The sequence below is a fragment of the Eubacterium sp. AB3007 genome, from assembly GCF_000688015.1.
Lineage (GTDB): Bacteria > Bacillota > Clostridia > Peptostreptococcales > Anaerovoracaceae > Aminicella.
The window spans coordinates 2,245,102-2,301,752 of the sequence record NZ_JIAD01000001.1 but is presented as its reverse complement, the minus strand read 5'-3'; the positions used below and the strand labels follow the sequence as shown (position 1 = coordinate 2,301,752).

Genomic DNA, 56,651 nt, shown 5'->3' with positions numbered 1-56,651 from the left:
GAGCTTCTTGTTGTATTTGAATCTTCCCACGTGTGCCAGATCGTATCTCTTGCTCTCGTAGAACAATCCATTCAAATGGGACCTGGCGGAATCGACGCTTTCCGGCTCACCAGGCCTGAGTTTCTTGTAGATTTCCTTCAGACCTTCCTCATAAGATTTGGTCTGGTCCTTCTCGATGGTCTTCAAAAGGCGGGGGTCTCCACCGAAGGTGGACAGGATCTCCTCGTCTGTACCCATGCCAAGGGCTCTCAACAGTGTGGTCATCGGCTGTTTACGATTCCTGTCAACACGGACGTAGATCACCTCTTCCGAATCCGTCTCATATTCTATCCATGCTCCTCTATTTCGGAATGATCTGAGAGGAGTAGAGTTTCTTGCCAGCGTCATCGGTGATGACATCGTAGTAAGGTCCGGGAGAACGAACCAACTGGCGTGACGATCACTCGCTCGGCCGCCATTATATATAAAGGTGCCCTTTTTCCGTCATCAGCGGGAAGTCGCCCATGAAGACTTCCTCCTCTTTGATGTCACCGGTCTCCTTGTGGTAAGGCAAACTTGACCTTCAGTCTTTCTGCATAAGTCACGTTCCGTTCCTTACACTCCTCCTGGCTGTACTTGGAGGTTCAACCAGAGTATGGGAGATAAATGAGAGACTCAGATTCCCGGCGTAAATCCTGATCGGTGAAATGTCGTCAAAAACTTCCTTCGCCCTTCCTTGATGAACCAGTTATAAGAACTGGTCTGGACATCGATCAAATTAGGCATGGTGCCGACTTCATTGATCTTCCCAAAGGACATACGTTCTTTTCTACCAACTTGGATCGGTTTTGGCATTCTCTTATCACTCCTTAAAATCCTCTAAAATTACATTGCATGGCAGTCTTAATATTATACTGCATTCGTGTCAAATCGTCAAAGAAGTAATTAGGAAAAGACAGATAATTTTCTTTTGGGTTTTCCTCAGAAGAGTCCTTCCAACCGCCCGGCTCTCCTTCGATAATATGGTTACGGCGGAGGAACTGAACTGTTGTTCCGCCAAACAGGAGAAATTGACTTATTTGCGGAAATTTGTTCCGCAATCAAGAAAAAATCCGCAGGTTGCGGAACGTTTGTCCCGCAACCTGATGAGAAAGCATATTTCGTGAACAGGGATCACTTTTGGACAGCCTACAGACCATCCCCCTGCGTGCGGTGCCTTGATATGGAAAAAGCTGCGCACACAATGCAGACAGCCTCTGTCACAAAACTGGTTAGGTCAAGCTCCCGGGCGTCCCTGACGGCTGACCTACCAACAAACCCCGCGTCGCCTTTCGGCTCGCGGGGTTTGGGTTAGGTCTCCCTATTTCAGCTTCGACAGTTGCGCCAACCTCTTCCAGCTTAGCCTTCAGCTTCTTCAGCCTCAGCCTTCTCAACGTCTTCCTTGACGTTAGCCGGAGCTCCGTCTACCAGAGCCTTGGCTTCCTTCCAGTCCCAGGCCGGGTGATCTCTCTGACAGCCTTGATGACCTTTGATCTTCGTCGTTTCCAACGCTAGCCAGAACGACGGTGAACTCAGTCTGCTCTGCAGCAGCATCTCCACCAGCAGCAGCGCCTGCAACTGCAACCGGAGCAGCTGCGGAAACACCGAATTCCTCTTCACATGCTTTCTACGAGCTCGTTCAGCATCGAGTACCGACATATTTCTTGATCGCTTCAATATCTGACCTTAATCCATTATTATTTCTCCTTTCGATCTTCATGATCCTTTTAAATCTATTTCTGAAGTATACCTTTGTGCAGAATTATTCAGCAGCAGCCTCTGCACCACACCCTCGGCCTTTGCCTCAGAGATCGCAGCCAGTGTTCTGACGAACTTGCCAACCGGCGACTGGATGCTTCCCATGAACTTGGCAACGAGGACCTCTCTGGACGGAATGTTGGCGATCTTCTGGATACCATCCTGATCGTAGAACTCTCCTTCTACAACGCCAGCCTTGAATTCCATCTTCTTGAACTCGTCGATGCACTCCTTCACGATTTCTGGCCGGAGCTGTAGCATCGGTCTTGCTGATGGCGATTGCGCTCGGCCCTGCCATGCAGTCAGACAGCTTCTCGAATTCAGTTCCTTCCACAGCTCTCTTCATCAGTGTGTTCTTGTAGACACTGTAGTCGACATCTGCTTCTCTGAACTTCTTTCTCATTGCATCAGCCTGTGCCACAGTGATTCCCATGTAACTCTACCAGAACTGCAGACTGAGCACCGTCCAGCTTTTCTTTGATCTCATCGATGATGATCTGTTTTGCTTTCTTAGCCTGTTCAGACATTATTCTCCTTTCTGGAGCCTTGCGGCTCACGGATGGTTTTGGTACTCAACAAGAATAACCTCGCCCTTGTGTCGCAGACAGGAGGCGAGGTCAATATTCTGTATATATTGTACCTCGGCGGGAAATTAAGCTTGCGCACCCGCTGTCTACGGTGTTGATTTCGATTGTTAGTTTACGTTACTGTCCGATCACTGCCGGGTTCACCTTGACACCAGGGCCCATGGTGGATGTAACGACCACACTTCTCAGATACTGTCCCTTGGCTGTGGACGGCTTCGCCTTGATGATGGCGTCCATCAGTGCTTTGAAGTTCTCCTCGAGCTTCTCCTCGCCGAAGGATTTCTTTCCGATCACAGTGTGGATGATGTTCTGCTTGTCCAGACGATACTCGACCTTACCGGCTTTGATCTCAGACAGAGCCTTGGTAACGTCCATGGTAACAGTACCGGACTTGGGGTTTGGCATCAGGCCCTTAGGTCCGAGCAGTCTTCCCAGTCTTCCGACCACACCCATCATATCCGGGGTAGCTACGACTGCGTCGAAATCGAACCAGTTCTCCTGCTGAATCTTCTGCGCCATCTCCTCAGCACCGACAAAGTCAGCACCGGCAGCCTCAGCTTCCTCAGCCTTAGGTCCCTTTGCAAATACCAGAACTCTCTTGCTCTTTCCTGTTCCGTGAGGCAGCACGATCGCACCTCTGACCTGCTGGTCTGCGTGTCTTCCGTCAACGCCCAGCTTGATGTGTGCTTCTACTGTCTCGTCAAACTTCGCAGTGGATGTCTCCAGAACGATGCCCAGAGCTTCCTTGACCTCGTGCAGCTTCGCCTTGTCAAACTTGCTGCGTTGGCCTTGTAATTCTTGCCTCTTTTAGCCATTTCTTACCTCCTTGTGGTACAACCGAACGACGATCTCAGGCCAGAGATGTCTGTTCTCCCAACTACTAATCCTCGACTACGATTCCCATGCTTCTGGCAGTTCCCTTGATCATGTCAGTGGCTGCCTCCAGGTTTGCCGCGTTGAGATCTGCCATCTTGGTCTGCGCGATCTCCTCACACTGCGCTGTGGTCAGTGTAGCGACCTTGGTCCTGTTCGGCTCACCGGATGCCTTGTCGATACCAGCTGCCTTCTTCAGCAGTACTGCTGCCGGCGGAGTCTTGGTAATGAACGTGAATGATCTGTCTGCGTATACTGTGATAACGACAGGGATGATCATTCCAGGCTGATCCTGAGTCTTGGCATTGAACTGCTTGCAGAAGTCCATGATGTTAACACCATGCTGTCCCAGAGCCGGTCCAACCGGTGGTGCCGGGGTCGCTCCTCCTGCAGGAATCTGAAGCTTGATATAGCCCGAAACCTTCTTTGCCATCCTGAATCCTCCTTTCCTTTAGTCTAATTTATGCACCTGGCCGAACTCGATCTCGACCGGTGTATCTCGACCGAACATCATGAGGTTGACTGTGAGAACCTGCTTCTCCGGGTTGATCGCCAGGACATTTCCAAACTGCCCGGCGAACGGCCCACTCGTCACATTGACACCGTCTCCCACCTTGACATCCAGATCAATATCGATCTTCTCTATTCCCATGCGTGCAACTTCTTCCGGTGTGAGAGGGATCGGATCGGTCCCATGGCCCACAAAGCCTGTTACACCCTGCGTATTTCTGACCAGGTACCAGGACTCGTTGGTGACCACCATCTTGATGATCACATATCCGGGAAATAGTTTTCTGGTCTTGTGGACTCTCTGACCCTTGCTGTTGATCAGGATCTTCTCCTCAGTAGGCACAACGATATCCAGGATGATGTCGTGCATTCCACGATTATCCACCATCTTCTCGATATTCATTTTCACCTTGTTTTCGTGTCCGGAATATGTATGGACCACGTACCATCTGGCCTGGCCGTCACCTCTGATGCCCTCTTCCTCACGGGGAGAAAGGACATTCGTGGTGGTTCTATTTTCCGTTTCCGCCATATTTCCCCTCTTACTCTATCAGAAATTACACTAACCTAATGTGATCCCGAGGATCGCCTTCAGTCCGGCAAGCCATGCGGAATCGATTGCCCAGAATCCAAGCGCAAAGAATGCACACGTTACGATCACTACCACAGTGTACGCTCCCAGCTCTTTCCTGGTGGGCCAGATGACCTTGCTCATCTCTGTTCTGACACCTTTCCAGTACTCCTTGGTGGAGCCTTTCTTCTTCTGCTGGGCAGAACGAGCCGCCATCTTCTTGGCCTGTTCCATGCGCTTGTTGGTATCCGTATTGTTTTTCTTGTTTGCTTTCGCCATCACGGGCACCTCTTATTTGGTTTCCTTATGTGTAGTCTGCTTTCTGCAGAAGCGGCAGTACTTCTTCAGCTCGATACGATCAGGGTCGTTCTTCTTGTTCTTGATCGTATTGTAGTTCCTCTGCTTGCACTCTGTGCAGGCCAATGTTACCTTGACTCTCATGTTTCTCCTCCGTATTCTAACCAAAACTCAGAGCCGGAAAACCGGCCCTGTATCAAGATTCTCATAAAGTCGCCATATAAGTATACCCAAAATGCTTGTCAATGTCAACCGATTTTCCATGAAAACGGTCGGAAACGCAAAAAAACTTTGTGCTTCTACACATACCAGTAACTGTGGAAACCGCTGAGATAAACCCGGCCATTTCTGGGCACCTGCCTGCAGGCATTCCACACATTCAGATAATCACCGGCTCCCATAGGGATCCCCACCAGCCCCATATACGCCAGAACGATAAGCGGCGGCCAGAGCAGACCGATGACCAGTGGCGCGATCCCAAGCACCAGGTTCGGAAGCAGGCTCATGACGATAAACCGCACCTTCGTCATACTCTCCGTTCCGATCACAAAAAGCATCCCCTGCCTCAAGTTGGTGTACATATACACCTCCTCCCGAAAGCACAAAGCATGCAACAGCTCATGAGGGATGGCAGCCGCTGCCGCAAGGATCGCTCCAAGCAGAAAATGGACGCCTTTTGCAGGATCATCCACCCCACCCGCCAGCAGAAACACAATCAGTGCCGGAAACAGGGCACCCAGGGCGAACTTGGCTGCCTCGCGCCCCAGCGCCGCCGGATCCTCCGGTTCCCGAAAACGAACCGCCCCGGGCATATGTTCCCGCTGAGGCAGATCCGCTGGATTCCCACTGTATGTACCACCATAACGGATTCTCATAGGATAGTCCTTTCTGTTCGGGGTTCTGCTCGTACCTTGTCGTTCCTACGAAAAAGGCCGTCGCTTCCGCGACGGCCCCATTTCTCAATTACAGAAGCAAACCTTACTCGATGATCTCGGTTACAACACCGGATCCTACGGTTCTGCCACCTTCTCTGATAGCGAAGCGCAGTCCTTCCTCGATCGCGATCGGGGTGATCAGCTTGATCTCCATGACTACGTTATCTCCAGGCATGCACATCTCTGTGCCCTCAGGCAGCTTCAGATCGCCGGTTACGTCGGTTGTTCTGAAGTAGAACTGCGGTCTGTATCCGTTGAAGAACGGGGTGTGTCTTCCGCCCTCTTCCTTCTTCAGTACGTATACCTGGCCCTTGAACTGTGTATGCGGATGGATGGTTCCCGGTGCTGCCAGAACCTGTCCTCTCTCGATCTCGGTTCTCTGTACGCCTCTCAGCAGTGCGCCGATGTTGTCTCCGGTCTCTGCCTGGTCCAGGATCTTTCTGAACATCTCGACTCCGGTGACGACCACCTTTCTCTTCTCGTCGGACAGTCCAACGATCTCCACCTCGTCGCCTACCTTCAGCATTCCTCTCTCTACTCTTCCGGTCGCAACTGTTCCACGTCCGGTGATGGAGAAGACGTCCTCTACCGGCATCAGGAACGGCTTGTCGTTGTCTCTCTCCGGCTCGGGGATGTACTCGTCTACGGCTTCCATCAGCTCGACAACCTTGTCTCCCCACTCTCCAGCTGGATCTTCCAGTGCCTTCAGCGCGGATCCCTTGATGATCGGTGTGTCATCGCCAGGGAACTCGTACTCGGTCAGCAGCTCGCGGACTTCCATCTCCACCAGCTCCAGCAGCTCCTCGTCATCTACCATGTCACACTTGTTCAGGAACACGATGATGTAAGGTACGCCTACCTGTCTGGACAGCAGGATGTGCTCTCTGGTCTGCGGCATCGGTCCATCTGTTGCAGCTACTACCAGGATAGCTCCGTCCATCTGCGCTGCTCCGGTGATCATGTTCTTTACATAGTCTGCGTGGCCCGGGCAGTCTACGTGTGCGTAGTGTCTGTTCGGGGTCTCATACTCTACGTGTGCGGAAGAAATGGTGATTCCTCTTTCCTTCTCTTCCGGTGCCTTGTCGATCTGGTCGAACTCAACGTTCTCGCCCAGGCTGTATCTCTGATGCAGTACCTTGGTGATGGCAGCTGTCAGAGTTGTCTTACCATGGTCTACGTGACCAATTGTTCCGATGTTGATATGCGGCTTGGTTCTCTCGTATTTCTGTTTTGCCATTTTTCCACTCCTTTAAAAAACTCTCAAAATTCTATAATGGGCGGAGTTATACGCTCCGCCCTATACTTGCTTGGAGCTGTTGAGCAGATTCGAACTGCCGAACCTCATCCTTACCAAGGATGCGCTCTACCACCTGAGCTACAACAGCTTATCGCAACATTTAAATCGTACTATATTTTTTTCGACTTGTCAATTGATTTTTTAATTGTTTTTTGATTTTACAAATCATTCTTCCATGTAGCCTTTCAGTTTCCGTCGAATTCTCTGAATCGAGTTATCTACGGACTTGGGGGCTTTGTGCAGAAGCGTAGCGATCTCCCGATAAGTGAGCCCTTGCCTGAGGTGCTCCCACACCTCAAACTCAAACGGACTCAGTAACTGACGCACATCTCGTTCCAGCCGCTGCACCTGCTCCCGGAGCATGGCCTGTGCCGCCGGATCCACCGCATCTGTGTCGGGTACATCCTTGTATAGCGGCGCTGCGTCCGGCTCATCCAGAGAGACCGACTCGCTGAGCACCCGGTTCCCCTGCTTGTTGGCGCTTCGGATAGCTGTGATGATCTGTCGATTGACGCATAATTCCACGAAGGTCTTCAGGGATGCGCCACCTTCCGGATCATAGTCCCGAATGGCCTTGAAGATGCCGATCATCCCCTCCTGGATCACGTCATCACTGTCTGCGCCCGCTATGAAATAGGCCCTGGCCCTCCCCCGGGCAAGCGGCATGTATTTTCGGAGAAGGTACTCCTCCGCAGTACTGCTTCCCTCCTGTGCCATCCGTGCCAGCTCATCGTCGGTCAACATGTTCAGTTCATCTGCCATCTCTCTGTCTCCTGATCTCATACATCAGAATGGCGGCAGCATTGGAAGCGTTCAGTGAATTGATCTTCCCTACCATTGGGATGGAGACCACAAAATCGCACTTCTCCCTCACAAGTCGGCTGATGCCGCTGCCTTCGTTACCGATTACGAGGGCGGCAGGTCCCTTCATATCCTGCGCCCTGTAGTCCGTCCCATCCATATCGCAAGCATAGACCCAAACTCCCCGCTTCTGCAAATCCTCCACTGTTCTGGCCATGTTGGTCACTCTGGCACAGGGCAGATATTCCACCGCACCTGCGGAGGCTTTGGCCACCGTATCGGTCAGTCCTCCGGCCCGGTGCTTGGAGATGATCACGCCATGGGCACCTGCGCACTCTGCCGTCCGCATGATTGCGCCCAGATTATGAGGATCCTCCAGTTCGTCCAAAACGATAAGAAAGGGAGCTTCTCCTCTCTCTTCTGCCAGAGCAAACATATCATCCACGGTCGCATACCGATGCGCCGCCACGTAAGCGATGACGCCCTGATGCCGGCCACCCCCTGCCTTCTTATCCAGGAGTTCCTTATCCTGATAGTGCACGAGAACGCCCCGATCCTTTGCAAGGGACAGGATCTTTCCGATGGATCCTCCTGCTCCCTTCTGCACTACCAGCCTCTCGATCTCACGTCCGCTCTTCAGCGCCTCCGTCACCGGGTTGCGCCCGATGAGCATATCACTTTTGTTTTCTTTCATATTTAACCCAACGGTATACGATCCCGTTTTCCTCCTGTCTGCTGCTCTCCCAGGTCATAACAAAATCCTCGTCCGCATCCAGATCAGGGAAATACCGATCTGCCGGAAAGGACTCCTCGATCCGCGTCACGTAGCATGTATTACAATACGGGAGCATCTGCCTGTAAACTTCTGCTCCGCCGATGATGAACGCATCCCGATCGTGCTCCAGCACACCGCAAAGTTCCTCCAGACTGTGCACCACCGTATCCACTCGCTCGGCCGCATAGCCCTCCTGCCTGGTGAGCACGATGTTCCTGCGCCCCGGAAGCCCGCGTCGTCCTGGCAGGCTTTCCAGCGTCGTCCGCCCCATAACCACGGTATGCCCCATGGTGGTCTCCTTGAAAAATTTCAGATCACCGGACAGATGGCACAGGAGCTCTCCATCTTTCCCGATGCCCCAGTTCTTATCCACTGCAACGATCAGATTCATCTCGCTTCTCCTCCTGTCCCTGCACACTTCTTCAGTTCCTCTATGATCCCAATGTGCTGTGGACAAGCCGCCTCGCAGGCACCACATTCTACACATTCTGCTGCCCGGCGCGCCTGGGCCGGCGTGCATCCGGACTTGTTCACCGACGCGAAGATCTCCGGAATGGGGATATTCCGTGGGCATCCCTTGAGACAATAACGGCAGTCGGTACAAGGGATCTCGCCCATTCCGGTCATGATCTCCCGAGCCCGGTGGATCACCTGTTCTTCTTCCGGAGACAAAGTCCGAAATCCCTTCATATACGCCACGTTGTCTTCGACCTGTTTCAGAGTCGACATACCTGACAGCACCGTCATGACTCCCGGCAGCGCCGCCACAAAACGAATCGCCCAGGAGGCATAAGAAGCGCGGTTATCAGCCTCCAGCATGAGCCGCCTGACCTCCTCCGGCGGGTCAGCCAATTTGCCGCCCTTCACCGGTTCCATGACGACGATGGGTACATCGTGCTCCCGTGCCACCTCGTAGTTCGCCCGAGAGCATACCTTGGGATCCTCCCAGTCAAGGTAGTTCAACTGCAGTTGAACGAACTCCGTCTCCGGATGATGTGTCAGGATCTGATCCAGAAGCTCCGGCCCATCGTGGTAGGAAAACCCCACATGACGGATCTTCCCCTTCGCCTTCTCCTCCATTGCAAATTCCCAAAGTTTCTGCTTCTCGTATTTCCTGTAATTGTTGTCCATCAGCGAATGGAGCAGATAGTAGTCAAAGAAATCCACTCCCGCCTGCCTGAGGCTCACACGAAATTCCCGCTTGACGGCAGCCTCCGGCATTCCCGGCAGAGCATACATCTTGGATGCCAGGGTAAACGCCTCCCTGGGATACCTCTCTACCAGCGCTTTTCGGGTAGCCTTCTCCGATCCCGGATATACGTACGCTGTGTCAAAATAAGTGAACCCCGCCTCCATGAACGTATCCACCATGGCTCTGATCTGACTCTCGTCAAACCGCAGCCCTTTCTTTGGCAATCGCATCATGCCAAACCCCAGCCGGGGTGTTTTCATCAGTTCATCGTTGTGCACACTCCACCTCCGCATACTACACTGCAATTGGTATATTCTTTACCTGCGGCCCGGCCTGATAATTCTCTACAATCAGGTCGTCGGTGGTAAACTCGTAGAAGTCATTCACCTTCGGGTTCAGTGTCACCATTGGAGCCGGATACTGGGGACGCTCGATCAGTTCCCGGATCACCGGCACATGTCGGTTATAGATATGTGCATCAGCGATCACGTGGATCAGTTCTCCCGGCACAAAGCCGGACACCTGGGCGAACATCATCACCAGAAGCGCATACTGCACCACGTTCCAGTTGTTGGCCGCCAGAATATCCTGAGACCGCTGGTTCAGAATCGCATTCAGCCTGTTCCCTGTCACGTTGAAGGTCATGCTGTAGGCGCACGGCTCCAGATTCATCTCCGAAAGATCATCGAAATTGTATATATTCGTCATGATGCGACGGGATTGGGGAGCATTCTTCAACTGCCAGAGGACGTTATCCACCTGATCCATCTCACCCTGCCCAAACCGGTATTTTCGGGCCATCTGATAGCCGTACGCCTTGCCGATGCTCCCATCGGGATCTGCCCACTCATCCCAGATATGTGGTTTCAGATCATGGATATTGTTGGATTTCCTTTGCCAGATCCACAGGATCTCATCCATGGCTGACTTGATGGCGGTGGGCCGCAGGGTCAACGCCGGAAACTCCTCTGAAAGGTCATAGCGGTTCACGACCCCGAAATTCTTGATGGTGTAAGCCGGGGAACCGTCCTCCCACCTGGCCCTCACCTGTGCTCCCTCCGTGGAAAACCCATGATCCAGGATACCCCGGCACATATCCACGAACAACACGTCTGCTTTGCTCATACTCTCTCCTTAATCAGAACCGCCCGCAGGCGATCTAGTTCTCTTCGATGATCCGCATAGCTTCTGTTACCACTTCCTGCAGCCGTTCTGTCTGCCCGTCCAGATACAGGTAGCCGACCAGTGCCTCAAACCCCGTAGCCAACTTGTAGTCCATGGGCGTGGTGCCTCGTGGCTTGGGGGTCTGGGTGTGATTGCGCGCCCGCTTCACAAGCCGTGCTTCTTCTTCCGACAAGAACCCCGATGCCAGCATCTCCCGGGCCACCCGGGCCTGTCCGTCTGCACATACATAGCGGATCTTCTTGCGGTTCATAGCATCCACCCGTGTCGGGCCATGCTCGATCACGAAATTTCGTATATATACCTCATAGACGGCGTCGCCCATATAGGCCAGCGCCGTCGTGTTGGTTACCTTTGGATCTAGATTCTGCATGTCACTCCTTGATGATCTGCACGCCCTGCGGGGTATCCTTCAGCGTGATTCCCTGTGCCTTCAGCATATCTCTGATCTCATCCGCTCTGGCAAAGTTCTTTGCCTTGCGGGCTTCCTGTCGCTCGTCCACAAGTGCCTGGATCTCAGGATCAATGCCGGCTTCCTCCTCCTGCTGCAACAGCCCCAGGATGTCACAGAACTCCATCAGAGTCTTCTCAGAAGCCAGGGCGAAGGCCTTGGTTGCACCGCCCTTCACGGCGGTATTGATAGCGGTGATCAGCTCGAACACAGCGCTGATTCCATCGGCGGTATTCAGATCATCATCCATAACCTTAATGAACTTCTGCCGATACGTATCATAGCCCGCCAGCGCTGCCTTCTCTTCCTCTGTCATGTCGCCCTCTGCGCCCTGCTCTGCCAGGAACTTCAGGTTCTCCTTGCAGTTCTTCATGCGCTCCAGCGATGCCCTGGCCTGTTTCATCAAATCCTCACTGAAATCGATGGGACTTCTATACTGGCCGGACAGCAGGAAGAAACGGATCTCCTCACCGCTGTAGTTTTTCCGGATATCTCGTACGGTAAAGAAATTCCCCTTGGACTTGGACATCTTGGTTCTGTCCATGGTTATATAGGCGTTGTGCATCCAGTAGTGAGCAAAGGGCACTCCGTTACAACACTCGGACTGCGCGATCTCGTTCTCATGATGAGGGAACTGAAGATCCTGTCCGCCGGCATGAAGATCGATGGTGTCTCCCAGATGCTTCTTGGCCATGGTGGAGCACTCGATATGCCATCCGGGCCTTCCCATGCCCCAGGGGGATTCCCAGGCGATCTCGCTTTCTTCCTTGCGTGCCTTCCAGAGGGCAAAGTCCAGAGGATCTTCCTTGACTTCCCCGATGGCGATCCGGGCGCCTGCTTCCAGATCATCGATATTCTGGCCGGACAACTTGCCGTACTCCGGGAACTTACGGGTGGAGAAATAGACATCTCCATCTGCCTCATAGGCATATCCCTTGTCGATCAGGCTTTGTACAAAAGCGATGATCTCCGGAATGTGTTCCGAGACCTTTGGATGCACGTCAGCCTTGCGCACATTCAGCGCAGCCGTGTCGTTGAAATATTCCTTGATATACTTCTCGGAGACCTCCGGAGCGGTGATTCCTTCTTCTTTGGCGCGATTGATGATCTTGTCATCCACGTCGGTGAAGTTCTGGACATATTTCACCTTGTAACCCCGGTACTCCAGGTATTTGCGCATCGTATCAAAGACCACCAAAGGCCGGGCATTTCCGATATGGAAGAAGTTGTATACGGTGGGTCCGCATACGTACATGGAGATCTCACCTTCTCGAATGGGCACAAGTTCTTCTTTCTTTCTTGTCAATGTATTGTAAACCTTCATCGTAAGCACTCCTTACTCCACTGTAACCTTCTTCATGACCACCGGCTCCAGCGGTTTGTCCATGTAATCGGTCCGAACCTTTGCGATATCCAGCGCGACATCCACGCCCTCGGTGATCTTGCCGAAAGCCGCATACTCTCCATCCAGATGTGGTGCGTCCGCGACCATGATGAAGAACTGGGAGCCTGCAGAATCCGGAACCATGGTTCTGGCCATGGACAGCACACCTGTGGTGTGTTTCAGGTCATTCTGAACGCCGTTGGAGGTGAACTCTCCCTTGATGGTGTATCCAGGACCACCTGTGCCATTGCCTGCCGGATCGCCACCCTGGATCATGAATCCCGGAATGACTCTGTGGAAGGTCAGTCCATCGTAGAACCCCTCGCCTGCCAGCTTCTCAAAATTCTCAACTGTGATGGGCGCGATGTCGTCATACAGTTCGCCCTTCATCACGCCGCCGTTTTCCATTTCGATGATAATCGTTTTCATCCTATTCTTCCTTTCTTGTCCTTCAGCATGCCGTCCTTGTTCCACGGCTCCCTCAGTTTATAATAGGTGCGTCCGTCATGTTTCTCCTGGAGCACATCCCACACCTCCTCGTTGAGGAAGGCAGGATACAGGTTCTCCACCTGATCGATCTCCTCCCGGGACATAAACCGGACTTCCTTCATGACCTGCTTCATCTCCGGTAGCTCCGGGTCATACCCCAGAGCCAGTTCTCCGCCTGAGATCTCGCCGATCATATAATTCACAAAACGCTGTCCACGCTCAGGAGATACCTCTTCTACATGCCAGGCGACTCCTGTGATCTGAATATCCAGATGCGTCTCCTCCTTTACTTCGCGGATGGCCGCATCGATAGAGTTTTCCCCATCCTCGATGGCGCCGCCAGGGAGCATCCAGATATCTCTGTCTTCGTGGTGCTGACAAAGCATCAGCAACTCGTTCTTCTCATTCACCAGAATGACTCTGACTCCTCCTACCCACATAGTATCGCTCCTATCACTCCTGCTCCGATCACGATCACGATCGGGCTTATCTTGCACTTGCCAACAAGCAGAACGCTGAGTCCGCACAGTACGACCGGTAGAACCGTTGCCACGCTTGCTCCAGAAACCACATTGCCCGCCATCGCACCGAAGGCACTCTGTCCCATAAACACCACTGCCGAGGCGATAAGTCCTACAGTCACCGGACGGATCCCTGTAAATGCGCCTTCCACCAGCTGGCTGTTCCGGAATCTTGTTATGAAATAGCAGACCAGCAACACCAGCAGGAAGGAGGGTAATGCTACCCCCAGAGTAGCCACTGCAGCTCCCGGCACACCTGCCGCGTGATAGCCCACATAGGTAGCCGCATTGACGGCTATGGGTCCAGGCGTCACCTGAGAGATGGCTACCAGATCCGAGAAGTCCTCCCGGCTCATCAAACCGAAGTGCTCCGCTCCCTGGTAGATCATGGGCAGCATGGCCATGCCACCCCCAAACCCGAACAGGCCGATCCTGGCAAACACGAGAAAGAGTTTCAGATAGATCATCGCTCTTCCCCCTCTCCCGGTGCCCTTCGGCATCCTGTGTACACGAGTCCCAGAACGATCCCGGCCAGGATCACCCAGACTGCATTGATCCCGCCAAAGGTGATCAGCCCGAAGGCTGCTACTGCCAGAATCCAGGCAAACACGCTGTGCAGCACCTGTCGCCCCACCTTGAAGGCAGAGTAAGCGATCAAACCTGTAGCTGCAGCTTTGATCCCAACCAGCGCGCCTTGTATATACCGGCTGTCACCGATCTGACGGAGCACTTCCACCACCGCGATGATGATGAGAAAGCTCGGGAGAATCACACCTACTGTGGCCACGATACTGCCCGGCACGTTTTTCTTCTGCTTGCCGATGTAGGTGGCCATGTTGATGGCAATGACCCCCGGAAGGCCCTGGCTGACTGCAATGCAGTCCACAATTTCCTCCTCGCTCATCCAGTGATGCCTGTCCACGATGATTCCTTGCATCAGCGGGATCATGGCCATGCCTCCACCGATGGTAAACAGTCCAAGTTTGAAAAACGTCCAGAACAACTGCCAGTAGGTGGGTATATTTCCTTGTTTCCTATCCTCTGCGTTCACTGTTCACAAGCGCTACTGTCTTCTCCAGCGCTTCTTCTACGGAGATCTCTACCTTGTCTTCCTCTCTGCGGAGCTTGTACTCCACCTTTCCTTCGCCGGCCAGCTTGCCGACGGTGATCCGAACAGGAATGCCCAGCAGATCCGCATCCTTGAACTTGACCCCTGGACGTTCCTTACGATCATCCAGCAGTACCTCGACACCAGCTTTCTGCAGATCCTCGTAGAGTTTCTCACCCAGTGCCTTCTGAGCCTCGTCGTTTGGTTTTACCAGCGTGATGATCACGTGGTACGGCGCCACTGAGATTGGCCAGATAATACCATCCTCATCGTGATGCTGTTCCACGATGGCCGCCATGGTCCTGGTGATGCCGATGCCGTAGCAGCCCATCTCGATGAGCTGCTCCTTCTGGTTCTCATCCAGATAGGTAGCGCCCATGGAGGCGGAGTACTTGGTGCCCAGCTTGAACACCTGTCCTACCTCGATGCCTCTGGCGTGCTTCACCGGCTGGCCACAGACCGGACAGGGATCTCCCTCCTTCAGTACCTTCAGGTCAGTAATGATATCCGCCTTGTAATCTCTTCCATAGTTCACGTTGATCAGATGGTGGTCTTCCTTACAGGCTCCGGCACAGAGGTTCTTCAGTCCCGGCAGCTCGCTGTCCACCACCAAGGTGCAATCATGCAGCCCGGTGGGTCCGGTGAATCCTCCGACACAGCCGGTAGCCGCCCCCATCTTCTCCTCGTCTGCAAACTCGATCTGGTGCTCTGCGATATCCAGAGCATTCACCAGCTTGGTCATGTTCAGGTCTCTGTCTCCCCGGACAAAGGCTGCCACATATCCGTTTTCCTCGCCTTCCTCATCGTAGGTGACAAACAGCAGTGCCTTGATGGTCTGCTCCTGGGAAAGCCCCAGATAGTTGGCCACATCCTCGATGGTCTTTGTGCCCGGTGTGAATTTCTCCTCCATGGGGAGCATCTCCACATCCTCCTGCGCAGGTGCATCCACGCAGGCTGCCCGCTCCGTAGTCGCTGCCATGTTACAATGCTCGCAGTAGGCGATATCGCTCTCTCCTACCTCGGACAAAGCAGTGAACTCATGGGAGTTGCTGCCTCCAATGGCACCGGAATCCGCTTCTACCGGCCGGAAAGTCAGTCCACAGCGGCGGAAAATCCGATCATAAGCATCGTACATGATCTGATAACTCCTGTCCAGCCCCTCCGCATCGGTGTCGAAGGAGTAACAATCTTTCATGATGAACTCACGACTGCGCATCAAACCAAACCGCGGCCTTGCCTCATCTCTGTATTTGGTCTGGATCTGGTACAGCATTTCCGGGAGTTGTCTGTAAGAGGAGATATCGTTCCGGACGATGTCCGTAAAGATTTCCTCGTGGGTGGGTCCCAGACAGAAATCCCTGCCATTCCGGTCCTTGATTCGCCAAAGCTCCGGGCCATAGGCGTTCCATCTTCCGGATTCCTCCCATAACTCTGCCGGCTGTACTGCTGACATATGGATTTCCTGAGCGCCGGAAGCGTCCATCTCCTCCCGGACGATCTGCTCGATCTTCCGCACGGTGCGCCAGCCAAAGGGCATGAACCCGTACACGCCGGACACCAGCTTACGGATCATACCGGTCCTCAGGAGCAGGATGTGGCTGGGGATCTCCGCCTCGTTTGGCACTTCTCTCAATGTCTTGATGTGCATCTGTGATAGTCTCATGGTGTATTTCTCTCCTTATAATAATACTTGCTTTGTCTCGATCAGGCATATCGCTTCCGCTGCGATGCCCTCGCCCCGGCCCGTAAAGCCGAGTTTCTCTGTGGTCGTCGCCTTGATGCTGATCTGCCCCGGGGATACCCCCAGCGTCGAAGCCACCTGGATCCGCATCTCCTCGATATAGCCACGCAGCTTCGGTCTCTGACAGATGACGGTCACGTCTGCGTTCACAAGCCGATAGCCATGCTCCGCCAGAAGCCGCGCCGTATGCCGCAGAAGCTCCATGCTGGAAATTCCCTTGTAGGCGGGGTCCGTATCCGGGAAGTGCTTGCCGATATCGCCCAATGCCGCCGCACCCAGCATAGCATCCATCAGCGCGTGCACCAGCACGTCCGCGTCCGAATGGCCCAGCAGCCCCTTCTCATAGGGGATCTCCACTCCTCCCAGTATCAGTTTTCGGTCCTCCACCAGGCGATGGACATCAAAACCGGTTCCTATCCTGATCATTGTTTTCTCACTTTCCTATTCTGCCGAATATCATCCGTCCTGCCGAGGTCTGCAACACGCTGGTGACAGTGATCTCCACCGTATCTCCGATCCTCTTCCGTCCGTCTTCTGCCACGATCATGGTACCATCATCCATGTACCCGATGGCCTGGCCGCTGTCCTTGCCCTGCTTGACCAGTTTGATGGTCATACGTTCTCCCGGCAGCACCACCGGTTTCAGGCAGTTGGCCAGCTTATTGATGTTCAGGACCTCAACTCCATTGATAGTCGCTACCTTGTTCAGGTTGTAATCGTTGGTGACTACTTTGCCATTCATGATCTGCGCCAGCTTGATCAGCTTCACATCCACCTCAGGAATCTCCTTCAGGGATTTCTCTCCGTCCGTGTTGTAGATCTCCACGCCAAACTCTGCCTGTATCTTCTTCAGGATGTCCAGGCCACGTCTGCCCCGGGTCCTCTTCAGAGAGTCCGAGGAATCTGCAATATGCCGCAGCTCCACCAGGACGAACTCCGGAATGATCACTGGCCCGTCCATGAACCCTGTACTCATGATGTCCGCAACGCGTCCATCGATGATCACACTGGTATCCAGGATCTTAGGGATCGTGTCTTGTTTCTTTCTCCTGCCGGAGACCACACGTACCGGCCCGCTTCCTTCCTGTTCATGGGGTGCGCTGAGCATTGGAAACAACTCGTTCCGTTTGCTGGTAGCAACCACAAAACCAAGATATCCCAGAAAAACGTAGATGACGATGCTGATGATGGAATACAGGAGGTCATCCTGTATGAACCGGAACATCTGCGAGATAAAGAACGCAATGACAAGGCCTGCGATAAGACCGGCGACACCGGCGAAAATCTTGCTGCCGGATACGCCTCTGAGGTCCTTCTCGATATTGTTTGCCACCTTGTTGCTTTGTCTCAGCAGAAGCGGCGTCAGACGAAAAAATATAAAGCCAAAAATAATAGCGAAGGTAATATAAATCCCCATGATCTGCACGTCTGTAAACATGCCGACGATGTCCTCTCTGGACCGCTCCACAAAATACCCTGCGATCCGGCAGACCGCACAGCCAAGTGCCGCGCCAAACAGCGTCAACAGCAATCGGATTATCTTTCTGAGCATAGTCTTTCCTCCTTTCTTCATGGATTCGTACTTTTCAGTATAGCGCATCCATCCGAAACCGTCAAGACGCGCTCCCTGTTGTCATTTTTCATCTCCATTGCCCTCTCACTTGTGTTACAATGTTCTCAGAACAATTATCGAATGTACATAGAATCATCATATTAGTGTTGTATACTGAATATGTATTATAGAGGAGGACTATTCTAGATGGAAAAGCTATTGATTGTGGATGACGAGCCCAAGATCCGGGAGGTCATCCGGGAATACGCAGAATTTAACGGATACGAGTGCGATGAGGCCGAAGACGGAATGACCGCCGTCGGCCTCTGCAAACTGAACGACTACGACCTGATCATCCTGGACATCATGATGCCCAAGCTGGACGGCTACTCCACCTGCAAGGAGATCAAGAAAATCAAAGACGTTCCGGTTATCATGCTGTCAGCCAGAGGGGAGGAATACGACAAGTTGTTTGGTTTTGAACTGGGCATCGATGACTACGTCGTCAAGCCCTTCAGCCCCAAGGAACTCATGGCCAGGATACACGCTGTGCTGGGCCGACACCATGCTCCTCAGGCCCAGGAGGCCTCCGATGTGCTGGAGTTTGGCGGACTTACTGTGAACATCGCAGCCCGCACCGTCAGTGTAGACGGTAAGCGAGTGGAACTGACCCCCAAGGAATATGATCTGTTGTTTTACCTGATCGAGAACAAGAACATTGCTTTGTCCAGAAATCAGCTCCTTCAGGATATCTGGGGGTACGACTTTTTCGGCGATGACCGAACCATCGATACGCACGTGAAGAATCTCCGCAATGCACTGGGACCTTACAGAAACTATATCAAGACCTTAAGAGGAGTGGGGTACAAGTTTGAATCCGATGAGATGTAAACCGGACGTCCACAGCATCCGGTTCAAGCTGTGGCTGAATTTCATAGCCTTTGCTGCAGTCCTGCTGATTCTGATCTGGGTGCTGCAGTTATTTTTCCTGAGCTATTTCTACGAAAGTATGAAACGCGATGAGATAGGCAAAGTCGCCAGGACCATCCAGACTGAGTTCCGATCAGACAATTCAAACATGGACGACCTGCGAAAGAGCATTCGCCAACTATGCCAGACCAGTGATATGACGGTGATCATTTGGAACAGAGACACCTGGACTACGGAGATCAACTCCGATGTGAGTGATGATTTTGATGAATTCCACGGCTTCAACCGCTACACTGACGAGATCCTGGATCTCTATACCAAATTGGAGGACAGCGCCCTGCACTCAGCGCAGACCACGACTCGCGGTCGAATGAAAAACCGCACCTTAGGGTATGTCTGCGAGTTAAGCGGGAGCACCCTGTCTGACTCTGCAGACCGGTACCTCCTATTCGTGTTCTCTCCGCTGTTCCCCGTGGGGTCCACCATCAACATCCTGAAGATACAGCTGCTGTACGTCACCATCATTGCGATCCTGTTGGCACTGGCACTGTCCCTTTACCTGTCCACCCGCATCTCACGGCCCATCAAGGCCATCACCGCCTCAGCAGCGGAGATGGGCAAGGGCAACTATAACGTGAAATTCCAACGGGGTCACTACAGTGAGATCAACGAACTGGCAGACACCCTGACCCAGGCAGAAACAGAGCTGGAGCGCACAGATATGTACCAGAAGGACCTCATAGCCAATGTCTCCCACGACCTCCGGACACCGTTGACCATGATCAAGTCCTACGCAGAGATGATCCGTGATCTTTCCGGCGACAATCCGGAGAAACGAAACAAACACCTGGGGGTCATTATCGATGAGACCGATCGTCTGAATCAACTGGTCAACGACATGTTGAATCTGTCGAGGATGCAATCTCATAAGATCGTGCTGGAGAAGAGCGTCTTTGACCTCTCCGCAGCTGCCGCCGCCATCATGTCCTCCTACAATATCCTGCAGGACAACGAGGGCTACGACATCCGCTTCAGCGCGCCACAGGAGCCGCTCCTGGTAAACGGCGACGAGAACAAGCTGAAACAGGTGATGATCAACCTGGTGAACAACGCAGTCAAGTACTGCGGGGAAGACAAGGTCATCCTGGTCTCCCTCAAGCGCACTGGACGCAAGGTTCGGTTCTCCGTAACCGACCACGGTCAGGGCATCGCGCCTGAGGAACTCAGCCACGTCTGGGAACGCTACTACAAGTCAAGCACCCATCATGTCCGTACCACGGAAGGCAGCGGTCTGGGTCTCTCCATCGTGAAGGAGATTCTTTGCCTCCACAAAGCCGAGTTCGACGTACAGAGCACCGTAGGAAAAGGAAGCACCTTCTGGTTCCAGCTTCCCCTCGAAAAACGAAAAGGCCAGCCCACATAGGCTAGCCCCTGTATACTCCGATGGCATCGGACAGCGTCCGTACACCGATGATCTGGCAGCTTCCTGCCAGGTCTTTTTTCATGCGTCCGGCGTTCTTGGCCGGCATGATGATCTGCTGGTACCCCAGTCGATCTGCCTCTATTGCGATCTTCTCTGCGTTCTGCACCGACCGAAGATCTCCGGTGAGGCCCACCTCACCGATGGCCACTGTGCGCTTCTGCGGAGTGATCCCCCTTACCGAGGAATACACCGACAAGGCCACTGCCAGGTCCACGCAGGTGCTGTCAGGTCGAAGCCCTCCGACAACATTCACATAGACATCCTGGTTCAGAAGCGGCATCCCCTGCTTCTTCTCCAGGACCGCCAGGATCATACTGAGCCGTTGGTGATCCACACCGACCGCTGTCCTGCGGGCGAACCCCACGTTAGCCGGCGTCGCCAATGCCTGGATCTCCATGAACACCGGCCGGCTTCCCTCGTAGATCGCCGTGATCACCGATCCTTCGGCCTGCTCGCTGGTATTTTCCAACAGACTTCCGGACAGGTTCTCGATCTGGATCAACCCAGCCTCTTCCATCTGAAAGGCCCCAATCTCACTGGTAGTGCCGAAACGGTTCTTGTAGGCCCGGAGGATCCGAATGTCGTGATCGCGCTCTCCGGTAAAATTCAGCACGCAGTCCACCATGTGTTCTACGATCTTGGGGCCCGCCAGCTCGCCGCTCTTGGTGACGTGGGCCACGATAAACACGGGGATATCTGCCCCCTTACCGATGCGCATCAGCAGGTTACCACAGGCTCTGACCTGCGATACACTGCCGGGTACTGAATCCAGTTCCTGCGTATACATCGTCTGGATGGAATCGATGACCAGGAAGACCGGCTTGACCGTCTCACAGGCGGTCTGAATGTTCTCCATATTGGTCTCTGCCAGCACGAACAGTGCATCACTGAGCTTCCCGCAGACACGGTCGGCGCGCATCTTGATCTGTTCCTCTGATTCCTCACCGGATACATAGAGAACCGGCCCTGCCTTCTCTGCGATTTTTTGGGCCGCCTGGATAATCAACGTGGATTTCCCTATCCCGGGTTCTCCGGAGATCAGTGTCAGAGAACCTTTCACCAGTCCGCCTCCCAGCACCCGATTCAGTTCCCGGATCCCGGTATCGATCCGTTGATGATCCGCAGAGCCAACATTCTTCAGCTGAGAAGGCTTTGTGCTTCCGCCGGCACCCGGGGCCTTGCCTCGTCGCCGCGGATCCTCGCTGATGTCAGAGGGGAGCACCTTCTCCTCCACAAAAGAATTCCAGGCACCGCATACGCAGCGCCCCATCCACTTGGGGCTCTCGTAGCCACACTCCTGGCAGACGAACACAGTTTTCGGTTTCTTGGCCATACTATCTCTATCCCCTCTCTTATATTAATTTCCATATCGCAGATATTCATTCAACCTCACCTTGTCCATATCGTCGATGCCAAGATACGCCAGCGAGTAGCGACTCTCTGCCAGAAAATCCTTCTGGTGAAAGGCGCCTCCGATGACGATCATAGCGTCAATAATAGGGGTGGGCACGCCATAGGCGACCCCCAGGTCATGGTAGATCTTGCAGCCTACCGGGATATCCTCTGTGATATAACGATGATGGATGCTGTCCGGCCCGGAGTTCCCCTCGTCAGAAGGTTCCTCCAGCGGGAAGACGACATTGTCGTTGCCCTCCGCATCTAACCCCATGTACTCCTGGGTCAGGATGCTGCGCCTGGAGAAAAACATTTCCTTCTTATAGCGGGGGGTCCCAACTCCCAGAGCTTCTGCCAGAGCGATCTCTTCGTTGTAGAACTGCACCTGTACTTCACAGATAGAAGGGCACAACGCGTGGCAATACATGGAGTAGGTGGTCTTGTCGTAGCCGCCAAAAGAAATACCCCAATTCTCCATGGTGGATACCCCCAGCACAGAAGCCGGAACGTGGATCACCGGATTCACGTTGGCAAAGTTGATGTCCATCACCGTGTCTCCCCTGGCTGGTCCATCCCCTTCCGTGACGCAGTCCATGGCAGGCAGATAGCGAGAGGCCTCCAGAAACGCCTCCGTATCCTTATCCGGAAGCGCTGCCCCCCGCAAGGTGATCGCACGGTACTTGACCCCTACGTGCGGGAACATATGTCCATTCACCTGCTCGACTCGGGTACCGTAAGGCGCAGAGGCCCATCCCCCTATGATCACATCCTTCTCGCATCCGGCCTCCCGCATCATCTTCCGCAGAAGCAGCGTGCCGAAGTTATCGGTGAAAATCATCACCACCTGGCCATCCTCCAGATGCGGGATCAGCTTGGCGAACAAAGCCTCGTGCCGCCAGGATATGGTGGAGATGCAGATAATACCTGCCCCCTTCACCACCTGGCCGATGTCCGTGCTGATCACGTCCAACAGTCAGCGGCCAGGGTCTTTCCTACCGCGCCGCTGCCCAGAATGGCTATCGGCATGTCCTTCAGGTAACTCATATCTCTCATGTCGACACCTCTTTTTCTTTACGTTATGAGAATATTATACATCATTACGCAAAATAATACAAGCGAGACGCCTGTATGCCAACTATCTTCCACGCAGCCTGTTTCCGATCTCCATCAGGATCAGCCGTGCTGAGATTGTATTATAGCACAAATGTACAGAGAACACCATGCTGCAGGAACAATTCTTGTTTACGGAAGTGCAGCCTCAATCGCCGCTCTGTTATGCTCCGTTTCCTTCATATTCAGTGAGCGGTGTAAACTCCCTCCGCTGCGCTTCCTCAAGCAAAGGCGTCCCCGAAAACAAGGTCAGTCTGCCTGTCCCGACAACCATCGGCTTGCACTGGCTGAAGTTTTTCGCAGAATCGACTGCGTGCTCCAGTGTGTGCTCCCTTCCGGCAACTCCGTTCAGAAATGTGAAGTGAATGATTGATCTTGATCAGGCAACTAATCGCATACAAAACTATAATGTTCTTCCCAATTCATATGCTTCATGCATATATTTACTTCTTTTGGTCATTCCGGGAGTACCACAGCCATATCCAAGCACCATGCCCTTATCCTCAAAGTTGATGTACCGTACCAGCGTTTTATAGTGCACGCTTCCAGATAATCCGCATTATCATCAAATGGATCTCTTGCTGCCACCATCGACCGGATCTGTTTCATATGATCCTTGAGGTGCGCCCCGACATATCCGCCGAGTATGATCTTGCAGTCAAAAAACATCCTTTATTCCCAAAGGATCCGTTCTCGAATATCAGTCCTTCTTCCAGCAGTTCGCTCAGGTTCTGCGTGACCGTGGGACGGCTCAGATTCAATTCATATATGAGCGAAGGTCCCGAAATACACTGATTGATCCGTATGGCGTTTTGAACGCTCCCACCACTTAATACACTGACGCGTATTTGAAGTGGGGGATTCCTGCTTCATCGAGAACTGCAGGTTCCCTTGGGAACTCCGTCTTACACTCTCTCCACAGGCTTTACTTCCCGTGCGACCCACGGTACGATATTTCGTCCCAGAGGCTCTATGCCGCCAGGATCTCCTTCCCTTTCTTCAGTATATTGATCGCTGCATTCACATCTCTGTCATGCAGCGCTCCACACACCGGGCACTTCCATCTCCTGACCGAAAGATCCTTGACCCCCGTGTTTCTCTTTCCACAGCACGAACATTGCTGGCTTGACGGGAATGTCCGCGGTACCTTCACCAGTACCCCGCCATGATCTGCCAGCTTGTATTCCAGCATCCGGTAGAACTCCCCCCACGACGCGTCTCCGATGGACCTGGCGAGCCTGTGGTTTTTCATCATCCCTTTTACATTCAGATCCTCTACGCAGACGACTTGGTTCTCGTTCGCCAGCCGACAGGTCTCCTTATGCAAATAGTCTCTTCTGATGTCTGCTACCTTCTCCTGTTCTCTCGCAAGTTTCTTCCTTGCCTTCTCCCGGTTCTTCGAACCTCTCTTCTTTCTCGACAGCTTCTTCGCAAGTCTTGCGATCTTCTTCTCGTGCTTCTTCTGTGTCCTTGGGTTCGGAACGCTCTTCCCGGATGAATCAGTATACAGGACCGTCAGCCCAGCATCCAGCCCCGTTTCTCCTCCTTTGTTCGGAAGCACTTCTGCCTCCTCCTCTACCTGCAGCGTGATGTAATACCTCCCGCTGGCTGTCATGGATACCGTGGCCGACAGGATCCTTCCGTCAAAGACTCTTGTATTTCGGATCTTAACTTCTCCCGCTTTCGGTACCCGGATCCGGTCTCCTCCGATCCGGATGCTGCCATTTACATTCATCGTTCGGTAACTCTGAGCATGCCGTTTGCTTTTGAACTTCGGATACCCTCCTCGCTTCTGAAAAAAGTTCTCATATGCTTGTTCCAGGTGTCTCAGGGCTTGCTGCAGCGCGATGCTGTCAGCTTCTTTCAGCCATGGTGCCTCCTTTTTCAGGTGATGGGACAGATCTCTGCCTTCTTCTGTGTATTTCAGCGTGTCATGACACTCCTCCCAAAACGTTTTCTTCTGTTCAAGATAGTAGTTATATACAAAACGACAGGCCCCAAAGGTCCGTGCGAAGAACGCCTGCTGTTTCCGGTCTGGATATGCGCGATACCGGTATCCTCTGATACGCTTCATGATACACCTCCGAACGTATGTTCTTATCGTATCACATGTCATCCGTTTATGCAATATCGAAACAGGAAGTTCCTGGCATTTTACTCAGAAATGGCTCTCCTGCAGAGCGACACTCGAGGGTATAGCCGTATAGCATTCTTTGGCCCATACCGAACGATTCATCCCTCCACTTGCAGAAGTGGGGGTTTTCTCGTTAAGCTTTTAGATAAATTCCTCTCTCCATACATCCCTTTTGCTTTATCCAAACGACCCTGTTTTTCGCATATAAAAAAAGTCCCATCGCTGCGATAGGACTTTGCTTCAAAAATCGTACCCATCGCTCAGGCATTAGCACCTTACCATAAAGGCAGGTTGCTGCACGATCACCGGGCCTGTCCCTAACGTGCTCTTTATGGTCTTGTTAACTTGTTACTTAACTTATATCATGCTTTTTTTGATGGTGCAAGAGCAATTGGACCGGCTGTTGTTTAGTTGGAACATAATTACCGTGTTATGCAGCGATCTGTGCGTAACGATCGCTTCCGATGACCTCCATCATGAAGTCATATGGATTATATTTTCCGCTTGCAATCATGGAAAACAGTCTCGGAGTGCAGCCTGATACCAGAACTACTCCTTGTTCATTCATGGTAACCGGGACCTGCGCATTTCTGCTCTGTATGTTCCAGAACACTATCTGCGGCAGTATGTAACCAAACCTTGCGAATTGCTTTTTGGCATACTCAAAGTTAGTTATATCCGCTCCATATACACAAGCATCAAACTCCATATCTGTTATGATGTACAGAGTTTCTGGCAAATCACGCTGAGGTAAGTGGTTTTCTACAGCTGTATCAAGCAAAAGCTCAAATACCTTCTGCACATCGGTGTTGCCGATTTCACTGAAGCTTTCGCAATAGACAGTCTTATCAACGATATCTTTTCCCTTAACCTCAACGAGTCGTGGGGTTTCGGAGAACGTAATAAAGTGGTTTCTGAATGCTCCCTTATTCCTTTCTGCAAAATAGATTCCCAGTGAAATAGCTACAGCTTCTGGTATAGGTGTACCTCCCCAATACATGGATCCTGAACTATCGATAACTGCAAGGGCATTTCTGTTATCAGTGAAATCCTCCAACGCATTCCAGGAAACATTCATAGACTGTCTTACAGCCGGATTAATTTCTATTGTAGTCCCACTCCAGGCACAATAATTATTATCCTGTGTGACGATTGGTGCAATAATGTCATATGGCATCAATGTCGAAGTATTGAGTTTAGTTTCACCTTTTTCAACCCTATTCAGGAATTCCATGTAACGTTCATTATCGTTCCTGATGAACGCTTGTCTGTACTTGAACATGGCCTTGGACGGCTGCTTGGAGTAATCGAAAGTATAGTCTTTCTCACGCAGGTTGTTTTCGATAATCTTAATCTGGGCTCTCAGCTTGCTCAGCGCTTTTCTATACTGAGCGTCACTCATATTGAGAGCTCTGGCGATTGACTTTGCTTTTCTGACTGTATCCGCATTGGATGCATTAACGGACGGCAACCATTTAGCCAGGAGTGACACGCTGCCCTGCTTTTCGAGTGCTGCCAAATCAGCGAACAACTGCTTTCTGATGTACGCAAGAACGCTATCCTTGCAGCTTGTATCCATGAGTTCAACGACATCATCAAATCTGCCGTATTCAGCGATTCGTTCAATGTTTTTCTCTACGGATGTTTTGTTGTAACCGGCGAGCCAGTTCATAATAACACGGAACACCCTGCGCTCACCAAGACCACCACGCACGTCTCTGGCATAAAATAGAATTTTCATGGTCAGGTCCGGATTCTCAATATACGCTCTCGAAAAGCACTCGATGATATCCTGCTCACCAGCATTTCTCATCGCTCCGATCCTTGAAAACAGGTCAAGACAATCAGACGCAGTCGTTCTATATGTAACGGCTCCGTTTTCTGTATAAAACTGATTCGCTTGTTTCTTTAACATGTTCAGCATCTCTAACACCTCTTTCCATAAATGATCCAAAGCACTTAAAACCAGGGCTACTCTTACAGGATTTCGATCAATCATTGCTGTCTGTGCTTTTATTATCTCAAGGTGCGGTTTTCATCGAAGCAGGACTCGAACCTGCAACTCATCCTGATTAACAATCAGGTGCCCTACCGTTGAGCCATTCAAAGGATCTTGCATTGCTGTCCGCACCTTTATTATTCAAGGCGTATTATTTCGACGGCTCTCCGCGAGCTACATCAACTCTATGGTCGATGGTGGGAGTCGAACCCACAACCTGTCGGTCCGAATCATTGCAGTTTACGCCTTTCTTTCTCTGAATACCTGCCTATGCCTTTCATCCTCCCCTTCGAATGGATCTAAAAACCGCTTCCGGGGTATCCCCCGAGATTCTCACTGAGAACTCCGCCACACCTCGGCAGGTTGTTGAGCCTTCTGCACCGAGTTGGATCAAAAGCATAAGCAGATATTCACTTTTCAATGTATTTTGTGATCTTATAGTACCATCGAATATCCCACTTATCATGAAAAAAAAGTTGCGAACGCCAGCTTCCATTGAAAAAGAAGCGGCTATTCAAACCGCTTCTGCATCTCCAGTCTCTTTCGAATCTGCCGTATGAAATACTCTGGTTCCAGCACCTTCAGGACAGGCCCAAAGCTTAAGACCCGAATCAGGATCTCTGTCTCATCGTCCTGATTATACACCAATGTGATACGGTACTTGTTCTCATCCAGCTTTACGGTCTCCTTCTCCAGATGTGAGAAATGGAGCATCCCGCGCTCAAGGGCATTCCGCTCATCGATCAGTTCCATAACGAGTTGCTTCTTCTCGTGTCCGGTCCCGACCGCTTCTGAAGGGTCAAAGGCATCAAGTAGAGTACACTTCCTGATCCTGGCTACGTTGATGGTATTATCACTCCTGTTTCCACTGATAATCAGGCGGAACTTATCGTCTTTCAGAGAGTATTCCAGTTTCAGCGGGATGCACACCCACTTATGGCTTTTTCCTTTGCCGCTCATGAACCTGATCTGAAGCTTCCGATGTTCGCGAAGTGCCTGCAGTACTATACGGAAATTCTCCACGTACTTCTCGTCCCTGTACGGATCGCCATCGGAGTATTGGTCGAAGTAGACGATCTCTCCCGGCTTATATAAAGGTTCTACATCCCCAAGACCATCTGCAGGCACGTCAAACAGACGGATCCTCGGATCCTCAAGCAAGGACTTCAGCCATCGTTTCTGCAGCGTGGTCAGCGGCATCTGCGGTTCATGTATCAGCGGCGTATCCAGATCTTCAGTCAGAAACGGCCACTCGCCGCTGTTAAGCGCGCCGGGGATGCTGAGGACGCTTTCTGCAAAGGCTTTACTGTCTGTGATCCGGTATATATCCTGTTGCGTCAACTCACCGTTGACCGCGTACTTCAGGATCTCGGCGACAGCATTGTAGTAGTTTCCGTAGATCTCGTTAAACAGCATCGCCCTCACCTCCATCCTTCAGATACATGTCATACATAGACTGCATATCATCGTAGAACACTTTCTCCACTTCGAGATTCGTGCAGCTCAGTTCCACGATGCGCCCGGTGAACGTACGAAGCCACGGAAGCATTTCAGATGCGTCATACACATCGATCACGAACCGATACTGGTTTTCGCCTGCCGGTTCAACATGCCCTTGCTTTCCCTCTCTTTCGAGTCTTTGGAGAATATGCTCCTCCTGCGGTTCAATGCGCAATGTCATTTCCAGATGATCCAGCTGCCTGCTTCTGCCGCTGGAGGTATTCCAAAGATGCGACGTGAATTCCTTCGCCGCTTCCAACAGTTCCGCCTTCTGAGGTGCAAAGGCACCCTTCTCGGCTGACTGGATCCTGTCGAGGCGGTACATGTTGAAATGCCTTCCCCCATCCTCTTTGCCGAGAAGATAGGCCCTGCCGTTCTCCGTGCTCATAGCAATCAGGAATGGAATGACCTCGTACTCATTGATTCTATTGTGTCTCTTACTGTCGACAGAAATGTTGACCGTGCAGTCATCCGTGATCGCATCAAACAACGTGCATACGATGTCGCTCTCCAGCGCATGCAGGATGTAATGATGCTTGTAGCAGAACAACTCCGCTTGCCTTTGCATTTTATCCAGCAGGAAGGATCCGATCACGCCGACCGGATCGATTTCCGAATAAAATGCCAGAGCTTCTTTCCAGCCGTCCAGGTTGACGTTGTCCTCGGCGATGCTGTACAGCATCTTTCTGCCGTCCTTCTCTGCCGTCAGGATCCCTGCTTCTGTATATTCCTTCAGCTTGTTTCTGACGGTGGACTCATCGAACACTTTCGGGTCGTCAAAAGCGGACATATACTCCTCATCGATCGTTTCTGTGATCTCGGACACGCCCAGTCTGACACCCGGTTGCAGAATGTCCAGGATGAAGAAGTTCAGAATGATGTCATTGGCAGTAAAGCTTTTGGCCTTGAACGCATTGTACAGAGGGTTGGCGTTAACCTCACCGCTGTCGACAGAAATAAAAGAGACCTTTCCAGAAGGTTCCTGCCGGAAAGACATGTAGTCGCCGAGCCAACTCTCGATGCGCCTGCGCTCATTGTCATAGCTGCGGGCACTCTTCTTATCGTATTCGTCTCTGGTCCTGAAGCCGTAGACGTAGAACTGGCGCATGTAGTCCCTTATTCTGTTGAAATTCTTGATTAATTCACTGTAAGCCATGACTCTATATTATATTTTCATATACCTTTTTTCGATTGTTTGTTGTAGTCTTACGAAAGATCCGTCTTCTCCAGAGAATCTCACAGATCCTTTTCCATACTTTTGTAGCTATCATATAACATCTCAATTCAATCACGGTCGCCTGAAAAGCGACTTCTTATTATTCAAAACCCGCTTATTGATTTCCAGCATAACTGATATGATTCCTGTATTCTTCTTTCCGTAGTATTGATTCGGAACCAGTGACCCCTGATATGGGTAATTCAGAGCAACTGTCAGCCCCAGGTTTCTGCAAAAGCAGCATATACTCTTCACAAGTTCTTCTGAATAGTAATCGGGCTCTGTCCCTATGCACACATCCGGGAAATCGGTCCACCCAAACAGGCGATTTACAGTCTCATCGCTGAAGGAATGTAGATCGATGATCAGACAGCGCTCATGCTCTTTCAGTATCTCTGTTGTCCTGCGATTCAATCTCGAGTGATGTCGGTCATAAATTGCTGACACCGATTTTCTGTGTTCTGTTGTAGGACAAAACATTTCTCTGCCCCTACTGTCACTGGTATAGATGAATCCCATACCATACGCTTCCATCGGCTCGCTGCCGTCACGGAACCGCTCCACATCACAATACAGTCTCGAATATGGAAATACGACTGTATTATTCGCAAAAGCAGGAGGAATCAGTTCTAAAACTCCGGTATCACACATGAAATGGTTCTCATCTTCCAGTTCTTCCTGCGAGATCAGCGCTGTCTTTCGGTACTCCTCCGGAATATACATGGACGCATGCGGCACATGTATCAGTATTGGTTTCATTCTGCTGTGCTCCCTTCTTTCATCCGCAAAGAGCACAACAACAGAAAAAGTCCCATCGCTGCGATAGGACTTTGCTTCAAAACTCGTCCCCATCGCTCAGGCATTAGCACCTTACCACTAAGGCAGGTTGCTGCACGGTCATCGGGCCTGTCCCTAACGTGCTCTTTATGGTCTAGTTAACTTGTTACTTAACTTATAGCATGTATGCCTGCATATGGCAAGGACCACTTTAACTATATGAAACTAATCGGAACATACTTACCGTCATTTCCCAGGAGCATCTCCTGTGACAACCTCTACTCTATAACACGAAATGATATGCGTCATATTTGCAAAAAATCCGAAAGAAGCAGGCGAAATTTTTTTCGGGATTTGACCCCGGGGTCAGAAGGCCAAAAAAAGACCAAAACCGGGGATAAGATACGATAATCTGCGATACGTTGCGGATACTATCCGGAAACGGTCACCGTCCCGCGGTGCCCGAAATCAAAGATTTCGACCGCTCTGGCGGCTGGCCTACCACGGCTCTGACTTCGCTCCGCTTGCCAGTCGCCGAGTTAGGACAAGCAAAAAGCCCTGGAAATGCAGTATTCCCAAGGCTTTCAAGGTTTCCCAAACGAAATTTCAGCAAATGATTACTTGTTCATCTGTGCAGCTACCTCAGCAGCGAAGTCCTCTTCCTTCTTCTCGATGCCTTCACCGACCTCGAAACGTACCATCTCAGTGACGGTCATGTCCTTGCCCAGTTCCTTGGCAACGTTAGCTACATACTCGCCGACGGTCAGATCGCTGTCCTTGACGAACTTCTGGTCTACCAGGCAGACATCCTTCAGGATAGCCTTGATCTTGCCAGGGATGATGCGATCCAGCAGCTCAGGTTTCTTGCCCTCGTTCAGCAGCTGCTGCTTGGCGATCTCGGTCTCGTTAGCCAGCCATGCCTGATCCACCTCGGTCTCGTTGACGAACTTCGGGCTCATGGATGCCACCTGCATGGCTACATCCTTCGCAGCTACGTTGATCTCGTCAGCTGCAGCGTCGGTCTTGATGCCGACGATAACGCCGATGAGTCCACCGTTGTGCATATAACCGGTGTACACAGTGCCCTCGGTGTTCAGCTTCTGGATGCGGCGGATGTTCATGTTCTCACCGATCTTGGCGATCTTGGCAGTCAGAGCCTCCTGCACGGTACCCTCACCGAAGAAATCCATCGCCATGAATGCGTCCATATCTTCACTTTCAACTTCCAGAGCCTTCTCAGCGAGTTTCTCTACGAATTCAATAAACTCTGGGTTCTTAGCCACAAAGTCTGTCTCGGAGTTGACCTCGACAATAGCGGCTTCCTTATGATCCTCGGAGAAAGCCAGACGAACCAACCCCTCTGCGGCGATTCTATCTGCCTTCTTGGCTGCCTTGGACAGCCCCTTCTCACGAAGCACGTCGATCGCCTTGTCGATGTCGCCGTCCGTCTCCATCAGTGCCTTCTTGCAGTCCATCATACCGGCACCGGTCTTATCTCTTAATTCCTTTACTAATTTTGCAGTTACTGCCATGGTTCCTGTTCCTTTCAATTACTCTTCTGTGCTCTCTGCAGCGACTTCCTCGATGTCAGTAGGAGCCTCTGCTACTGCCTGCTCCTCCATCTCATCGAAGCTCTCGCCCTGGTTACCCTCGATCACGGCATCTGCCATCTTGCTGGCGATCAGCTTGACTGCTCTGATAGCGTCATCATTGGCAGGGATCACATAATCCACGTCATCCGGATCACAGTTGGTGTCAACAATACCAACAACAGGGATGTTGAGCTTACGAGCTTCCTTAACGGCGATCTTCTCTTTCTTAGGATCTACGATGAACAGTGCCCCCGGCATGCCCTTCATATCTCTGATACCGCCCAGGAACTTCTGCAGCTTGTCGTGCTCTGCTCTCAGCTTGATAACTTCCTTCTTGGACAGCTTCTCAAAAGTGCCATCCTCTTCCATCTTCTCGATGTCGTTCAGTCTCTTGATTCTGCCGCTGATGGTCTTGTAGTTGGTCAGCATACCACCCAGCCATCTCTGGTTAACAAAGTACTGTCCGCAGCGCATAGCCTCATCGTGGATCGCATTCTGTGCCTGCTTCTTGGTTCCTACGAACAGAACCGGCTTGCCGGACTCTCCGACTTCCTTCATGAAAGCATAGGCCTCGTCGATCTTCTTGACGGTCTTCTGCAGGTCGATGATGTAGATCCCGTTTCTCTCTGTGAAGATATAGTCCTTCATCTTAGGGTTCCATCTTCTGGTCTGATGTCCGAAATGAACACCTGCTTCCAGTAACTGTTTCATTGAAACTACTGCCATTTCTAAATCCTCCTGGTTTTTTCCACCCACCCGAACCGCGCAACATCCAAACCGCCCTTGCGGCACCAGAATGCGGATAGTCGGGTGTGATAATTGATTGCATGGTTCAGAAGTCGAACCAAAATCAATTATACAAGATATGAGCCTTCATATCAAGTATAAATTTAAATATCTTTCGGACATTTTCTCTTATTTCGGCCGGTCTGTCTCTCTCTCGAGCACAAAGCATTTCCGCCCATTCAAAATATAGTTGCTGTAGACCTGCCTGGTGCGGCAGTAGGCCTTATATGAGATCTTGATCGTCCTTCCGTTGGAAAACCGGATACACTGATCTCTCATTTCCCGAATCGAATGCAGATTCACCACCAAACCCTGCAAACTCTGGTAAAAATGTCCGTTTAGAAAGCGAAGCACATTATCCATCTTCTCGTAATACCGGTATTCTCCATTTCCGGTGATGACTGTGATCGTTCTGGAATCTCTCTGTATGTAGAGGATCTCCATGAGAGGAATGCATATGCTGATCGACCTGTTTACGACTGGGAGATATCCATCCTCCTGTGCTGCAGTATTTGAGTCATGAACAGAAATCTCATCGAATGTCTTCATTTTGATAATCCCCCTTTTTCTAGTCAAACGATCGCACCCGACTATTCCCTTATAATTATAACAAAACCCCCTGAAAAAAGGGGGTAAAATCCGTACTTTTCTACAGTTTTTGACAAAAAAGGTATTTATTCTTCTACCTCAACTACCTCTGGAGTTTCCTCATCCCCTTCGGTTCCCTCGGTCACAGCCTCTTCGTCCGGTTCCAATCCTTCAACAGTCTCCCCTGCCTCCGGTTCCATCTCAATTACTTCCATGCCTTCCGGCTCTTCCTCGACGATAGAATCCTCACCGTCCCGCACATAAGTGATGAGATCCTCTGCGATCTCGTGAGCTGCGATGGAGACCGGTCTGTTGACGGAGTCCTCTGTCAGTGCAGGCTTCCCGTCGATGATGTCTCTGGCTCTCTTGGCAGCAAGGATCACCAACGTGTACCGACTATCAGCCTTCTTTCTGATCTTATTGATTGACGGATATAACATTTAAATCTCCTCCTTGTATCTGTCGATGATCTCGTGAACATTCTCTGTCACTCGCGAGTGCTCTGCAGTCATGATGGATCGCACTCGGGATGCCGCTTCCTCGACCTCTCCATTGACCACGCAGTAATCGTACTCTTCGATATAAGCAACCTCCTGCATGACCTTAGACAGCCGCATATCGATAATCTCCGGACTCTCCGTTCCTCGCCCCGTAATGCGCTTCCTCAGTTCGGTCATAGAAGGGGGAAGGATGAAGATGAATATCCCTTCAGGATAACTCTCCTTCACGGCCAGCGCACCCTGGATATCGATTTCCAGGATCACATCGATCCCACGCGCCAGATTCTCGATCACCGGCGCCTTCGGTGTGCCATAGCAGTTCTGGTAGACCTGCGCGTGCTCCAGAAAACCACCCTCTTCTACCAGGGCCTGAAACTCCTCCATGCTGACGAAGTAATAACTCACTCCGTCAACCTCGCCCTCTCGAGGCGCTCTGGTCGTCATGGATGTGGAAAGCACGATCCTGTCCGGATCGCTGTCCGTCATCAGTCGTTTGATGATGGTTCCCTTGCCCGCTCCTGAAGGCCCCGATATGACGAACAACTTTCCTGTCAGCTGTCTTGTGTCCATGTGCATGTCCCTCTCATTATTTCGTCTGTTAGCGAAAATATATTATACCATTTATTCTGGTTATGAGCAAGCATTATTCTATATTCTGCACCTGTTCACGAATCTTCTCGACCTCAGCCTTGATCTGCAGCATGCGGTTCGTAATGTCAATATTGTTGGCTTTGGATCCGATGGTATTCGCCTCCCGGTTCATCTCCTGAACCAGAAAGTCAAGTTTCTTTCCCTCTGTCCCCCGACCGTGGCCGATAATCTCTTTCATCTGGGACATGTGGCTTCTGAGCCTGGTCAGTTCTTCAGTAATATTGGCTTTGTCGGCAAAGATGGCCGCTTCCACAGCGATCTTATCCTCAGGGATCCCCACCGTCCCATCCAAAAGCTCGCTGATCCGCTCCCTCAGTCGCTGCGCGTAGAGGACAGGGACCTCTTCCGCCATCTCCTCGATCTGATCCACGATGTCACTGATGAGGTCCGCCCGCATGAGAAGATCCTCCGCAAGCTTCTCTCCCTCCGTACACCGCATCTCGTCTAATGCGTTGGTCGCTTCATCTGTTGCCGCCAGAAAACACCGGAGCATCTCGTCCTCATCCTCTACCGCCGGCACCTGCTTCAGCACATCCGGCATCTGTGCGATCAACCGCACATCGATCTCACCGCTCAGCGCGTACTCGTCCTGGAGCATCTCCAGATTCCGGATGTACTGCTCCGCGATCGGCTTGTTCAGTTTCACGAGGACATCTGCCTCAGTAAGCGTGTCCACCATGACAGATACATCCAGTTTCCCTCTGGTAACATGTTTTTTGATGGCTTTCTTGATGGCTTCCTCTGCAAACATGTATCTGCGGGGCATACGGATGGATATATCGCAGTATCTGTGATTCACGGATTTGATTTCGACCGTGACAGCGCGCTTTCCATCGCTGTGCTCTCCCCGGCCGAAGCCTGTCATACTCTTGATCATTCTGTTCCTCCTGCGGGTCCACGGGGTTTTCGTCTTCGCCACTCCTCTCTGACCCATCCTTTTCATTGTAACACAAAGCCCATGCATTGACAAACCAATTTCCCAAAGGTACAATCGTTGGAGAAGGAGGAACTGCTATGGCGTTCGACGGAATCATCACCCAGGCGATGACGAGAGAACTCTCGGATGCGCTCCTGTTGGGCAAGATCGATAATGTATACCAGCCGGAATCCGACGAGCTGGTTTTTCATATTCACACCAGAAGCGGGAATCGCAGGCTTTACGCTACTACGGACAGTGCCTGTGCCTGCGTCAGACTCATCGATGAGGGGCTGGTCAACCCACCGCAGCCCCAAGCATTTTGCATGCTTTTGCGCAAGCATCTGCGCGGAGGCCGGATCACTGAGATCTGCCAGAAGGACGCGGAACGGATCATCGAGTTCTCCCTTGAAACCCTGAACGAACTGGGTTTCACCGTCTCTCGCAAGCTGATCTTTGAGATCATGGGAAAGCATAGCAATATCGTATTGGTGGATATGTCTTCCGGAAAGATCATTGACAGTATCAAGCGTGTATCCATCGATGTCAACCGGGCGAGACAACTTCTTCCGGGGAAACTCTACCAATACCCCCCTGCCCAGGACAAGATCCCCTATAAGGAAGCGACCAGAGAGGATCTGCAAAACGCAGGCTCCACCGGAAAGGCAGTGCTGGCCTGCATCGGCGGTCTGTCTCCCGCTGTTGCCAGGCATTTGGCTGCACAGGAAGACCGGGAAAAGGTGCTCCGCAGTGTAATGGAAGAGATCGAAGCCGGAGGCTTTGTGCCCCGGGTCTATCTGGACGCGGAAGGAACGCCCCGGGAGTATCACATCATGCCGCTCACTGAATTCGAAGATACCTGTGAGGTGCGGACCTTCGACACCCTGAGCCATGCGCTCACCTTTTTCTTTGAAAACAAGCAGTCCTCCAACCGGGCACGACAGAAGTCCCACGACCTTGTCAGAGCAGTATCCGCAGCTTTGGACAAACACTACCTGAAGGATCAGCGCCTGAAGGAGGATCTTCTGACAGCGGAGAATTCGGAACCTCTGCGCCTTTACGGGGAGCTTCTGACTGCGAATATGCACCTACTGCGCCCGGGGATGAAGGAAATAGAAGTCACCAACTACTATGACGGCAGCCAGGTGAAGATCCCTCTGGATCCGCGCTACTCTCCCAACAAGAATGCGCAGAACTATTTCAAGCGCTACGGGAAGGCAAAGACCGCTATCCACGAAAAGAAGATCCAACTGGAAGAGAACCGCGGGAGCATCGAGTATCTGGAATCCGTGCTCACCTATCTGAACAATACCGGGAGCATTCGGGAAATCGAGGCATTGCGGGAAGAACTGGAAGAGACCGGATTTCTACGGCGTCGAAAACAAAAAGGACCCCGCAAGAACAAACGGTTCAAACCGGACCCAAGAGTATATACCACCAGCGATGGATTCCAGGTGCTGGTGGGACGAAACAATAAAGAAAATGACGCACTGACACTGCAGATGGCGGCCAAGACGGACTATTGGCTGCACACAAAGGACATTCCGGGCTCTCACGTCATCGTCCGCACGGAGGGTGGCGAGATCACAGAAACAGCCATCTACGAAGCGGCTTCCATCGCAGCGTTTTTCAGCAAGGCGCGCAGCTCCGGAAATGTGCCGGTGGACTATGTACGTGTCCGCTATGTGAAGAAACCTAATGGAGCCAAGCCCGGCATGGTGATCTTCACTCACAATCGCACGGTGTTTGTGGATCCGAAGGATCCTGAAGCTTCCGTGTCCCGGCCTTGATGCGGATCTCCTGCATCCTGCGGTCAGTATCTGTAATGGTGTCTGCACAGTACTTCAGATCGGCAAATATCTCGTCCTGAAGTTTCTGGGGCAGACCTTTTTTGTAGCGGATCTGATGCTCCAGGCTGGCCCAGAAATCCATGGCCACTGTGCGGATCTGTACCTCTACGCGCATGGGACGGGTCTCTGCAGTGAAGAACACGGGTACCTCCAGGATCATGTGGTAGCTGCGATAACCGTTGGGCTTTGGATTTCTGATGTAGTCTTTTACCTCGATCAGCGTGATGTCGTCCTGCCGTACCAGCATCCTGGCGACTTTGTAGATATCGTCGACGAAGGAACAGATCACACGGATTCCTGCTACATCATTCAGGTTCTCTTCGATGGACTGCAGGCTCACATCGTTCCCCTGTCGGAGAAGTTTCTCGTAGATACTCTGCGGTTTTTTCAGTCTGGAGTTGATGGATGAGATCGGACTGTCATCATACAGCAATGACAACTCTGCATTCAGTATTTCCAATTTGGTGCGAACCTCTCTGATCGCAGATTCGTACCGCATCATCAGATGTTCAAATCCCTCAAAAGCCTTCAGCACATCCTCAGGATGCTCCAGCTCCATCTCTCTGACCATCTCGTACGGAATACTGTGGACTGCCTTTCTAATCTCTTCACTCATCACTTGCTCCTACCGTAAATCATTCAAAAAAAACATAAAACCGCCTATTATTAACGCGCCAGAAAAATGCTCTTGCCTTCCCATCTCTGACGGAGTAGAGTGATTCCACCGGATAGATTGAAGAGCAGAACTGCAGGGCCCGTTAGCATCACATACTAACTGAAACAATATCACTATGTTGACTCTGGCACCCCTATACGAGAGGAATACCCTGAATACCTCTGCCCTGCTTTTCTGCCGCTTTCCGGCGCTCGTTACTCTCGTTTCCCGGATCGTCCACGGAGCACCTGCAGGAGTTCCTGAAACTCCTTTGGAGGCGGCGCTGTAAACAGCATCTGCTCTCCTGTGGTGGGATGTATGAACCCCAATGTCCCCGCGTGGAGCATCTGTCCATGTACCTGAAACTTGGGTTTTCGGGATCCGTACACCGGATCTCCGACCAATGGATGTTTGATATAAGCCATATGGACTCTGATCTGGTGAGTCCTTCCCGTCTCCAGTTGGCATTCTACCAACGTGTATTCACCGAACCTTTCCAGCACCTTATAATGCGTTACTGCATCTTTTGCATTCAGTCCGTTTACGGATTTCTTGAGTCGGTTTCTGGGATCTCGCCCAATTGGCAGATCCACCGTACCCTCATCGTTCCGGAAGTTATCCATTACGATGGCCATGTATTTTCTGGTTATACTGTGTGCCGCCAGCTGTGTCGATAGCGAAAGATGAGCACTGTCGTTCTTCGCCACCATGAGCAGACCGCTTGTATCCTTGTCGATACGATGCACGATCCCAGGCCTGACCACCCCGTTGATGGAGGACAGGCTGTCTCCACAGTGGTACATAATGGCATTCACAAGTGTACCGGTATAGTTGCCTACTGCGGGATGGACCACCATTCCGTAGGGCTTGTTGACCACCAACACATCCTCATCCTCATAGATGATATCCAGAGGAATGTTCTCTGGTTTAATATCCAGTTCCACTGGATCCGGCAACAAAAGTTCCACCTGATCGCCGGCTTGCGGTTTCCTGTTCTTCGCCTTGCACTGCTCTCCGTTAACTCGGATATTCCCCAGTTCGAACAGATGCTGGATATGAGACCTGGAAAGCCCATCAAGTCTGCGTGTCAGGATCTGATCCAATCGGATACCGGCTTCCTCATCCTTGATCCTGATATAAAACTTATCGATACTATCTCCCCTTTTCTGTTTCACCATCTCCACCGAAGAGAATGCACAGCGCCAGGCAGGCACATCCCACCGTCACGCTGATATCCGCCACATTGAATACTGGCGGAAAGAAGGAGACCGCGATCATATCTGTTACATAGCCCAGAAAGATCCGATCCAGTGCATTGCTGATTCCTCCAGCAGCGATGAACACCATGGTGATCCCCGATGCTCCCGGAAGCCTCATAAGAAGCGCAACGATCAGGATCCCGACACTCAGAATGAGTGGAAACAGGACCAGAAAATGATATTGACCGCTGAGCACGCCAAACGCTGCTCCCCGGTTTTGCACATAGGTCAGATTCAGCAGACCTTCAATCAGAGTCCATGATTCCCCCGGTTGAAACGATTGTCTGATCAGAACCTTCGTGAGCTGATCCAGCCCCATCGTCCCCAGAAGAATCACCAAATACCGAACAATACGATACGGAGCACAGCATGACACCGTGTTTTTCCTCATCGTTGGTCACTCCCTGCTGATCCGGGCCAGTTCCTCCTCGTCCAAAACAAGTGTCTTGGCCAGATCGTCTACCACTTCTGTCTTAAACTCCCCGGCAGCGATCCCCCCGCGTGTATCGCTAATATTCAGCGGAGCATTCTCCGTTTCTGCCTCGATCTCCCGGAAAAGCTGTTCAGCATCACTGAGCACATCCAGTTCCTCCGCCGGAGCATCCGGGACCGATTCCAGTTCCATTGAAGCGGGGTAGAAATCCTCCCCGTGCTCAAGGAAAAAGTCATCCGAGCCACTTTCGATCTTCCGGAGCTCATCTCGGAGCATCATCCTGTAGCGGTCTTTGAAGTCCTTGACCTTGCTGCGGACACGTTCCCCTTCAGCGTTCAGACTGGCAACGGAATCCTTGGCCTCGTTCAACATTCTGGCCGCCTCTGCCTGCGCGTTTCGAACGATAGCATCCGCTCGCTTCTCCGCGCTGGCAGAGATGTCACTCATCAGACCCTTGGCCTGCTCCAGAGTCCTCATGATGGAGGTCTCGGATTCTTTACGGTTCTCCACTTCCTTACGAAGATCCTGAATGTTGCTCCTGAGGTTCTCATTCTCCTGAATCAATGCCTGAACCTCAACCATCAGCTCATCCAGGAACTGGTCTACTTCGTCTCTCCGGTACCCCTTGATGCCGGACGAGAAGACCTTCTTCTCTATGTCTTTCGGTGTGATCATGTTGTACCCCTTTTCAGAAAACAAGTTGGATCAACATCAACATAAGCCGTTCTGCGATGCGGATCAGAAAGAAAGCCAACAGTACGGAGAGATCCAGCATCCCGGTATTCCACCTGCTTAGCAATTGCCTGCACGGTGAAACGAACGGCTCTGTGACGCGAATCATCAGGTCATAGAACTTGCCTAATGACGAATAAGGGTCGCGTACGACCCAACTCAACAGCGCTCGTATCAGAAGTAACATCGTCAGAATGTCACAAAACCATACGACCGCCAAACTCAATACCTGCGCCAAATCACTTTCCTCCCCATGGGCTGTCTGATGTCAGCGTCGGCTTATCCTTCTCGAATCCCGTTTCCGGCTCATCCTCCTGGATCCCGCCGGCGATATCCACGTTTGCAGGCGCAAAGATGAAGATGTTGTTCGCCACCTTCTGTACTCTTCCATCCAACGCATAGGTCGCTCCACTAAGGAAGTCGAAGATCTTCTTCGCCACTTCCACATCCAGACGCTCCAGATTGATAATCACCGGACGCTTTCCTTTCAGACTGTCCACCAGTTTCGGACACTCATCAAAGGATCTTGGTTCGATCAGGATCAGTTTGAAGGCAGAAGTCCCCCCTACCGTAAACCTGCGTTCTTTTCTTTCGTAACTCTGCGGCTTTGCCGAAGACGGTGCCTGCGGGATAGGCCGCGGCTCCGGAGCAGATGGAACCGGCGTCACCGCCGTCGTCTTGCTCCCACCTGTCTTCGCCTTCCGCTGCTGATTGGCAATACGCTGCTTTTCTTTTTCAATTTCTTCTTCTGAAATATCATCGACCGGTTCACTGTCATCAACACCGATCATCTGCATGAAAGATTTGCCAAAACTCATAGTCTTCCTCCTGTTATTTCTCTTCTTTCCTGTAATCCCGATATCCAAAGATCGCTGTACCGACGCGGATCAGGTTGGATCCCTCTTCTACAGCTACCTCGAAATCATTGGTCATCCCCATGGACAGGTAACGGAAGTCCACACGCTCCGTCCTCTGGGCCGCATATTTGTCATATATTTTCTTGACGGCGGCAAAATACGGCCGCGCATTCTCTGTATTCTCCTCAAAAGGTGCGATACACATCAGACCACGGATCCTCACATGAGGACACTCCTCAGCGATCTGGCTGATCAACGCATCGGTCTCCTCTGTGGTGATACCGAACTTGTTCTCATCCAGTGCAGAGTTCACCTGGATCAGGATATCCATGGTCAGGTCATGCTGCTCTGCTCTCTTGTTGATCTCCTTCGCGAGTTTGAGACTATCCACAGAATGGATCATGCAGACCTTGTCAATGATATATTTGACTTTATTGGTCTGCAGATGCCCAATAAGATGCCATCTCACTGGCTTCACCGCATCGTATTTGTTCATGATCTCCTGGACCTTGTTCTCTCCAATATCCGTGATCCCTGCATCGATCGCCTCGTTGATCTCTGCCGGCTCATGAAGCTTGGTGACTGCCACCAGAAGAACATCCTCTGCTTTCCGTCCGGATTTCTCTGCTGCCTTTCCCTTAAGTTCGTTTACATACTCAATATTACTCTTGATTGACATACCCTATCATCTCTTTTCTAAACTAAACTCTCTTCAATACCTCGTCATAGTTCTGCACGGTGGTGATCGTCTTCCCCTTCTCGTCCAGAAAATACATCCGACTAACCACCGAATTCTCTCCGTCCGTTGCTATGACATTGATCCTGACAAACTTGTAGTCGCCGTTCTTCTGTTTGACATACACACCCTTCTGGCCATTTTTCTCGGCGATACTGCTATTCTTCACCAGCAGCCCGTTGGCATCTGACGTGGTGAGTTTCACAGAAGCTACTCGCTTCTTCACAAAGCCGCTATAGTAGAAATTGGTCCGAATGATCAGTCTGACTCTGGAGCCGTCCTCCTTGATGTCCATGATCTCTCCGTACACCGTTTTCCGATCATCCAGACGGATGGTCGGCTTGTTTCCAACCTCGTAACGATCCTTGTGGTTCTTCGGCACAAAGCATACGATATACCACCCGGAGCGATCCACCACCTTGAAGACAGGTTCCTTGGTACGTATCTCCTCTCTGATCAACGAGGTGTTATCCTCGTTGTCCAGCTGACTGAACTGACTGTATCTCATCTTGGTCATGGTCTTGGGAGTGAAGATCCCCTCATACCCGTCTGCATTATAGGTGACGATCCCCTCATCCTCGGTGAGAAATGTATCTGTCTTCACGCTCTGCTTGCGGCTCCCCTTGATAATGTCCCGGAAACCCATGCGGGAATCATCCTGCTTCAGATGTCCCTCCACATCCATGATCTTGGTTCCCTTTCGCACGAGCTTGCTCTCCGTGATGTAGCGGTTGGCAATGCCGTCCTTTCCGGAGAAATAGACCTTCTCGTTGCGCACAAAATAGCCGTCCTCTTCATCCGTCACCGAAAGCTCTCCGTATTCCAGCACATAGGTGGAACGCAGGACCCCTGTGAGCCCCGGCACAAGATAGATGATGCAAGCCAGCACGATAAACAGGATGACGAAAATCAGGATGTAGCTTTTCTTCAATCTCTTCATAGAACCCTCTTATCTTATTCTACAACATCCCAAGAATTTTTTCCATTACTTTCTTCTCATCTTTCGCCAAACTACAATGTTCCTTCACAAAACGATCAAAGAGGTCTGGCCTCTGCCTCGCCGTCAACTTCAGCGATTCCTCAAAACGCCACAGGTCGATTTTCCGGTGGTCTCCTGAGAGCAGGATCTCCGGCACCTCTCGACCCTCGTATTCTCGGGGCCTTGTGTACTGCGGAAACTCGAGTAGTCCGGAATAGATCGACTCCTCCAACGCTGATTCTTTGCTGGATAGCACGCCGGGCAACAGCCTGGATACTGCATCGATCAGTACCATTGCCGGAAGTTCCCCTCCTGTCAGGATGTAGTCTCCGATGGAAAGTTCCTCGATGTCCCAGGCATCCAGTACCCGCTGATCCATCCCCTCGTAGTGTCCGCAGAGCACCACCAGCGATGGTTCCTCCGCAAGTTCTGTGAGCAATGCTTTGTCTATGATCCGACCTCTTGGCGACATATACACGATACGCTTGTTCTCCGCACCGACCCCCCGCAACGCGCCAAAAACAGGGTCTGCCATCATCACCATGCCAGGCCCTCCGCCGTAGGGTGTATCATCCGTCTTGTTGTGTTTGTCGTTGCTGTAATCCCGAATGTTCACCACGTTCAGTTCGATGATGCCGTTTTCCATGGCACGTCCTGTCATGCTGGCATCGACGGCGGAGAACATCTCCGGGAACAGCGTGAGCACGTCAAAACGCATCCTACACCATCCCCTCTATCAGTGATACGGCGATGCTCCCGTGTTCCATATCAATGCTCCGCACAAAAGCATCCACACCGGGGATCATGATGCGCCGACCGTCATCCAGTTCAACGACATAGAGATCCTGCGGCCGATCTGTCAGGATCTCTCGCAGAACGCCAAGATGCTCCCCACTGTCATCCTGAACTACCTCCATACCGACCAGGTCCCGGATGTAGTATTCTCCCTCCGGAAGTTCTTTCAGATCCTCTTCGTCCATGAAGACCTCTTTCCCCCGAAGTCTTTCTGCATCGTCGCGGGAGCATACTCCGGCAAGGCGGAGCACTGGCATTCCTTTGGCATACTTGACTTCCTGAATGTGATAATCCTTCTCACCAATGGTAAGATGCTCCAGTGTTTCAAAGCGGTCAGCCTCTCCAGAATAGCTGTAGACCTTTACCTCCCCCGCGATCCCAAAAACATTTACGATTTTTCCAATCAGAATTTTTCCCATGTGAATCCTCAAAAAACTAAAGCAGGCACATGCCTTCCGCCGTTTGCCGCAGGATGCATGTGCCCTGTACTCTATACTTCGGCGTTTTCCTCGCCGGTGTCGGCAGAGACCGGTTCCTCATCCTGACCGATCTTCACGACGACTTTCTTTTTTTCTTTCGTTGCAGCAGCCTTCACGACTGTCCGGAGCGCCTTGGCTATGCGGCCTTGCTTGCCGATCACCTTGCCCATGTCTCCTGCCGCCACCTGGAGTTGCAGGATGCTTTCCTGCCCTTCCATGGTCTCGGTCACGACAACCTGTTCCGGATCATCCACGAGAGACTTTGCAATGGTTTCAACCAGTTCGATCATTGCGTCTCACCGCTTTCTTACTCAATGATTCCAGACTTCTTCAGAAGATCTCTCACAGTATCGGTCGGCTGTGCACCCTCACCCAGCCACTTCTTAGCCTTCTCCTCGTCGATGTTGATCACGTTCGGCTCAGCCATAGGATCAAAGTATCCAATCTCCTCGATGAACCTTCCGTCTCTCTGTGTGCGGGAATCCGCTACCACTACTCTATAGAAAGGTTTCTTGTGTGCGCCCATTCTCTTCAGTCTGATCTTTACCATTTTACAAATTCCTCCATACTATTTGATTTAATAATGAACTACATGAAATTTCTGAGGAAACGATTCCTCTTCATGGCCTTCGGATCGGTGAATTGTTTCATCATCTTCTTGGCCTCTGTGTATTTCTTGATAAGGTTGTTGACCTTACTAACAGACAATCCGCATCCCGCCGCGATCCTCTTCCGGCGGCTGGCGTTGAGGATATTCGGGTCATCCCTCTCCGCCTTGGTCATCGACTGGATGATCGCCTCATACTGGCGAAACTCCCGTTCACTTTCCTCCAGGTCGATATTGTTCATCTGGGCTCCGGACATCCCCGGAAGCATCTCCAGGATCTTGCTCAGGCCACCCATCTTCTTTACCTGACCCATCTGTTCCAGGAAGTCGTCCAACGTGAACTGGTTTTTCTTAAGGCGTTCCAGCGTTCTCTCTGCCTGCGCATCATCGTAGTCACGTTCTGCAGTTTCGATCAGAGAGAGCAGGTCGCCCATCCCCAGGATCCGGCTTGCCATCCTATCCGGATGGAACGCCTCCAATGCATCGTATTTCTCTCCCACACCCATGAACAAAATAGGCTTTCCGGTGACCTTTCTGGCGGACAAAGCAGCACCACCTCTGGCGTCACCGTCCATCTTGGTCATGATGATCCCATCGATGTCCAGCTTGTCGTTGAACCCCTTGGCGGCATTCACCGCATCCTGACCAGTCAGCGCATCCACCACCAGGAGGATCTGATGTGGCTTCACCTTCTCCTTGATGTTGACCAGTTCCTCCATGAGTTCCTCATCGATCTGCAGACGACCCGCCGTATCGATGACCAGCACGTTATAGCCTTTCTTCTCAGCGTATTCTCTGGCCTCCTTAGCGATCTGAACAGGATCTCTGGTCTCCCGATTGGTATAGACCGGCGTGCGGCAGGCCTTCCCCACCACCTCAAGCTGGTCGATGGCAGCTGGACGGTATACGTCGCAGGCCACCAGCATAGGCTTCTTGCCTGATTCCTTCAGGAAGTTGGCCAACTTGCCGCAGGTAGTGGTCTTGCCGGTACCCTGCAGGCCTGCCATCATGATCGTGGTGAACCCTGTAGGAGAGTAGTTGATCTTGGTATTGGTACCGCCCATCAACTCAGTCAGTTTCTGGTCAACGATTTTGATGACCTGCTGTGCCGGCGTCAGAGATTTCATCACTTCCTCGCCCAGACAATCCTGTTTGACTTCAGCCACGAATTCCTTGACGACCTTGAAGTTTACATCTGCCTCCAGGAGGGCCAGCTTGACCTCTCTCATGGCGGCATCGATATCCTTCTCTGTCAGGACTCCCTTCCCCTTCAGGTGTTGGAATGTATTCTGTAGTTTTTCCGATAAGCTCTCAAATGCCATCGCTATACCCTTTCAAGTTCTGTAAGTATGCCGTCGATCTCCTCCCCGCAGGTCGCCTGGCTCTCCGCCAGCAACGACCGTATCCGGCGAAAGGCCTTCTCCTGTGCCATCAGTTTGGCCACCATACCCAGTTTGTCCTCGTATTCCTCCAGCTTTTGTTCCGCGCTCTTCAGAGAGTCGTGGACAGCCGCTCTGGAGACGCCGGTCTCCTCAGCGATTTCGGACAACGTCAGGTTCTCCTCATGATACAGCTCCATGACGTGGCGCTTCTTGCTTGTCAGAAGACTGCCGTAGAAGTCGTAGAGCAGGCTTTCTCTCGCAATGTCGTTCAACTGCATACTCCTCTTTTTCGAATACCCGTCTACTATACCATGGACGACCATGGTTGTCAAGTATTTTTCCTTGACAGAATGTGCTTCCATAGAAAAAGAGCTGCTGCACCTGCAACAGCCCCGGTTTCTATTTCTGGCTTGGTGCCATGTAGTAGATCGGCACCTTTTGGTTTTGTTCCATCAGTGACTTGATAGCAGCAAGATCGGAGTCCGCGCGACTCTGCCCGAGGGAAGTAGCTGCGCCAACCAGTTTGTCGGCCCAGCTGAGCTCCGGGTCGTAAAGGATAGGTGTGAGTTTTGCGTTCCCCAGCCCGCCCTTGGTTTTCATGGCTGCCCAGGTGTCCTCCCGAGAACCGATCTCATCCACAAGTCCGTTTGCCTTCGCCTGCCTGGCGGTGTAGATCCGTCCGTCTGCAAGTTCCCGGACCTTCTTCTCCTCCATGCCGCGTCCCTCAGCCACGCAACCCACGAACTGGTCATAGGCTTCGTCGATCATGGCCTGAAGTATCTCCTTCTGTTCCTTCGTCATGTGTGCGGTGCTGCTTCCCATGGCTTTGTTCTCGCCTGACGCAATGGTAACGGTCTTGACGCCGTACTTATCCAGGAGATCCTTTACATCATACATTGGACCCATGATTACTCCGATGGATCCGGTCCAGCAATTCCGGTTGGCGTAGATTTTGTCCGTTGCGGCCGAAATGTAGTAGCCTCCGGAGGCCGCCTCGCTAGCCATGTATGTATATACCGGCCGACCGGTCTTTTCACGGTATTCCTTCAGTTTGAGATACAGTTCGTCCGTCTCGAATACCGCGCCACCCGGGGTATCCACATACAGCAAGATCCCCTTGTTGTACTTATCATCCATCATCTCATCGATGCGATCCAGCGTCCAGAGGTGCTGGTAGTCATAGTTGCTGCCTCCCAGCAGCCCGCCTGCCGCCCCACCGATCGTTCCTTCGACATAAAGTTCCCCTACATAAGGAGCATGCATAGAGATATGCCCGTTGTCACCGATCAGCAGACTGCCCTTCTCCTCGCTATCCCCCAGAAGGGCAATGGAGATACTTCCGATGGCAATGATCGCCACCAGAATGATCACGAAGATCAACAGGCCCTTTTTCCAGCCTTTTTTCTTCGGACCATCCGTCTGTGGACTGTTCACTTCTATTACGTTGACTCTGTCTTCCATATTGATTACTCTACCTCCAATTCTGTCCCCTCGCAATCGTCCAGATCTACTGGCACGATAACGTTCTTTGCATCCTCCAGGCACTCTTCCGGCACGTAGATCTCAATATCCCCTGTCAGATTGCTTCCAAATACGATCTCCAGATATCCGCTGGACCCTATGTATTTCTTCTGAATGGGAATGCCCTCGCTGCGCAGCTTGGATTCCAGCATATCCGCCTGGAAACTGTCGTTGACCGTGCAAAGATATGCTCCGCCCCGCCAGCGGTACTTGTTATCCGGCGAATCCGTCTGAGGAATCATTTCTTCTCTTCTGAACAGCTTCATATTCTTCTCTCCTATTGGCCCATAGTACTGGCGATGGTATTGCTGATCTCCTGCACCGTCTCCGTAGGTACATAGCCCTTCTGTTTGAAGACCTCCTCATGGAACCTTGCAACGTTAGCTGTCAGATCCACTGGGTAGACGTAGGAGACCCCGTCCACCAAGCCATCCCCTTTGTCATAAGGGAACCCCTTGCTCTTGCCGAAACTGAACCCCTCCAGCTGCTGTGCCAGAGCGATGATGTCATTGTTAGACAGGGAAGTCTTCAGGTAAGGAAGTACATGACGCATGATCACCAGCATATCCGATGGTTCCATCAACTGCATCTTGGCAGTGACCTGCTTGATCACCAACCGCATCCTGTCGGTGCGCTTGAAGTCATCTCCGACGCCCTTACGAATACGCCCATAGGCAACGGCCTGCACACCCTCCAGTGTCTGTCTTCCCGGTTTTTTGACCAGATGGTATTTCTTCTGGCGGATGTTCTTGGCAGTCTGCTTGGTATACTTGTTCAGCTCGTCGATCTCTTCCTCCTTGACATCCACCGTGATCCCTCCCACATCGTTGACCACCTGTGCCACCATCTTGAAGTTGAACAGCACATAGTTCTCGATGTTCAGATCCATCATCTGGTTGACCGTCTGGATCGCGCCCTTTGCGCCCTTGTAGGCATAGGCGGTGTTGATCTTGGTATAAGTAGGAGTATCGGCGATCTTGGTGTAACAATCACGGTAGATCGAGGTCATATTCACTTTCTTGGTCTCTGTGTTGATACTGATGACGATGATACAGTCCGTGTTGTGATTTTTCAGTTTGCTTTTCTTCATTTTCCTGGAGTCCACGCCCAGCAGCAGGATATTCAGATATCCGTCCACATCCACGCTGGATAACTCCCGGGGCCGAAGTTCCTCCGTATCACGTTCCATGGTGTCCAGAACGCTCCCCACATAGATATATGCACCCAGGCCTCCCGCAATCAACAGGAGAGCTAATATAATCAGCAGTTTTTTCCAGAGGGCCATTCCTTCCACTTTCGCCGCAGCGCTATGCCTGCCTGCACTCATTTCTTTCCCCTTTCGTAACGCAATGCTATTTCTTTTTCTTTCGTCTTGCCGCATCTTCCTTCGAGATCATGTCATCGTAAAAGGCGATTGCCTCATGGATATCCCCGTCAAAGACCTTCTTGCCTTTCTTCATAACGACACCGCGGGTACAGAAATCTGCCGCTACCTTGGTAGAATGAGTCACAAACAGAAAGGTGATGTTCTTCTCCTCGGTCAATTCCCGAACCTTGCTCAGACACTTGTTTTGGAAGGACTTGTCTCCCACGCTGAGTGCCTCGTCCACGATGAGGATTTCCGGATCGATGTTTACGTTGATCGCAAACCCAAGGCGCGCCTTCATTCCACTGGAATAGGTACGCACCGGCTGATCCATGTATTCCCCCAGTTCAGCAAAATCCTCTACCAGAGGCTCGATCTTCTGGATCTGGTCCTTCTTAAGTCCGAGGAGACTGCCTCGAAAATAGATATTCTCCCTGCCGGTGAATTCCGGATCGAAGCCTGCCGTCAATTCCAGCAGTGCGCTGACCCTGCCGTTCACCTTGACCTCACCACTGGTGGGATAGGTGACCTGTGTGATCATCTTGAGCGCGGTGGACTTTCCGGCCCCGTTTCGACCGAACAGAGCCACCGACTCATTCTTGTGGATCTCCAGGTTCAGATCGTGAACCGCATCCCGCCTCTTACATTTGGTATTCTTGAAGAAGATGGCGCGGAAACGCTGCTTGTCGTTCTTATATAACTTGTATGTCTTGGTGACGTGCCGAAAGGCGATGGCCACCCCTTTGTCTTGTTTCTTTTCACTCATGTCAGTCACCTACAATACATCCGGGATCTCTTTCTTTAGTTTGCCGTAGGCCCAGATCGCCAGCACCATCATGATCAGAAGCATGATGCAGTAGTTCCGCATCTCTGCCGGGGATTCCCAGATCCACTTGTCGTAGACCAGCATGTTTCTGTAGCCGTTGGCGATGATAGTCACAGGATTGTACAGCATGGCCTCCCGGATCCAATGATACGGGATTTGGTTTACATCGTAAAGGATCCCGGACAACCAGAACAGCGGCTGAACCATAGCCTTGACCAGGTTGTTGAAGTCACTGCTCATGGCCCCCAGCATGGCGGAGAACAGACTCCAACTGGTGAAGAACACGAAACTCATCAGGATCAGCAGCGGAAACTGAAGATAATACACATCCACAGAATAGCCGTACAGAAGGAAGATGGCCACCATGATCACCTGTAGCCCCAGATTCACCAGCAGCTTGGACATACTCACAAAGGTAGGAATGGTGTCCACCGGGTACTTGATCCTCTTCACCAGATACCGATATTTCCGGATAGAGCCAGCACCTCCCGTGATCGTCTCGCTCATATAGAACCAGGGCACAAAGCCCGCGATGAGCCAGATGAAAAACGGATGCCCATCCATGTCATTGCCATGGCGGATCCCGACCGAGAAGGCAAACCAGAACACAAAGATCGTCGTCGCCGGCTTGATGAGGGCCCAGGCCCACCCCAGCGCCGCACCCCGATATTGTTTGATGATGTCCGACTTGGCCAGCTTGACCAACTGCATTCGGAAATTGATATGATCTCTGGTTATCTCAATAATTGTATTCACTGTCTCTGTCCTCTCTATCCGACGATCGCCTTCACCACGCGCTCTGCAGCATGGCCGTCATCCAGATAGTTGTAAGTCTCATTGAATGTCCTGTATCTGTCATCATAGAAATTCTCGTAATCCATGCCCTTGATCTTCTCCAGAAGCGCATCTTCCTCTGTGACGATATCTCCGGGCAAAGTAGCCAGGTCGATATAGAAGTCCCGCATCTTGCCCTGGTACTCCTCCAGATCGTACATATAGAACAGGATCGGACGCTTCAGATCCGCATAGTCAAAGAACACACTGGAGTAGTCGGTGATCAAAAGGTCTGCGATCACATACAGTTCGTTGATATCGTCGATGACCGATGCGTCCTTCACAAAGTCGCTGTACTGGGAAAAGTCGAAAGAATTCGCAATGAAATAGTGCGCTCTGAACAGGACGATGTACTCTTCGCCCAGTCGCTCCTTCCACTTGTCAAAGTCCACGTTCAACTCATATGTGTACCCCAACCCGGCCTTGTGCTGATTGTCCCTCCAGGTGGGCGCATAGAGAATCAACTTCCGCGTATCTTCCGGCGCGATCCCCAGCCTCTGCCGAGTACGTTGCATCTGCGCTTCATCCGGATGGAACAAAGCATCGTTTCTCGGATACCCTTCCTCCACGATCTTCACCCCAGGATTGACCTGCCGCAGATTGAAGGCGCTGTAATACTTCTCCGTCACAAAGGCGGATGGAGAGACCATGTAGGTGTAACGGCATGCATCCATGTCGTACTTCTCCGTCAGTTCTTCCGTACTGATCGCCGCATTCTCCCCCATCTCAATATCATAGCCCAGTCGCTTCAGAGGCGTACCGTGCCAGCACTGAACAAACACCTGCCCCGGCCGGATCTCGATATAGGAAGGGATCCTGGAGTTGGCGAATATGTACTTGGAGGAGGCGTAAGCCCTGTGGTACTCCTGTGAGCAGTACATCACGATATGGGCTTTCTTCAGAAGCGGATAGGCTTCCAGGATCTCCTCCAGCTTGCTTTCGATCACTGCTTTCTTCAGGACCACATAAAAAGTATAGTCCTCATAATCCGGACTGGTGGCCATGTACTCAAAGATCGCTCTGGGGCTGCATGTGTACTGTCTTCCCATGAAGGACTCGAAGATCACACTCTTCTCATCCATCTCGTATCTCTCTATAAACTCCCGATACAAGCCCTCTCTGTGCCCCTTCAGCCAGTGGCGCATCCACTTGCGGAAGACTGGATTTTTCTTCCCGATCTTCCGGCCCAGTGTCCTAAGTCGTTTTTTGGTTTTCTTTACTATGCTCATCTAGCACCCCTTCTCTATGATGAACCGTGCCATCTGTCCGGCACAGTCCTCCGTATCCACATCCACAAACTTCTGCCGAAAGGTGTGCAATGCAGCGAAGTCATAAGGCTCCTCCATGGCCTGCACCAAAGCACCTGCGTCCCGGAACTGATACTTCCCGATAGCTTCTTCTTCGTAGCGTACATTCAGCCCTGTGTTCTGCTCGTACTCTTCCAGATCATAGGTGTAGAGATACAGGGCTTTGTCTACCAGGCTGGCCTCCACCACGAAGGAGGAGTAATCGCTGATGATGGCATCGCAGGCCTTCATCAGGCTGTAGGTGTCGAAATCGTTAACGTAGTAAATGCCTTCTCCATGGGGCAGGTCCTGCCGGTACCGGTCCAATGGATGAAGGCGGACAATCAGGTTGTAGCGTTCCCGGTCGATCTGTGTTGCCAGATCGTCGAACCGTACGCCGGTGATCTTTCGCAGTGTGGGCACGTAATAGATGTTCTTCCGCCCGTTTTCGAAGAAGGGATATGCCTCTCTGATCGCGGCCACTGTCTCCGGATCCTCCTGCAGGATGTAGTCGATCCTTGGGAGGCCAAGCCTGACCACATAGGAATGGTCATAGCCGAAAGCCTCACAGAAGTAGGTCGCCGTCACCTCGCTGGCGCAGGCGATATAATCGTAGTTTCGGTGCATATGCATCGTCTCCGCGATCAGGGGAGAGGTGCCTGTTTCCTTCCCCACCGTCTGCCAGCCGAACATCTTGATGGCACTGAGAGCATGCCAGATCTGCATGACCTTAAGCGAGTCCTTGTGCCGGAGCACGCTCAAAGGGATGCAGTAGGAATCCGCCACCACCATCTGGGAGGAGGCGAAGGCCTTCATCTGGCGGAGTACCTGTGGGATATATGCCAGCATGCCGGGTAGGGTCCGCTCCATCTTGCGACACAGAAGCACCACCTCCAGCGAAGGATCTTCCCTTCGGAGGGCCTCTGCCAGAAGTCGAAAGTCCAGAGTCGGTCGGTTACTCTGCCAGCTCACCAGTGTCACTCTGTGTCCCACTGGAAAAAGCCTGATAAACATATATATCAGGCTGAGAATTCCGACGATCACTTTCACCACCAGCTTTTTCAAAATGCCTCCGGGGTTACTTGTTTTTCAGGTTCTGCTTGATCTGGGTGGTAGAGATCTCCGGGGTACGCGGCAGATAGACAACCTCGCAGTAATCCTTCAGGAAATCGAATTTCCCTTCCCAGTCATCGCCGATGACAAACACATCGGCCTTGAATTCCTTGATGTCGCTGATCTTCTGATCCCAGCTCTCTTCCGGGATCACCAGATCTACATAGCGAATCGCCTCTACCAGGCGCTTCCTCTCCTCATATGTGAAATAGCATTTCTTTTGCTTCTCGTTCCAGTTGAACTCATCCGTGGAAAGAGCCACGATCAGATAATCTCCCAGGGCTTTCGCTCTCTGCAGAAGATTCACATGTCCGTAGTGCAGAAGATCGTAAGTTCCATATGTAATGACTTTCTTCAAAGCAATCTCCTCCTGTTTGGAAATTTTCTTTATTGTACCATATAGCGCCTGGTACCGCAACCCTGCAGCCTCTCTCAGGCTCGTTGCAACGCTCGTTTCATCGGTCACTTACTGAAGAATATCTTCTCGATCACTCGTCTGGTCGCGTTTCCATCGTCCAGATAGTTGAACTTATCATTAAATGCCCGATATTTCTCATCCACCTGGAAGTTCTCAGACAGATCACGGATCGACGCGATCAGACCATCTTCTTCCTTGACGATGGGGCCCGGCAACTCATCCAGAGAAAGGTAGAACCCACGCAGGCCATCCCGGTAGTAATCCATGTCATACATATAATAGATGATGGGTCTTCGCAGGTTGGCGTAGTCAAAGAACACACTGGAATAGTCTGTCACCAGAAGATCCGCCACCAGGTACAGATCGTTGATATCATCGTGCTTGGACACATCGTAGATGAAGCCTTCGTATTTCCGGAAGTCGAACTCGTTGGCCACCAGATAGTGGGCGCGGAAGAGAATCACGTAATCCTCCCCGAGTTCTCGCTGCAACTTGTCAAAATCCACTTCTGTCTTGTAGGTGTATCCCACTCCATTGGTGTACTGATTGTCCCTCCAGGTGGGAGCGTACAGGATGATCTTCCGATCACCGATGTCTGCCAGTCCCAACTGTTCCTTCAGCGCCCTGACCTCCTCCGGGCCGGCGTTGATGAGCCGATCGTTTCTGGGGTAGCCTTCCTCGATGATGGCGTCCTCCTTGCCAAATGCCTTCAGGTTCCAGGCGGTGGTGAACTTCTCACTGACCCAACGGGTGGGCGAGATCAGGTACTTGAACCGCTTGGTGTCTCGCTCGTACTTTTCCCAGATCTCCTCAGCGGAGTTCATGGCGTTATCCCCGGCGGTGATGTCGTATCCCAGTCGCTTCAGCGGAGTTCCGTGCCAGCACTGGACATACACCTGATCCTTCTTGGGGACGTAGAAATCGAACATGCGGTAATTGGTGATCCACCAGCCAGCTCGGTTGATGGCGTCGATTTCCTCCTTCTCTGTCCGCTGAACAACGGTGGTCCGAGGGTTCTTCTCCAGGAACCGGTACGATTCCGGCTCTTCGAAGGTCCAGACGAACCGATAATCATCGAAACGGGGGTCCTTCAGCAATTCCTCGTAGATGGCCTTGGGACTGTCGCTATAGGCGCCTCCCTTGAAGGTGTTGAAATAGATCAGCTTCGGGTCGGTAGGTGTCTTCTTCGCCAGTCGCTGGTACTTCTTCAGTTTCACATCGTAATTGAGTTTCTTGGCCCACTTTCGAAACCCCTCATGGTTCCTCGCGTACCCCTTGGCAATGTGCACGATCTGCTTGTAAATGTCCCGTTTCAGACTCATCAGTTATTCCCTTTCTGTTCTTTCTTAAGATAGAAGAAATCGTTGACCCGGTTCTTCTGATCCACCAGATTGTTGTACTGGACGATCTGATATTTTCGCATCGCTTCGTCATATGGGGAGGATGCGCTGTACGGGTACAGCACACCGTTGGCCCCGCGGAAGCAGTTGGCCGTTCTCACCGGAATCTGCTTGTACGTGTCCATCAGGAACTTGTCATGGCCTGTCATGCTGGCGCCCACCGTCTGCAGCAGATACGGCCGCAGATAGTTGGCGCTGATCTCTACGTCATCCTTCTCCTGGATATCATAATTGGCCCAGATGATGAAGGGCACCTTGTATCTGGTCTCGCTCTTCTCCACCGGATCCATATTCGGATCCATGCGGTCTTTCATGGTGTCGAAGAACAGATCTCCTACGTTAGGCTGATGATCACCAAACATCAGGATCACCGTTGGCTCCTTCACCTTCTTGAAATACTCCACCAGATCCTTGAAAGCATCGTCAGAAAGTTTCATCAGGTTGATGAACTGTTCGGTCTGCTCGTCGCTCTTGATGGCGCTATCCTCCACATCGATGCTCCGGGGCACCATGCCGTTGGCGGTCATGTACTGCCCGTGGTTCTGGATGGTGACGTTGAACAGGAAGAATGGATCCTTCTTCCCGCTTGCGCGTTGCTGCTCGTACTGTTGCTTGATCACATCAAAGTCATAGGCATCTGACACGAATGCCCGGATCCGCTTAGGATTCTGGAGCTTATCCAGACTGATGAACTCATCAAATCCCAGTTTCGGATAAACGTTATCCCGGTTATAGGATGTCACATGCCCCGGATGGAATGCGATATTGCCGCAGTACCCGGAATCCTTCATGGTGGTTGCCAGCGAAGGCGCATCCTCCCGGATGTAAATGGTGTACGGTACTGTCCGGAAGGGAATGAAGCCCATGCTGTTTCCGGTCAGGAACTCAAACTCCGAGTTGGCTGTTCCTCCACCAAACACAGAGGCGTGCATGATTCCGTGAACAGCGTTTTCCTTCAGGCTGTAGAAATAGGGCATGTACGGTCCGGAGGTCTTCAGCTCTCCATTGATCCCCAGGTCGGAGAACGACTCGTTCATGATGGCGATAACATTAGGCTGCTGCTTTGTTGGCACAGTCGTTTTCGGCGCAGGATCTGACGGATACTCTGCCATAATCTTCGCAGCTTCCTCTGCCGAATATCCCTCTGGCTTCTCCACCTTGATCTGGGTGGTGGTCATCACAAAGCAGAACGCTGCCCCCTTGTACTTGTAGCTTCGACTGGGATCGAACCCGGACACGAAGAGTCCATTCTTCTGCAGATAATTGGTCTCATAGAGCGTGTAGTATCCCGAACCGCACAGGACCGCTGTCACCAGAAGCAGTACTCCACGCTTCTTCAGGGAAAGCCCCTTGTAGGAGGTGAGACCGATGGGCACCGCGATGAACAGGGTGGCGAACACTACGATCCACAGGAATTGCTTTGTGAACACCAGAGAATAGCTGGCGGCCACGTCCATGGCGGTTCCGATGGACAGGAAATCCGCTGCGGACAGCGGCTGGTTCC

61 protein-coding genes, 2 tRNA genes, 4 pseudogenes, 2 riboswitches and 1 other annotated feature (1 of these 70 running past the window's edge) are annotated in these 56,651 nt (G+C 51.8%); of the genes and pseudogenes, 3 read left to right on the top strand and 64 right to left on the bottom strand.

All coding sequences use genetic code 11. The features are described from left to right. The 26 genes and pseudogenes from P156_RS13215 to P156_RS0110750 form a co-directional block, all read right to left on the bottom strand. Positions 1-834, bottom strand: a pseudogene (locus P156_RS13215) (DNA-directed RNA polymerase subunit beta); the annotation flags it as partial. A 509-nt stretch (positions 835-1,343) separates the two neighbouring features. After that, positions 1,344-1,677, bottom strand: a pseudogene (gene rplL / locus P156_RS13210) (50S ribosomal protein L7/L12); the annotation flags it as partial. 57 nt (positions 1,678-1,734) lie between these two features. After that, on the bottom strand, positions 1,735-2,037 hold the full coding sequence (locus P156_RS13630; protein WP_242838733.1) for a hypothetical protein: 303 nt from the start codon (positions 2,035-2,037) through the stop codon (positions 1,735-1,737). A gap of 40 nt (positions 2,038-2,077) precedes the next feature. Further along, positions 2,078-2,179 (bottom strand): annotated as a pseudogene (gene rplJ / locus P156_RS13625) (50S ribosomal protein L10); the annotation flags it as partial. Positions 2,180-2,345: 166 nt separating this feature from the next. Continuing rightward, positions 2,346-2,473 (bottom strand) — a sequence feature (ribosomal protein L10 leader region). A 7-nt stretch (positions 2,474-2,480) separates the two neighbouring features. Continuing rightward, positions 2,481-3,178 (bottom strand): annotated as a pseudogene (rplA, locus tag P156_RS0110855) (50S ribosomal protein L1). 65 nt (positions 3,179-3,243) lie between these two features. Continuing rightward, complete coding sequence (rplK, locus tag P156_RS0110850) at positions 3,244-3,669, bottom strand: 50S ribosomal protein L11 (protein WP_027870127.1); 426 nt, start codon at positions 3,667-3,669, stop codon at positions 3,244-3,246. An 18-nt stretch (positions 3,670-3,687) separates the two neighbouring features. After that, positions 3,688-4,278, bottom strand: coding sequence for a transcription termination/antitermination protein NusG (nusG, locus tag P156_RS0110845; RefSeq protein ID WP_081818553.1), 591 nt, complete (start codon positions 4,276-4,278; stop codon positions 3,688-3,690). Positions 4,279-4,308: 30 nt separating this feature from the next. After that, complete coding sequence (gene secE / locus P156_RS12530) at positions 4,309-4,596, bottom strand: preprotein translocase subunit SecE (protein WP_051600924.1); 288 nt, start codon at positions 4,594-4,596, stop codon at positions 4,309-4,311. A 12-nt stretch (positions 4,597-4,608) separates the two neighbouring features. Next, positions 4,609-4,758, bottom strand: a complete 150-nt coding sequence (gene rpmG / locus P156_RS0110835) for a 50S ribosomal protein L33 (protein WP_027870125.1) — start codon at positions 4,756-4,758, stop codon at positions 4,609-4,611. Positions 4,759-4,913: 155 nt separating this feature from the next. Further along, positions 4,914-5,489 carry a DUF3267 domain-containing protein gene (locus P156_RS0110830; protein WP_027870124.1) on the bottom strand — a complete coding sequence of 192 codons (576 nt, stop codon included), beginning with the start codon at positions 5,487-5,489 and terminating at the stop codon, positions 4,914-4,916. Positions 5,490-5,592: 103 nt separating this feature from the next. Continuing rightward, positions 5,593-6,786, bottom strand: coding sequence for an elongation factor Tu (tuf, locus tag P156_RS0110825; RefSeq protein ID WP_027868400.1), 1,194 nt, complete (start codon positions 6,784-6,786; stop codon positions 5,593-5,595). Between the two features lie 71 nt (positions 6,787-6,857). Beyond that, positions 6,858-6,934: transfer RNA gene (locus tag P156_RS0110820), tRNA-Thr, on the bottom strand. A 77-nt stretch (positions 6,935-7,011) separates the two neighbouring features. Continuing rightward, positions 7,012-7,608: a sigma-70 family RNA polymerase sigma factor gene (locus P156_RS0110815; RefSeq protein WP_185752210.1), complete on the bottom strand. Its 597-nt coding sequence runs from the start codon at positions 7,606-7,608 to the stop codon at positions 7,012-7,014. Further along, positions 7,598-8,341, bottom strand: a complete 744-nt coding sequence (gene rlmB, locus P156_RS0110810) for a 23S rRNA (guanosine(2251)-2'-O)-methyltransferase RlmB (protein WP_027870122.1) — start codon at positions 8,339-8,341, stop codon at positions 7,598-7,600. The genes P156_RS0110815 and rlmB overlap by 11 nt, the downstream gene beginning before the upstream one ends. Then, positions 8,322-8,813: a dihydrofolate reductase gene (locus P156_RS0110805; protein WP_027870121.1), complete on the bottom strand. Its 492-nt coding sequence runs from the start codon at positions 8,811-8,813 to the stop codon at positions 8,322-8,324. The genes rlmB and P156_RS0110805 overlap by 20 nt, the downstream gene beginning before the upstream one ends. After that, entirely contained in the window at positions 8,810-9,892 is a 1,083-nt protein-coding gene (locus P156_RS0110800) for an aldo/keto reductase (RefSeq protein ID WP_369770550.1), read from the bottom strand. The genes P156_RS0110805 and P156_RS0110800 overlap by 4 nt, the downstream gene beginning before the upstream one ends. A 16-nt stretch (positions 9,893-9,908) precedes the next feature. Further along, a complete protein-coding gene (thyA, locus tag P156_RS0110795) occupies positions 9,909-10,739 on the bottom strand; it encodes a thymidylate synthase (RefSeq protein ID WP_027870119.1) in 831 nt (276 codons plus the stop codon). Between the two features lie 34 nt (positions 10,740-10,773). Beyond that, complete coding sequence (locus P156_RS0110790; RefSeq protein WP_027870118.1) at positions 10,774-11,169, bottom strand: Mini-ribonuclease 3; 396 nt, start codon at positions 11,167-11,169, stop codon at positions 10,774-10,776. Between the two features lies 1 nt (position 11,170). Then, positions 11,171-12,571 carry a cysteine--tRNA ligase gene (gene cysS / locus P156_RS0110785; protein WP_027870117.1) on the bottom strand — a complete coding sequence of 467 codons (1,401 nt, stop codon included), beginning with the start codon at positions 12,569-12,571 and terminating at the stop codon, positions 11,171-11,173. A 12-nt stretch (positions 12,572-12,583) separates the two neighbouring features. After that, positions 12,584-13,060: a peptidylprolyl isomerase gene (locus P156_RS0110780; RefSeq protein ID WP_027870116.1), complete on the bottom strand. Its 477-nt coding sequence runs from the start codon at positions 13,058-13,060 to the stop codon at positions 12,584-12,586. After that, on the bottom strand, positions 13,057-13,560 hold the full coding sequence (locus tag P156_RS12525) for an NUDIX domain-containing protein (RefSeq protein WP_051600922.1): 504 nt from the start codon (positions 13,558-13,560) through the stop codon (positions 13,057-13,059). The genes P156_RS0110780 and P156_RS12525 overlap by 4 nt, the downstream gene beginning before the upstream one ends. Continuing rightward, positions 13,551-14,108, bottom strand: coding sequence for a chromate transporter (locus P156_RS0110770; RefSeq protein ID WP_027870115.1), 558 nt, complete (start codon positions 14,106-14,108; stop codon positions 13,551-13,553). The genes P156_RS12525 and P156_RS0110770 overlap by 10 nt, the downstream gene beginning before the upstream one ends. Continuing rightward, on the bottom strand, positions 14,105-14,644 hold the full coding sequence (locus P156_RS0110765; protein ID WP_185752209.1) for a chromate transporter: 540 nt from the start codon (positions 14,642-14,644) through the stop codon (positions 14,105-14,107). Before P156_RS0110765 ends, P156_RS0110770 begins: the two co-directional genes overlap by 4 nt. A gap of 31 nt (positions 14,645-14,675) precedes the next feature. After that, entirely contained in the window at positions 14,676-16,412 is a 1,737-nt protein-coding gene (locus P156_RS0110760) for a proline--tRNA ligase (RefSeq protein ID WP_027870113.1), read from the bottom strand. A 15-nt stretch (positions 16,413-16,427) separates the two neighbouring features. Beyond that, positions 16,428-16,913: a 2-C-methyl-D-erythritol 2,4-cyclodiphosphate synthase gene (ispF, locus tag P156_RS0110755; protein ID WP_027870112.1), complete on the bottom strand. Its 486-nt coding sequence runs from the start codon at positions 16,911-16,913 to the stop codon at positions 16,428-16,430. A gap of 10 nt (positions 16,914-16,923) precedes the next feature. Next, on the bottom strand, positions 16,924-18,042 hold the full coding sequence (locus tag P156_RS0110750) for a PIN/TRAM domain-containing protein (protein WP_027870111.1): 1,119 nt from the start codon (positions 18,040-18,042) through the stop codon (positions 16,924-16,926). Between the two features lie 207 nt (positions 18,043-18,249). Here P156_RS0110750 and P156_RS0110745 point away from each other — a divergent pair, with 207 nt between their 5' ends. Continuing rightward, on the top strand, positions 18,250-18,933 hold the full coding sequence (locus P156_RS0110745; protein WP_027870110.1) for a response regulator transcription factor: 684 nt from the start codon (positions 18,250-18,252) through the stop codon (positions 18,931-18,933). Continuing rightward, positions 18,923-20,395, top strand: a complete 1,473-nt coding sequence (locus P156_RS0110740; protein ID WP_051600920.1) for a cell wall metabolism sensor histidine kinase WalK — start codon at positions 18,923-18,925, stop codon at positions 20,393-20,395. The genes P156_RS0110745 and P156_RS0110740 overlap by 11 nt, the downstream gene beginning before the upstream one ends. A 1-nt stretch (position 20,396) precedes the next feature. On the opposite strand, the gene radA is transcribed toward P156_RS0110740, so the two are convergent. The 14 genes from radA to P156_RS0110665 form a co-directional block, all read right to left on the bottom strand. Continuing rightward, positions 20,397-21,788 carry a DNA repair protein RadA gene (radA, locus tag P156_RS0110735; RefSeq protein WP_027870108.1) on the bottom strand — a complete coding sequence of 464 codons (1,392 nt, stop codon included), beginning with the start codon at positions 21,786-21,788 and terminating at the stop codon, positions 20,397-20,399. Between the two features lie 24 nt (positions 21,789-21,812). Continuing rightward, a complete protein-coding gene (locus P156_RS12520; RefSeq protein WP_369770549.1) occupies positions 21,813-22,814 on the bottom strand; it encodes an NAD/NADP octopine/nopaline dehydrogenase family protein in 1,002 nt (333 codons plus the stop codon). A gap of 1,116 nt (positions 22,815-23,930) precedes the next feature. Further along, positions 23,931-25,034, bottom strand: coding sequence for an IS200/IS605 family element RNA-guided endonuclease TnpB (gene tnpB / locus P156_RS0110720; protein WP_034802551.1), 1,104 nt, complete (start codon positions 25,032-25,034; stop codon positions 23,931-23,933). A gap of 310 nt (positions 25,035-25,344) precedes the next feature. Next, a riboswitch (SAM riboswitch) is annotated at positions 25,345-25,432 on the bottom strand. Between the two features lie 92 nt (positions 25,433-25,524). Continuing rightward, a complete protein-coding gene (locus tag P156_RS0110715) occupies positions 25,525-27,093 on the bottom strand; it encodes a DUF2828 family protein (RefSeq protein ID WP_369770548.1) in 1,569 nt (522 codons plus the stop codon). 36 nt (positions 27,094-27,129) lie between these two features. Further along, positions 27,130-27,203, bottom strand: a tRNA-Asn gene (locus tag P156_RS0110710). A 400-nt stretch (positions 27,204-27,603) separates the two neighbouring features. Then, a complete protein-coding gene (locus P156_RS0110705) occupies positions 27,604-28,509 on the bottom strand; it encodes a WYL domain-containing protein (protein WP_027870104.1) in 906 nt (301 codons plus the stop codon). Then, positions 28,499-29,749 (bottom strand): WYL domain-containing protein, encoded by a 1,251-nt coding sequence (locus P156_RS0110700; protein WP_027870103.1) that lies wholly within the window; start codon positions 29,747-29,749, stop codon positions 28,499-28,501. Before P156_RS0110700 ends, P156_RS0110705 begins: the two co-directional genes overlap by 11 nt. 132 nt (positions 29,750-29,881) lie before the next feature. Further along, positions 29,882-30,568, bottom strand: coding sequence for an N-formylglutamate amidohydrolase (locus tag P156_RS0110695; protein ID WP_027870102.1), 687 nt, complete (start codon positions 30,566-30,568; stop codon positions 29,882-29,884). A gap of 86 nt (positions 30,569-30,654) precedes the next feature. Beyond that, positions 30,655-30,742, bottom strand: a riboswitch (SAM riboswitch). A gap of 461 nt (positions 30,743-31,203) precedes the next feature. Then, positions 31,204-32,118, bottom strand: coding sequence for a translation elongation factor Ts (tsf, locus tag P156_RS0110690; protein WP_027870101.1), 915 nt, complete (start codon positions 32,116-32,118; stop codon positions 31,204-31,206). 18 nt (positions 32,119-32,136) lie between these two features. Next, on the bottom strand, positions 32,137-32,904 hold the full coding sequence (gene rpsB, locus P156_RS0110685) for a 30S ribosomal protein S2 (RefSeq protein ID WP_027870100.1): 768 nt from the start codon (positions 32,902-32,904) through the stop codon (positions 32,137-32,139). Positions 32,905-33,093: 189 nt separating this feature from the next. Beyond that, positions 33,094-33,513 (bottom strand): LytTR family transcriptional regulator DNA-binding domain-containing protein, encoded by a 420-nt coding sequence (locus tag P156_RS0110680; protein ID WP_027870099.1) that lies wholly within the window; start codon positions 33,511-33,513, stop codon positions 33,094-33,096. A gap of 125 nt (positions 33,514-33,638) precedes the next feature. Beyond that, entirely contained in the window at positions 33,639-33,992 is a 354-nt protein-coding gene (rpoZ, locus tag P156_RS13665) for a DNA-directed RNA polymerase subunit omega (RefSeq protein ID WP_081818551.1), read from the bottom strand. Then, a complete protein-coding gene (gmk, locus tag P156_RS0110670; RefSeq protein ID WP_027870098.1) occupies positions 33,993-34,622 on the bottom strand; it encodes a guanylate kinase in 630 nt (209 codons plus the stop codon). Positions 34,623-34,695: 73 nt separating this feature from the next. Continuing rightward, positions 34,696-35,580: a YicC/YloC family endoribonuclease gene (locus tag P156_RS0110665; protein ID WP_027870097.1), complete on the bottom strand. Its 885-nt coding sequence runs from the start codon at positions 35,578-35,580 to the stop codon at positions 34,696-34,698. 137 nt (positions 35,581-35,717) lie between these two features. On the opposite strand from P156_RS0110665, the gene P156_RS0110660 reads away from it, so the two are divergent. Further along, positions 35,718-37,409 carry an NFACT family protein gene (locus P156_RS0110660; RefSeq protein ID WP_027870096.1) on the top strand — a complete coding sequence of 564 codons (1,692 nt, stop codon included), beginning with the start codon at positions 35,718-35,720 and terminating at the stop codon, positions 37,407-37,409. On the opposite strand, the gene P156_RS12510 is transcribed toward P156_RS0110660, so the two are convergent. The 24 genes from P156_RS12510 to P156_RS0110540 all read right to left on the bottom strand — a co-directional run. After that, positions 37,345-38,085, bottom strand: coding sequence for a GTP pyrophosphokinase family protein (locus P156_RS12510; protein ID WP_034802546.1), 741 nt, complete (start codon positions 38,083-38,085; stop codon positions 37,345-37,347). The two genes, P156_RS0110660 and P156_RS12510, sit on opposite strands and share 65 nt — an antisense overlap. Positions 38,086-38,339: 254 nt before the next feature. Next, positions 38,340-39,299: an RluA family pseudouridine synthase gene (locus P156_RS0110650; protein ID WP_369770547.1), complete on the bottom strand. Its 960-nt coding sequence runs from the start codon at positions 39,297-39,299 to the stop codon at positions 38,340-38,342. Then, a complete protein-coding gene (gene lspA, locus P156_RS12505; RefSeq protein WP_051600919.1) occupies positions 39,277-39,774 on the bottom strand; it encodes a signal peptidase II in 498 nt (165 codons plus the stop codon). Before lspA ends, P156_RS0110650 begins: the two co-directional genes overlap by 23 nt. Before the next feature lie 6 nt (positions 39,775-39,780). Next, entirely contained in the window at positions 39,781-40,491 is a 711-nt protein-coding gene (locus P156_RS0110640) for a DivIVA domain-containing protein (RefSeq protein WP_027870094.1), read from the bottom strand. 13 nt (positions 40,492-40,504) lie between these two features. Beyond that, positions 40,505-40,768, bottom strand: coding sequence for a YggT family protein (locus P156_RS13755; protein WP_027870093.1), 264 nt, complete (start codon positions 40,766-40,768; stop codon positions 40,505-40,507). Between the two features lie 19 nt (positions 40,769-40,787). Then, positions 40,788-41,366 (bottom strand): cell division protein SepF, encoded by a 579-nt coding sequence (locus P156_RS13005; RefSeq protein ID WP_051600917.1) that lies wholly within the window; start codon positions 41,364-41,366, stop codon positions 40,788-40,790. A gap of 13 nt (positions 41,367-41,379) precedes the next feature. Next, entirely contained in the window at positions 41,380-42,084 is a 705-nt protein-coding gene (locus P156_RS0110625; protein WP_027870092.1) for a YggS family pyridoxal phosphate-dependent enzyme, read from the bottom strand. A 22-nt stretch (positions 42,085-42,106) separates the two neighbouring features. Next, positions 42,107-43,081 (bottom strand): HlyD family efflux transporter periplasmic adaptor subunit, encoded by a 975-nt coding sequence (locus tag P156_RS0110620; protein WP_027870091.1) that lies wholly within the window; start codon positions 43,079-43,081, stop codon positions 42,107-42,109. A 19-nt stretch (positions 43,082-43,100) separates the two neighbouring features. Further along, positions 43,101-43,838, bottom strand: coding sequence for a tRNA (guanosine(37)-N1)-methyltransferase TrmD (trmD, locus tag P156_RS0110615; RefSeq protein WP_027870090.1), 738 nt, complete (start codon positions 43,836-43,838; stop codon positions 43,101-43,103). 1 nt (position 43,839) lies between these two features. Next, positions 43,840-44,334 carry a ribosome maturation factor RimM gene (gene rimM, locus P156_RS0110610; protein WP_027870089.1) on the bottom strand — a complete coding sequence of 165 codons (495 nt, stop codon included), beginning with the start codon at positions 44,332-44,334 and terminating at the stop codon, positions 43,840-43,842. Between the two features lie 71 nt (positions 44,335-44,405). After that, complete coding sequence (locus P156_RS12495; RefSeq protein WP_051600916.1) at positions 44,406-44,684, bottom strand: KH domain-containing protein; 279 nt, start codon at positions 44,682-44,684, stop codon at positions 44,406-44,408. 17 nt (positions 44,685-44,701) lie between these two features. Next, on the bottom strand, positions 44,702-44,944 hold the full coding sequence (gene rpsP / locus P156_RS0110600) for a 30S ribosomal protein S16 (protein ID WP_027870088.1): 243 nt from the start codon (positions 44,942-44,944) through the stop codon (positions 44,702-44,704). A 38-nt stretch (positions 44,945-44,982) separates the two neighbouring features. Continuing rightward, positions 44,983-46,323, bottom strand: coding sequence for a signal recognition particle protein (gene ffh, locus P156_RS0110595; protein WP_027870087.1), 1,341 nt, complete (start codon positions 46,321-46,323; stop codon positions 44,983-44,985). Positions 46,324-46,325: 2 nt separating this feature from the next. Beyond that, positions 46,326-46,655, bottom strand: coding sequence for a YlxM family DNA-binding protein (gene ylxM / locus P156_RS0110590; RefSeq protein WP_027870086.1), 330 nt, complete (start codon positions 46,653-46,655; stop codon positions 46,326-46,328). 127 nt (positions 46,656-46,782) lie between these two features. Continuing rightward, entirely contained in the window at positions 46,783-47,844 is a 1,062-nt protein-coding gene (gene sppA / locus P156_RS0110585; protein ID WP_051600914.1) for a signal peptide peptidase SppA, read from the bottom strand. 5 nt (positions 47,845-47,849) lie between these two features. Then, positions 47,850-48,170, bottom strand: coding sequence for a putative signal transducing protein (locus P156_RS13000; protein ID WP_051600913.1), 321 nt, complete (start codon positions 48,168-48,170; stop codon positions 47,850-47,852). Positions 48,171-48,181: 11 nt separating this feature from the next. Further along, the gene (locus tag P156_RS0110575; protein ID WP_027870084.1) at positions 48,182-49,231 is read right to left on the bottom strand and encodes an LCP family protein; all 1,050 of its coding nucleotides are present in this window, start codon (positions 49,229-49,231) and stop codon (positions 48,182-48,184) included. A gap of 25 nt (positions 49,232-49,256) precedes the next feature. Beyond that, on the bottom strand, positions 49,257-50,036 hold the full coding sequence (locus P156_RS0110570) for an ABC transporter ATP-binding protein (RefSeq protein WP_027870083.1): 780 nt from the start codon (positions 50,034-50,036) through the stop codon (positions 49,257-49,259). Between the two features lie 9 nt (positions 50,037-50,045). Further along, positions 50,046-50,852, bottom strand: a complete 807-nt coding sequence (locus P156_RS0110565; RefSeq protein ID WP_027870082.1) for an ABC transporter permease — start codon at positions 50,850-50,852, stop codon at positions 50,046-50,048. Positions 50,853-50,866: 14 nt separating this feature from the next. Beyond that, on the bottom strand, positions 50,867-52,159 hold the full coding sequence (locus P156_RS0110560; protein ID WP_051600911.1) for a CDP-glycerol glycerophosphotransferase family protein: 1,293 nt from the start codon (positions 52,157-52,159) through the stop codon (positions 50,867-50,869). Continuing rightward, entirely contained in the window at positions 52,160-53,281 is a 1,122-nt protein-coding gene (locus P156_RS0110555) for a CDP-glycerol glycerophosphotransferase family protein (protein ID WP_027870080.1), read from the bottom strand. Positions 53,282-53,294: 13 nt separating this feature from the next. Next, positions 53,295-53,687, bottom strand: coding sequence for a glycerol-3-phosphate cytidylyltransferase (tagD, locus tag P156_RS0110550; protein WP_027870079.1), 393 nt, complete (start codon positions 53,685-53,687; stop codon positions 53,295-53,297). A gap of 104 nt (positions 53,688-53,791) precedes the next feature. Next, a complete protein-coding gene (locus P156_RS0110545) occupies positions 53,792-55,069 on the bottom strand; it encodes a CDP-glycerol glycerophosphotransferase family protein (RefSeq protein WP_051600910.1) in 1,278 nt (425 codons plus the stop codon). Further along, a protein-coding gene (locus P156_RS0110540) for a sulfatase-like hydrolase/transferase (RefSeq protein WP_027870077.1) crosses the window boundary here: on the bottom strand, positions 55,069-56,651 show its 3' portion. 1,102 nt of this gene lie beyond the right edge of the window; 1,583 of the gene's 2,685 nt are visible here — the last part of the coding sequence; the start codon falls outside the window, past its right edge; the stop codon is at positions 55,069-55,071. Before P156_RS0110540 ends, P156_RS0110545 begins: the two co-directional genes overlap by 1 nt.

Excerpts from the sequence above, each read along its gene's own strand:
- radA (WP_027870108.1), bottom strand. The coding sequence starts at position 21,788 with ATGGCCAAGAAACCGAAAACTGTGTTCGTCTGCCAGGAGTGTGGCTAC.
- P156_RS12510 (WP_034802546.1), bottom strand. The coding sequence starts at position 38,085 with ATGAGTGAAGAGATTAGAAAGGCAGTCCACAGTATTCCGTACGAGATG.
- P156_RS0110575 (WP_027870084.1), bottom strand. The coding sequence starts at position 49,231 with ATGAGTGCAGGCAGGCATAGCGCTGCGGCGAAAGTGGAAGGAATGGCC.
- tuf (WP_027868400.1), bottom strand. The coding sequence starts at position 6,786 with ATGGCAAAACAGAAATACGAGAGAACCAAGCCGCATATCAACATCGGA.
- rpmG (WP_027870125.1), bottom strand. The coding sequence starts at position 4,758 with ATGAGAGTCAAGGTAACATTGGCCTGCACAGAGTGCAAGCAGAGGAAC.
- P156_RS0110705 (WP_027870104.1), bottom strand. The coding sequence starts at position 28,509 with ATGCTGTTTAACGAGATCTACGGAAACTACTACAATGCTGTCGCCGAG.
- P156_RS0110640 (WP_027870094.1), bottom strand. The coding sequence starts at position 40,491 with ATGATCACACCGAAAGACATAGAGAAGAAGGTCTTCTCGTCCGGCATC.
- tsf (WP_027870101.1), bottom strand. The coding sequence starts at position 32,118 with ATGGCAGTAACTGCAAAATTAGTAAAGGAATTAAGAGATAAGACCGGT.
- P156_RS0110570 (WP_027870083.1), bottom strand. The coding sequence starts at position 50,036 with ATGAGTGAAAAGAAACAAGACAAAGGGGTGGCCATCGCCTTTCGGCAC.
- P156_RS0110815 (WP_185752210.1), bottom strand. The coding sequence starts at position 7,608 with ATGGCAGATGAACTGAACATGTTGACCGACGATGAGCTGGCACGGATG.
- P156_RS0110680 (WP_027870099.1), bottom strand. The coding sequence starts at position 33,513 with ATGAAGACATTCGATGAGATTTCTGTTCATGACTCAAATACTGCAGCA.
- cysS (WP_027870117.1), bottom strand. The coding sequence starts at position 12,571 with ATGAAGGTTTACAATACATTGACAAGAAAGAAAGAAGAACTTGTGCCC.
- rimM (WP_027870089.1), bottom strand. The coding sequence starts at position 44,334 with ATGGGAAAAATTCTGATTGGAAAAATCGTAAATGTTTTTGGGATCGCG.
- P156_RS0110760 (WP_027870113.1), bottom strand. The coding sequence starts at position 16,412 with ATGAGACTATCACAGATGCACATCAAGACATTGAGAGAAGTGCCAAAC.
- P156_RS0110625 (WP_027870092.1), bottom strand. The coding sequence starts at position 42,084 with ATGTCAATCAAGAGTAATATTGAGTATGTAAACGAACTTAAGGGAAAG.
- P156_RS0110665 (WP_027870097.1), bottom strand. The coding sequence starts at position 35,580 with ATGATCAAGAGTATGACAGGCTTCGGCCGGGGAGAGCACAGCGATGGA.
- gmk (WP_027870098.1), bottom strand. The coding sequence starts at position 34,622 with ATGGACACAAGACAGCTGACAGGAAAGTTGTTCGTCATATCGGGGCCT.
- rpsP (WP_027870088.1), bottom strand. The coding sequence starts at position 44,944 with ATGGTAAAGATCAGACTGAAGAGAATGGGCGCACACAAGAAACCTTTC.
- rpsB (WP_027870100.1), bottom strand. The coding sequence starts at position 32,904 with ATGGCAGTAGTTTCAATGAAACAGTTACTGGAAGCAGGTGTTCATTTC.
- thyA (WP_027870119.1), bottom strand. The coding sequence starts at position 10,739 with ATGAGCAAAGCAGACGTGTTGTTCGTGGATATGTGCCGGGGTATCCTG.
- P156_RS0110695 (WP_027870102.1), bottom strand. The coding sequence starts at position 30,568 with ATGAAACCAATACTGATACATGTGCCGCATGCGTCCATGTATATTCCG.
- P156_RS0110715 (WP_369770548.1), bottom strand. The coding sequence starts at position 27,093 with ATGATTGATCGAAATCCTGTAAGAGTAGCCCTGGTTTTAAGTGCTTTG.
- P156_RS0110660 (WP_027870096.1), top strand. The coding sequence starts at position 35,718 with ATGGCGTTCGACGGAATCATCACCCAGGCGATGACGAGAGAACTCTCG.
- P156_RS13000 (WP_051600913.1), bottom strand. The coding sequence starts at position 48,170 with ATGAAGCTGTTCAGAAGAGAAGAAATGATTCCTCAGACGGATTCGCCG.
- tnpB (WP_034802551.1), bottom strand. The coding sequence starts at position 25,034 with ATGAAGCGTATCAGAGGATACCGGTATCGCGCATATCCAGACCGGAAA.
- lspA (WP_051600919.1), bottom strand. The coding sequence starts at position 39,774 with ATGAGGAAAAACACGGTGTCATGCTGTGCTCCGTATCGTATTGTTCGG.
- trmD (WP_027870090.1), bottom strand. The coding sequence starts at position 43,838 with ATGCGTTTTGACGTGCTCACGCTGTTCCCGGAGATGTTCTCCGCCGTC.
- P156_RS0110750 (WP_027870111.1), bottom strand. The coding sequence starts at position 18,042 with ATGCTCAGAAAGATAATCCGATTGCTGTTGACGCTGTTTGGCGCGGCA.
- P156_RS0110545 (WP_051600910.1), bottom strand. The coding sequence starts at position 55,069 with ATGAGTCTGAAACGGGACATTTACAAGCAGATCGTGCACATTGCCAAG.
- rpoZ (WP_081818551.1), bottom strand. The coding sequence starts at position 33,992 with ATGTTATATCCGTCAATCAATAAGATCAGAAAGAAGGCTGATAGTCGG.
- P156_RS12495 (WP_051600916.1), bottom strand. The coding sequence starts at position 44,684 with ATGATCGAACTGGTTGAAACCATTGCAAAGTCTCTCGTGGATGATCCG.
- P156_RS13630 (WP_242838733.1), bottom strand. The coding sequence starts at position 2,037 with ATGCTACAGCTCCGGCCAGAAATCGTGAAGGAGTGCATCGACGAGTTC.
- secE (WP_051600924.1), bottom strand. The coding sequence starts at position 4,596 with ATGGCGAAAGCAAACAAGAAAAACAATACGGATACCAACAAGCGCATG.
- P156_RS0110780 (WP_027870116.1), bottom strand. The coding sequence starts at position 13,060 with ATGAAAACGATTATCATCGAAATGGAAAACGGCGGCGTGATGAAGGGC.
- rplK (WP_027870127.1), bottom strand. The coding sequence starts at position 3,669 with ATGGCAAAGAAGGTTTCGGGCTATATCAAGCTTCAGATTCCTGCAGGA.
- P156_RS0110745 (WP_027870110.1), top strand. The coding sequence starts at position 18,250 with ATGGAAAAGCTATTGATTGTGGATGACGAGCCCAAGATCCGGGAGGTC.
- P156_RS12525 (WP_051600922.1), bottom strand. The coding sequence starts at position 13,560 with ATGTGGGTAGGAGGAGTCAGAGTCATTCTGGTGAATGAGAAGAACGAG.
- rlmB (WP_027870122.1), bottom strand. The coding sequence starts at position 8,341 with ATGAAAGAAAACAAAAGTGATATGCTCATCGGGCGCAACCCGGTGACG.
- P156_RS0110770 (WP_027870115.1), bottom strand. The coding sequence starts at position 14,108 with ATGATCTATCTGAAACTCTTTCTCGTGTTTGCCAGGATCGGCCTGTTC.
- P156_RS13005 (WP_051600917.1), bottom strand. The coding sequence starts at position 41,366 with ATGAGTTTTGGCAAATCTTTCATGCAGATGATCGGTGTTGATGACAGT.
- sppA (WP_051600914.1), bottom strand. The coding sequence starts at position 47,844 with ATGGAAGACAGAGTCAACGTAATAGAAGTGAACAGTCCACAGACGGAT.
- P156_RS0110790 (WP_027870118.1), bottom strand. The coding sequence starts at position 11,169 with ATGCAGAATCTAGATCCAAAGGTAACCAACACGACGGCGCTGGCCTAT.
- P156_RS0110805 (WP_027870121.1), bottom strand. The coding sequence starts at position 8,813 with ATGAATCTGATCGTTGCAGTGGATAAGAACTGGGGCATCGGGAAAGAT.
- ffh (WP_027870087.1), bottom strand. The coding sequence starts at position 46,323 with ATGGCATTTGAGAGCTTATCGGAAAAACTACAGAATACATTCCAACAC.
- P156_RS0110830 (WP_027870124.1), bottom strand. The coding sequence starts at position 5,489 with ATGAGAATCCGTTATGGTGGTACATACAGTGGGAATCCAGCGGATCTG.
- P156_RS0110560 (WP_051600911.1), bottom strand. The coding sequence starts at position 52,159 with ATGAGCATAGTAAAGAAAACCAAAAAACGACTTAGGACACTGGGCCGG.
- P156_RS0110740 (WP_051600920.1), top strand. The coding sequence starts at position 18,923 with ATGAGATGTAAACCGGACGTCCACAGCATCCGGTTCAAGCTGTGGCTG.
- P156_RS0110620 (WP_027870091.1), bottom strand. The coding sequence starts at position 43,081 with ATGAAGAGATTGAAGAAAAGCTACATCCTGATTTTCGTCATCCTGTTT.
- nusG (WP_081818553.1), bottom strand. The coding sequence starts at position 4,278 with ATGGCGGAAACGGAAAATAGAACCACCACGAATGTCCTTTCTCCCCGT.
- P156_RS0110700 (WP_027870103.1), bottom strand. The coding sequence starts at position 29,749 with ATGGCTTACAGTGAATTAATCAAGAATTTCAACAGAATAAGGGACTAC.